At 65.0% G+C, this 57671-nt stretch carries 48 protein-coding genes and 2 pseudogenes (1 of these 50 running past the window's edge); 25 read left to right on the plus strand and 25 right to left on the minus strand.

The window, feature by feature from the left end; translation table 11 throughout:
* The 5 genes and pseudogenes from ACREBX_RS15235 to ACREBX_RS15255 form a co-directional block, all read left to right on the plus strand.
* Positions 1-108 (plus strand): annotated as a pseudogene (locus tag ACREBX_RS15235) (SPFH domain-containing protein); the annotation flags it as partial.
* Positions 109-120: 12 nt separating this feature from the next.
* Positions 121-324 carry a toxin-antitoxin system HicB family antitoxin gene (locus tag ACREBX_RS15240; RefSeq protein WP_431562594.1) on the plus strand — a complete coding sequence of 68 codons (204 nt, stop codon included), beginning with the start codon at positions 121-123 and terminating at the stop codon, positions 322-324.
* 1 nt (position 325) lies between these two features.
* On the plus strand, positions 326-568 hold the full coding sequence (locus tag ACREBX_RS15245; protein WP_431562595.1) for a hypothetical protein: 243 nt from the start codon (positions 326-328) through the stop codon (positions 566-568).
* Between the two features lie 211 nt (positions 569-779).
* A complete protein-coding gene (rpe, locus tag ACREBX_RS15250) occupies positions 780-1454 on the plus strand; it encodes a ribulose-phosphate 3-epimerase (protein ID WP_431562596.1) in 675 nt (224 codons plus the stop codon).
* Between the two features lie 2 nt (positions 1455-1456).
* Entirely contained in the window at positions 1457-3223 is a 1767-nt protein-coding gene (locus ACREBX_RS15255) for a heparinase II/III family protein (protein ID WP_431562597.1), read from the plus strand.
* A gap of 146 nt (positions 3224-3369) precedes the next feature.
* On the opposite strand, the gene ACREBX_RS15260 is transcribed toward ACREBX_RS15255, so the two are convergent.
* Complete coding sequence (locus ACREBX_RS15260) at positions 3370-5721, minus strand: TonB-dependent receptor plug domain-containing protein (protein ID WP_431562598.1); 2352 nt, start codon at positions 5719-5721, stop codon at positions 3370-3372.
* Between the two features lie 184 nt (positions 5722-5905).
* Between ACREBX_RS15260 and ACREBX_RS15265 the strand changes: the two genes are divergently transcribed.
* Together ACREBX_RS15265 and purH are read left to right on the plus strand one after the other, a co-directional pair.
* Positions 5906-6928: a phytase gene (locus tag ACREBX_RS15265; protein ID WP_431562599.1), complete on the plus strand. Its 1023-nt coding sequence runs from the start codon at positions 5906-5908 to the stop codon at positions 6926-6928.
* 83 nt (positions 6929-7011) lie between these two features.
* Positions 7012-8604, plus strand: a complete 1593-nt coding sequence (gene purH / locus ACREBX_RS15270) for a bifunctional phosphoribosylaminoimidazolecarboxamide formyltransferase/IMP cyclohydrolase (protein ID WP_431562600.1) — start codon at positions 7012-7014, stop codon at positions 8602-8604.
* Here the strand turns inward: purH and ACREBX_RS15275 are convergent.
* Entirely contained in the window at positions 8576-10927 is a 2352-nt protein-coding gene (locus ACREBX_RS15275) for a BTAD domain-containing putative transcriptional regulator (protein WP_431562601.1), read from the minus strand. The two genes, purH and ACREBX_RS15275, sit on opposite strands and share 29 nt — an antisense overlap.
* A gap of 154 nt (positions 10928-11081) precedes the next feature.
* Between ACREBX_RS15275 and ACREBX_RS15280 the strand changes: the two genes are divergently transcribed.
* The gene (locus ACREBX_RS15280) at positions 11082-11510 is read left to right on the plus strand and encodes a UrcA family protein (RefSeq protein WP_431562602.1); all 429 of its coding nucleotides are present in this window, start codon (positions 11082-11084) and stop codon (positions 11508-11510) included.
* Positions 11511-11723: 213 nt separating this feature from the next.
* A complete protein-coding gene (locus tag ACREBX_RS15285) occupies positions 11724-12377 on the plus strand; it encodes a YqaA family protein (protein WP_431562642.1) in 654 nt (217 codons plus the stop codon).
* Positions 12378-12507: 130 nt separating this feature from the next.
* Here ACREBX_RS15285 and ACREBX_RS15290 read toward each other — a convergent pair whose 3' ends face one another.
* From ACREBX_RS15290 to ACREBX_RS15300, 3 genes are all read right to left on the minus strand, one after another.
* Positions 12508-13053: a VOC family protein gene (locus ACREBX_RS15290; RefSeq protein ID WP_431562603.1), complete on the minus strand. Its 546-nt coding sequence runs from the start codon at positions 13051-13053 to the stop codon at positions 12508-12510.
* On the minus strand, positions 13050-14138 hold the full coding sequence (hppD, locus tag ACREBX_RS15295) for a 4-hydroxyphenylpyruvate dioxygenase (RefSeq protein WP_431562604.1): 1089 nt from the start codon (positions 14136-14138) through the stop codon (positions 13050-13052). The genes ACREBX_RS15290 and hppD overlap by 4 nt, the downstream gene beginning before the upstream one ends.
* 180 nt (positions 14139-14318) lie before the next feature.
* The gene (locus ACREBX_RS15300) at positions 14319-16190 is read right to left on the minus strand and encodes an ABC-F family ATP-binding cassette domain-containing protein (RefSeq protein ID WP_431562605.1); all 1872 of its coding nucleotides are present in this window, start codon (positions 16188-16190) and stop codon (positions 14319-14321) included.
* 80 nt (positions 16191-16270) lie between these two features.
* On the opposite strand from ACREBX_RS15300, the gene ACREBX_RS15305 reads away from it, so the two are divergent.
* The gene (locus ACREBX_RS15305; RefSeq protein WP_431562606.1) at positions 16271-16693 is read left to right on the plus strand and encodes a VOC family protein; all 423 of its coding nucleotides are present in this window, start codon (positions 16271-16273) and stop codon (positions 16691-16693) included.
* 31 nt (positions 16694-16724) lie between these two features.
* Here the strand turns inward: ACREBX_RS15305 and ACREBX_RS15310 are convergent, their stop codons facing one another.
* The 3 genes from ACREBX_RS15310 to ACREBX_RS15320 are packed head-to-tail and all read right to left on the minus strand — an operon-like array spanning position 16725 to position 20860.
* Positions 16725-18281: a DHA2 family efflux MFS transporter permease subunit gene (locus ACREBX_RS15310; RefSeq protein WP_431562607.1), complete on the minus strand. Its 1557-nt coding sequence runs from the start codon at positions 18279-18281 to the stop codon at positions 16725-16727.
* Positions 18282-18284: 3 nt separating this feature from the next.
* On the minus strand, positions 18285-19436 hold the full coding sequence (locus ACREBX_RS15315; protein WP_431562608.1) for an HlyD family secretion protein: 1152 nt from the start codon (positions 19434-19436) through the stop codon (positions 18285-18287).
* A complete protein-coding gene (locus ACREBX_RS15320) occupies positions 19433-20860 on the minus strand; it encodes an efflux transporter outer membrane subunit (protein WP_431562609.1) in 1428 nt (475 codons plus the stop codon). The genes ACREBX_RS15315 and ACREBX_RS15320 overlap by 4 nt, the downstream gene beginning before the upstream one ends.
* A gap of 65 nt (positions 20861-20925) precedes the next feature.
* On the opposite strand from ACREBX_RS15320, the gene ACREBX_RS15325 reads away from it, so the two are divergent.
* Entirely contained in the window at positions 20926-21558 is a 633-nt protein-coding gene (locus tag ACREBX_RS15325) for a TetR/AcrR family transcriptional regulator (RefSeq protein ID WP_431562610.1), read from the plus strand.
* 88 nt (positions 21559-21646) lie between these two features.
* Complete coding sequence (locus ACREBX_RS15330) at positions 21647-22939, plus strand: Hsp70 family protein (RefSeq protein ID WP_431562611.1); 1293 nt, start codon at positions 21647-21649, stop codon at positions 22937-22939.
* A gap of 28 nt (positions 22940-22967) precedes the next feature.
* On the opposite strand, the gene ACREBX_RS15335 is transcribed toward ACREBX_RS15330, so the two are convergent.
* The 4 genes and pseudogenes from ACREBX_RS15335 to ACREBX_RS15350 form a co-directional block, all read right to left on the minus strand.
* Positions 22968-23771, minus strand: a complete 804-nt coding sequence (locus ACREBX_RS15335) for a PLP-dependent aminotransferase family protein (RefSeq protein WP_431562612.1) — start codon at positions 23769-23771, stop codon at positions 22968-22970.
* Positions 23740-25800 carry a TonB-dependent receptor domain-containing protein gene (locus ACREBX_RS15340; RefSeq protein ID WP_431562613.1) on the minus strand — a complete coding sequence of 687 codons (2061 nt, stop codon included), beginning with the start codon at positions 25798-25800 and terminating at the stop codon, positions 23740-23742. Before ACREBX_RS15340 ends, ACREBX_RS15335 begins: the two co-directional genes overlap by 32 nt.
* A gap of 198 nt (positions 25801-25998) precedes the next feature.
* A pseudogene (locus ACREBX_RS15345) lies at positions 25999-26286 on the minus strand (HU family DNA-binding protein); the annotation flags it as partial.
* 222 nt (positions 26287-26508) lie between these two features.
* Positions 26509-27627, minus strand: coding sequence for an alpha/beta hydrolase (locus ACREBX_RS15350; protein WP_431562614.1), 1119 nt, complete (start codon positions 27625-27627; stop codon positions 26509-26511).
* 190 nt (positions 27628-27817) lie between these two features.
* Between ACREBX_RS15350 and ACREBX_RS15355 the strand changes: the two genes are divergently transcribed.
* Genes ACREBX_RS15355 through ACREBX_RS15370 form a run of 4 tightly spaced genes read left to right on the plus strand, consistent with a single transcriptional unit; the run spans position 27818 to position 30465 of the window.
* Complete coding sequence (locus tag ACREBX_RS15355; protein ID WP_431562615.1) at positions 27818-28138, plus strand: hypothetical protein; 321 nt, start codon at positions 27818-27820, stop codon at positions 28136-28138.
* Positions 28135-28293, plus strand: a complete 159-nt coding sequence (locus tag ACREBX_RS15360; RefSeq protein ID WP_431562616.1) for a hypothetical protein — start codon at positions 28135-28137, stop codon at positions 28291-28293. The genes ACREBX_RS15355 and ACREBX_RS15360 overlap by 4 nt, the downstream gene beginning before the upstream one ends.
* Before the next feature lie 10 nt (positions 28294-28303).
* Positions 28304-29569, plus strand: coding sequence for an FAD-dependent oxidoreductase (locus tag ACREBX_RS15365; protein ID WP_431562617.1), 1266 nt, complete (start codon positions 28304-28306; stop codon positions 29567-29569).
* 23 nt (positions 29570-29592) lie between these two features.
* Entirely contained in the window at positions 29593-30465 is an 873-nt protein-coding gene (locus tag ACREBX_RS15370) for an alpha/beta hydrolase (RefSeq protein WP_431562618.1), read from the plus strand.
* 18 nt (positions 30466-30483) lie between these two features.
* Here ACREBX_RS15370 and ACREBX_RS15375 read toward each other — a convergent pair whose 3' ends face one another.
* Together ACREBX_RS15375 and ACREBX_RS15380 are read right to left on the minus strand one after the other, a co-directional pair.
* Positions 30484-31824 (minus strand): amidohydrolase family protein, encoded by a 1341-nt coding sequence (locus tag ACREBX_RS15375; RefSeq protein WP_431562619.1) that lies wholly within the window; start codon positions 31822-31824, stop codon positions 30484-30486.
* Positions 31825-31903: 79 nt separating this feature from the next.
* Positions 31904-32371, minus strand: a complete 468-nt coding sequence (locus tag ACREBX_RS15380) for a hypothetical protein (protein ID WP_431562620.1) — start codon at positions 32369-32371, stop codon at positions 31904-31906.
* A gap of 224 nt (positions 32372-32595) precedes the next feature.
* On the opposite strand from ACREBX_RS15380, the gene ACREBX_RS15385 reads away from it, so the two are divergent.
* The gene (locus ACREBX_RS15385) at positions 32596-33066 is read left to right on the plus strand and encodes a cupin domain-containing protein (RefSeq protein WP_431562621.1); all 471 of its coding nucleotides are present in this window, start codon (positions 32596-32598) and stop codon (positions 33064-33066) included.
* Between the two features lie 48 nt (positions 33067-33114).
* Here ACREBX_RS15385 and ACREBX_RS15390 read toward each other — a convergent pair whose 3' ends face one another.
* From ACREBX_RS15390 to ACREBX_RS15425, 8 genes are all read right to left on the minus strand, one after another.
* Entirely contained in the window at positions 33115-34551 is a 1437-nt protein-coding gene (locus ACREBX_RS15390) for a M28 family peptidase (protein ID WP_431562622.1), read from the minus strand.
* Positions 34551-34907 (minus strand): M20/M25/M40 family metallo-hydrolase, encoded by a 357-nt coding sequence (locus ACREBX_RS15395; protein WP_431562623.1) that lies wholly within the window; start codon positions 34905-34907, stop codon positions 34551-34553. The genes ACREBX_RS15390 and ACREBX_RS15395 overlap by 1 nt, the downstream gene beginning before the upstream one ends.
* Before the next feature lie 20 nt (positions 34908-34927).
* Entirely contained in the window at positions 34928-35251 is a 324-nt protein-coding gene (locus ACREBX_RS15400; RefSeq protein ID WP_431562624.1) for a hypothetical protein, read from the minus strand.
* 33 nt (positions 35252-35284) lie between these two features.
* Positions 35285-36598, minus strand: coding sequence for an MFS transporter (locus ACREBX_RS15405; protein WP_431562625.1), 1314 nt, complete (start codon positions 36596-36598; stop codon positions 35285-35287).
* Between the two features lie 67 nt (positions 36599-36665).
* Positions 36666-37391 (minus strand): IclR family transcriptional regulator, encoded by a 726-nt coding sequence (locus ACREBX_RS15410; RefSeq protein ID WP_431562626.1) that lies wholly within the window; start codon positions 37389-37391, stop codon positions 36666-36668.
* Between the two features lie 93 nt (positions 37392-37484).
* The gene (locus tag ACREBX_RS15415; protein WP_431562627.1) at positions 37485-38249 is read right to left on the minus strand and encodes an SDR family NAD(P)-dependent oxidoreductase; all 765 of its coding nucleotides are present in this window, start codon (positions 38247-38249) and stop codon (positions 37485-37487) included.
* Positions 38250-38259: 10 nt separating this feature from the next.
* The gene (locus ACREBX_RS15420; RefSeq protein ID WP_431562628.1) at positions 38260-39738 is read right to left on the minus strand and encodes an aldehyde dehydrogenase; all 1479 of its coding nucleotides are present in this window, start codon (positions 39736-39738) and stop codon (positions 38260-38262) included.
* A gap of 129 nt (positions 39739-39867) precedes the next feature.
* Entirely contained in the window at positions 39868-42552 is a 2685-nt protein-coding gene (locus ACREBX_RS15425; RefSeq protein WP_431562629.1) for a LuxR C-terminal-related transcriptional regulator, read from the minus strand.
* 203 nt (positions 42553-42755) lie between these two features.
* Here ACREBX_RS15425 and ACREBX_RS15430 point away from each other — a divergent pair, with 203 nt between their 5' ends.
* Genes ACREBX_RS15430 through ACREBX_RS15445 form a run of 4 tightly spaced genes read left to right on the plus strand, consistent with a single transcriptional unit; the run spans position 42756 to position 47578 of the window.
* The gene (locus ACREBX_RS15430; RefSeq protein WP_431562630.1) at positions 42756-44354 is read left to right on the plus strand and encodes a hydantoinase/oxoprolinase N-terminal domain-containing protein; all 1599 of its coding nucleotides are present in this window, start codon (positions 42756-42758) and stop codon (positions 44352-44354) included.
* Entirely contained in the window at positions 44344-45450 is a 1107-nt protein-coding gene (locus tag ACREBX_RS15435) for a DUF917 domain-containing protein (protein ID WP_431562631.1), read from the plus strand. The genes ACREBX_RS15430 and ACREBX_RS15435 overlap by 11 nt, the downstream gene beginning before the upstream one ends.
* Positions 45447-46712, plus strand: a complete 1266-nt coding sequence (locus ACREBX_RS15440; protein ID WP_431562632.1) for a purine-cytosine permease family protein — start codon at positions 45447-45449, stop codon at positions 46710-46712. The genes ACREBX_RS15435 and ACREBX_RS15440 overlap by 4 nt, the downstream gene beginning before the upstream one ends.
* The gene (locus ACREBX_RS15445; protein WP_431562633.1) at positions 46709-47578 is read left to right on the plus strand and encodes an alpha/beta hydrolase; all 870 of its coding nucleotides are present in this window, start codon (positions 46709-46711) and stop codon (positions 47576-47578) included. The genes ACREBX_RS15440 and ACREBX_RS15445 overlap by 4 nt, the downstream gene beginning before the upstream one ends.
* Here ACREBX_RS15445 and ACREBX_RS15450 read toward each other — a convergent pair whose 3' ends face one another.
* A complete protein-coding gene (locus tag ACREBX_RS15450; protein WP_431562634.1) occupies positions 47579-49225 on the minus strand; it encodes an amidohydrolase in 1647 nt (548 codons plus the stop codon). It abuts the gene before it with no gap.
* Between the two features lie 377 nt (positions 49226-49602).
* Here ACREBX_RS15450 and ACREBX_RS15455 point away from each other — a divergent pair, with 377 nt between their 5' ends.
* From ACREBX_RS15455 to ACREBX_RS15470, 4 genes are all read left to right on the plus strand, one after another.
* Entirely contained in the window at positions 49603-51051 is a 1449-nt protein-coding gene (locus ACREBX_RS15455) for a PLP-dependent aminotransferase family protein (protein ID WP_431562635.1), read from the plus strand.
* A gap of 63 nt (positions 51052-51114) precedes the next feature.
* Positions 51115-52176, plus strand: coding sequence for a PepSY-associated TM helix domain-containing protein (locus ACREBX_RS15460; RefSeq protein WP_431562636.1), 1062 nt, complete (start codon positions 51115-51117; stop codon positions 52174-52176).
* Positions 52177-52315: 139 nt separating this feature from the next.
* Positions 52316-52942 carry a hypothetical protein gene (locus ACREBX_RS15465; RefSeq protein ID WP_431562637.1) on the plus strand — a complete coding sequence of 209 codons (627 nt, stop codon included), beginning with the start codon at positions 52316-52318 and terminating at the stop codon, positions 52940-52942.
* Entirely contained in the window at positions 52908-53624 is a 717-nt protein-coding gene (locus tag ACREBX_RS15470) for a Fe2+-dependent dioxygenase (RefSeq protein WP_431562638.1), read from the plus strand. The genes ACREBX_RS15465 and ACREBX_RS15470 overlap by 35 nt, the downstream gene beginning before the upstream one ends.
* 3 nt (positions 53625-53627) lie before the next feature.
* Here the strand turns inward: ACREBX_RS15470 and ACREBX_RS15475 are convergent, their stop codons facing one another.
* Together ACREBX_RS15475 and ACREBX_RS15480 are read right to left on the minus strand one after the other, a co-directional pair.
* Complete coding sequence (locus ACREBX_RS15475; RefSeq protein WP_431562639.1) at positions 53628-55565, minus strand: NAD(P)-binding protein; 1938 nt, start codon at positions 55563-55565, stop codon at positions 53628-53630.
* Between the two features lie 98 nt (positions 55566-55663).
* Positions 55664-57671 carry the 3' portion of a TonB-dependent siderophore receptor gene (locus tag ACREBX_RS15480; protein ID WP_431562640.1) on the minus strand. Its footprint extends 77 nt past the window's final position, so only the last 2008 of its 2085 coding nucleotides appear in the window; the start codon falls outside the window, past its right edge; the stop codon is at positions 55664-55666.

Here is a 57671-nt window from a genome sequence, read left to right on the forward strand (position 1 = left end):
GTCGAGCTCGACGACGAGCGCAAGGCGGCGATGGTGTCGAACCTGATGGTCGTGCTGTGCGGCGAGCGCGACACGCAGCCGGTCGTGAACGCCGGATCGCTCTACTAAGCGAGCCGGGCGATGTCCGCGTCCGCCAAAAAGGCATTTGCCCTCCGTCTCGATCCCGCGCTTTATGCGGCGATCGAGCGGATGGCGGCCGCGGAACTCCGCAGCGCCAATGCCGAGATCGAGGTGTTGCTGCGCGAGGCGCTGGGGCGGCGCGGCGTGAGCGTCAAAGCGCCCGTTCCCGCGAAACGCGGCCGGCCGCCGAAAGAGGAGAGCTGATATGCTTCACCTGTTCATGCGAAAGAGTCCCTGGTTTCGCGCCAAGCGCCGCGGTTACGGGACCGGCCTGCCGTTCGTCTGGGAAGGCTGGTTCTTTCTCGCGCTGCATATCGCTATGATCGCCGGGCTGGCCGTCGCGCTTCAGGGCCGGCCGGTAGCGATGACGATCGCGGTCGTCGTCGCGGCGCTCGCCCCGATGCCGATCTATCGTGCCAAGACCGAGGGCGGCTGGCGCTGGCACTAGCCTCCCCTCCCGCCAGCGGGAGGGGCAGCGAGACTTACGAGCTTGCTCGTTAGTCGCAGCGGGGTGGGCCGTTGCAACGGTGCTGGCCCACCCCCAACCCCTCCCGCCTACGGGAGGGGAGCCAGACGCCGCTCCACCCACACGCATTTTCCACCGCTAGCCGCCCTGCCCCGCTTGCCCCCGACTCGCTTGATGGTTAAGGCCGGTCTTCATGACCGCCACAACTGCCCCCGTCCGTATCGCTCCCTCGATCCTCAGCGCCGACTTCGCACGGCTGGGCGAGGAAGTGCGCGCGATCGAGACCGCGGGCGCCGACTGGGTCCATATCGACGTCATGGACGGCCATTTTGTCCCCAATCTGACGATCGGCCCCGCCGTAGTGAAGGCTTTGCGCCCGCACTCGACTTTGCCCTTCGACGTCCACCTGATGATCTCTCCGGTCGACCATTTCCTCGACGCCTTCGCCGCGGCGGGCGCCGACATCATCACCGTCCATCCCGAGGCGGGACCGCACATCCACCGCACCGTCCAGCATATCAAGTCGCTGGGCAAGCAGGCGGGCGTGTCGCTCAACCCCGCGACCCCGGCGAAGATGCTCGACTATCTGATCGACGACATCGACCTCGTCCTGATCATGAGCGTCAATCCCGGCTTCGGCGGCCAGAGCTTCATTTCGAGCCAGCTCAGGAAGATCGAAGCGGTCAGGAAGATGATCGACAAATCGGGCCGCGACATCCGGCTGGAGGTCGACGGCGGCATCGACTCGGGCACCGCCCCGCTCGCGATCGCCGCGGGCGCCGACGTGCTCGTTGCGGGCACCGCGACCTTCAAGGGCGGCCCCGACGCCTATGCCGACAATATCCGGCGGCTGCGCGGCGGCGCCTGAACATGGCAAGACCGGTGACCGCTCCAGAAGATGAACCGGAGGGCGCCGCCGCCGACGCCATCGACGACACGATCGAGCCCGGCAAGCGGCTGATCCGCCTTCCCGCCGACAAGGGGCTCTCGCTCGGCGACCGCGTCGCCAATGCGATCACGCGCCTGACCTGGCGCACACCGCTCCACGCGTTCCGCCTGAAGGGGCGCTTTCCGCTCAAACTGCTCGGCGTGCCGGTGGACCCGGTGCCCGGCGATGCACGCGCGGGCACTGCAATCCGCGCCGGCCATTTCCTGCATCGCGGGCTCAAGCTACCGCTCGGCGAGCTGGATTTCGCCGCCCTGAACGTCGCGCCGACCTTTGCCGACTATCTCCACAGCTTCGCCTGGCTGCGCGATCTCGCCGCGACCGGTTCGCGCGCCGACGGGGCGCCAATCGCCGAGGCGGTCGTCCGCCACTGGCTCGGCACGCATGGCGAGACGGTCAGCGAACCCGCGTGGAAAGCCGATAACAGCGCCTGGCGTATCCTGTTCTGGGCCGCGCACGCGCCGCTGATCCTGTCGTCGAGCGATCTCGTCTATCGTTCGGCGGTGCTCAATCATCTCGCGCGCGCGGCGCGCCACCTCGACCGCGTCGCCGACAAGACGCGGCCCGGCACGGGGCAGATGGTCGCGTGGGTGGGCATCGTCGCCGCCTCGCTGCTGATGCCCGGCGGCGAGCCGCGGCAGGTGTTCGGCGAGGCCGGCCTGCGCAAGGTGCTCGAGACGAGCTTCTACGCCGACGGCGGCAATATCTCGCGCTCGCCGCAGGCGCAGCTCGACGCGATCATGGCGCTGTCGATGCTCGCCCGAACCTATGACATGCGCCGCATGGAAGTGCCGCCCTTCATCCAGGAAGTGCTCGCGCGCACGGTTCCGGCGCTGCTCGGGCTGCTTCACAGCGACGGCGGCATGGGCAGCTGGCAGGGCAGCGGCGCGACCTCGGCCGCCTATGTCCAGGCGATCGTCGACGCCAGCGGCGTGCGCACCCGGCCGCTCAAGCAGGCGCGCGACTGGGGCTATCAGCGGCTCGTCGCGAACAAGGTGGTGCTGCTCGCCGACGCCGCGCCGCCGCCGATCGCCCGGGTGACCGAAGCGGGCTGCGCCTCGACCCTCGCCTTCGAACTCAGCGACGGCGCCGAGCGCATCGTCGTCAATTGCGGCGGCGCGGCGCTGACCGGGGCGACGATCCCCGCCGATCTCGCGCGCGGGCTGCGTACCACCGCCGCGCATTCGACGCTGATCCTGGCCGACAGCAATTCGACCGCGATCCTCGCGAACGGATCGCTCGGCAAGGGTGTGACCGAGGTCGAGCTCGACCGGCGCGAGACACCGCAGGGCAGCCGGCTCGAGATGAGCCACGACGGCTATGCCCGGCGCCACGGGCTGATCCACCGCCGCCTGCTGATCCTGTCGCCGAACGGGCGCGAGCTGCGCGGCGAGGATTTGCTGCTCCCCGCTCCGCGCACGCGCCGCAAGGGCGACAAGGGATTCACGCTGCGCTTTCACCTCGGCGCGCATATCTCGGCGAGCCTGACCGCCGACAAATTGGGGGCGCTGCTGCGCGTGGGCGGCGGTCCGCTGTGGCAATTCCGCACGTCCGAAGGCGGGCTCGACATCGAACCGAGCCTGTGGGTCGACGGCGAGGGCCGGCCGCACCCGACCGAACAGCTCGTCGTCACCGGCGTCGCCCCCGCGGGCGGCGCCAGCATCGGCTGGATCTTCAAGCATATCGGCTGACGGCTAATTCTCGTCATTGCGAGGAGCGAAGCGACGAAGCAATCCAGAGCGGTTTCGAGCCGCTCTGGATTGCTTCGCTACGCTCGCAATGACGATGGAAGCGAGGACCGGCGCCCAAGGGACTGAGCGCCGACCATCGACAGAATTCAGAAGGCGTAGCGCGCCATCAGCTGAAAGACCGGGCCGGCCTTTTCGCTTTCGAGTTCATATTCGTCGAATTCCCGGACGAGCTGGTCCGCCGCATCGTCGAACTTGTTGAACGCCTCGCGCTTCGCGCCGTTCAACAGGTTCGAACCCACCGCGCGGATCGTGAAACTCTTGCCGAAGCGCTTTTCGACGAAGATTTCGAGGTCTCCGCCATAGGTGGTGGTGATTTCCTCACCGATCACCCGGTCGAAGGCTGCACCCTGCTTGCGGTGCGTCGCGCCGAAGGCCACGCCCCATTTCGGCAGATCCTGAATGAAGCCGACGTTGTAGACATAGTCCGACTGGCCGTTGAAACGGCGCTTGCCGAGGGGATCGGTGACCTCGCTGTCGAGCCACGATATGTTGCCGAAGATGCCGGTGTCGGGAAGCCCAAGGAACCCGAGATCGGTCGACAGGTCGAATTCGACCCCCCACACCTTGCCGTCGCCGATATTCTGCGGCTGATAGACGATCGTGCCTTCGCCCCCGTCGCCCTCGTCGCCGGTGTTGGTCAGCTCGATCAGGTCGGTCACGTCGCGATAAAAGGCATTGATCCCGATAACCCCGCTGCGGCCGATGCGGCGTTCATAGCCGAGATCGGCACCCCATGACGTTTCAGGATCGAGCTGCGGATTACCACGCAGGTCGTTATCGCCGATTTCCTCGGTCAGGGTCGCCGGCGTGACATAATTGAATTCGGGCCGACGATTGGTGCGGGCAACCGACGCGGTAATACGGTCGCGCGCGGTCAGGTCGAACTTGATCGACGCCGACGGCAGGAATTTTTCATAGTCCTTGCTCTGCGCCAAAATATCGGTCGAGTCGCTGTAATCGGCGACATCGAGCTTGGTCGTTTCATAGCGGACGCCCGCTTCCCATGTCAGGCCGCCCGATTTGCCCTGCACGAGCGCAAAACCGTCGAGGCGACGCTCCTTGATCCGGATGCGAACGGGGTCTTCGGGGTCGAGATCGTCGAAGGGCAACGCGAAATCGTCGGGATTGTCCGCCGACCGGTCGTAACTTGTCTGAAGCCCCGGAAGCTCGTCCTCCCCCTCGAAAGCGAGGGTCGAATGTTTGCGCTTCTTGTCCTGATAGTAACCGCCGATGACCAGCTGGATGTCCTTGCCAAGTTCGAACTCGTGATCGAGCTTGGCGGTGAACTCCTTGTCGGTCAGGTCTGTCGCGGTGAACGCCTGTTCGAACTCGGGCACTTCGCCATCGTCATAATCGACGTCGAAGCCGATCTCGTTCTCGCTCTCGCGCTGCTTGTCGTCAAAGCGCGCATAACCGATACGCAATGTCGTTTCGCCAAGTGACCAGCGATGCTGCACTCTCGCGTCGAGGCTGTAGTTTTCCTGGTCGATATTGTTGATATTGCTGTTGTCGCTGACCAGTGCGCCGGTGGGCAGCGGACCGCTGATCGCCGTCGGATCGTTAAATTCGAAGCTACGCTCGGTTTCGGTGCGGTCGGTGCGGACATAAAAGCCGCCGATCCGGAAATCGGTGGTTTCGCCCTTGATCTCGTAGGTCGCGTTCGCCGAATAATCCTTGCCATCGCGCGTGTCGGTCTGGTCCTCGCGGTTGTCGAAATCGTCGACCGCATAATCGGGGTTGTTTTCGGGCGAATCGCCGTAGCGCAGCGAAAATTTCTTTTTCGGATTATGACGTCCCTGAAAGTTCAGGCCGACGAGCAGGCGGCCCGGGCCGACCGCGCCGCCATAAACGGCACCGAGGCTCGGTTCGAGTTCCTTGTCGTCATAATAGAGCCCGCCCGCGCGAACATAGCCGCCGTCGAGTTCATAGGCGTCGCGCAGTTCGATGTTGATCGTGCCCGCGACCGCGTCGCCGGTGCGGCGCGCCGACGAGGAACGGACGATCTCGACCCGGTCGATCAGTTCGGCGGGGATACGGTCGAGGAAGAAACTGCGGTCGTCGCCGTTGCCCGGAACACGCTCGCCATTGATCAGGATCTGCGTATAGCCCGGCGGCAGGCCGCGCAGGCGGGCGCCGTCGCTTTCGATGACGTCCGACAGGAAGGTCACCGACGGCACGCGCTTCAACGCGTCCCCCGCGGTGAGCGGTTCGAAGCGCTGGAAGAATTCGCTGTCATACGACAGCACGGGTTCGGCCTCGTCGCTGCGGTTGCGGTAACCGACGCTGCCGAGAACGACGATGTCCTGCGACGTGGTGATCGTGCCGTCGCCGCGGTCTTCGGCCGGGATCGGCGCATCCTGCGCCGTCGCGGGGGCGGAGAGGAGAGCCGTGGCCAGAGCGAGCGCGGCGGCGGAATGCAGGCTGAAAGTTCGAATCATGGTAACAGACCCCCCTTTGTGGTTGCCGGGCCTCTAGGGGGAGCGTGTGACAGTTTGCGACGAGCTGTGTGACGCATTGATGACGATTAAGTGACGGAAATATTGTCGTATTGACGCCACCCGACTTTGCTGGGACGGGGCGCGCGAGCCGCACTTTTGCGCAATCGGGAACGGGGGAATCATCATGGCCACCATCGGCAAATGGAAGCTGCTGACTTCGCTGGCTTTTGCATCGACGCTCGGCGGCTGCGCCGCGAGCCAGCCCGTCATCACCGGCCTGCCCCCGGTGCAGGTCACCGCGAGCGGCGAGACCGCGCCGGTCGGCACGGGCAAGGCCGACGCCGCCGACGATCCGGCGATCTGGATCGATCCCGCCAATCCGAACCGCGCGCTGATCGTCGCGACCGACAAAAAGGCGGGGCTGCACGTCTATGACCTTACCGGCAAAGACATCGCCTTCACGCAGGCCGGCCTCGTCAACAATGTCGACGTCGCGGGCAACATCATCGTCGCGAGCGACCGCAACGACGGGGTGAACGCGCATCTCGCGGTGTTCCGCCTCGACGCCGACAAGCCGGCGATCGTGGCGCTCGGCCGGGCGGCGGCGGGCACGGGCGAGGCTTATGGCCTCTGTCTCAAGAAGACCACGCCGGGCGCGCCGATCACCGCAGCGCTGATCGTCAAGGACGGCACGGTGCGCGTCGGCACGCTGACCATCGACGGCACGCCGGGCTTCACGGCCCAGTGGGAATATAAAATCCCGACCCAGTCCGAAGGCTGCGTCTTCGACGGCGACACGCTCTATGTCGGCGAGGAAGACGCCGGCGTCTGGGAACTGAAGCCGAACGGCAACACCGCGACCGCGCGCATCGTCGCGCCGGTCGACAACCAGCGCCTCGTCGCCGACGTCGAGGGCCTCGCGACAATCGACCATAAGCGCCAGCGCTACCTGCTCGTGTCGAGCCAGGGCGACAATGCCTATGCGGTGTTCCGCCTGCCTTCGGTCGAATATGTCGGGCGCTTCGCCATTGCCCCCGGCACCTTTGGCGCGACGAGCGAGACCGACGGGATCGAGGCGGTCGCGGGCAATTTCGGCGCCGCCTATCCCGACGGCATCTTCCTCGCGCAGGACGGCAACAATGCCCCCAAGGCGCAGAATTTCAAGCTGGTGCGCTGGGACCAGATCGCGGCGGCACTGGGGCTCTAAAACGGGGCGGAAGGGTTGCGATACGGACGGCGCGCGCCTAGGGCGGCCGCGTCATCCCATCGCCAGCCGAGGCCCTCCCCAAAATGACCGACCTGATTCCCGTCCGCCGAGCCCTCCTGTCCGTCAGCGACAAGGCGGGGCTCGCCGAGCTTGCCGCCGCGCTCGTCCGCCACGGCGTCGAACTCGTGTCGACCGGCGGCACCGCGAAGGCGCTGCGCGAAGCGGGACATGACGTGCTCGACGTATCCGACCTCACGGGCTTTCCCGAGATGATGGACGGCCGCGTCAAGACGCTGCACCCGACGGTCCATGGCGGCATCCTCGCGGTGCGCGACGACGCGGCGCATGTTGCGTCGATGGAGGAGCATGGCATCGGCGCGATCGACCTCGTCGTCGTCAACCTCTACCCCTTCCTCCAGACCGTGACGAGCGGCGCCGACCGCGATACGATCATCGAGAATATCGACATCGGCGGCCCCGCGATGGTGCGCTCGTCGGCGAAGAACCACGCCTTCGTCGGCATCGTCACCGAGCCCGAGGATTATGCCGCGGTGATCGAGGAAATGGACGCCAATGGCGGCGCGACCACCCTCGCCCTGCGCAAGCGCCTCGCCGCGACCGCCTTCGCGCACACCGCGACCTATGACAGCATGATCGCGCAGTGGTTCGCTTTCGCCGATCAGGGCAAATTCTTCCCCGATACGCTGCCGCTGACCGCCAAGCTGCAAGCCGAACTGCGCTATGGCGAGAACCCCCACCAGAAGGCGGCGCTCTACCTGCCCGTCGGCCCCGCCGCGCGCGCCATCGCACAGGCGCAGCAGGTGCAGGGCAAGGAACTCAGCTACAATAATATCAACGACGCCGACGCGGCGCTCGAGCTGGTCGCCGAATTCCGCGAGGCCGATCCCACCTGCGTCATCGTCAAGCATGCGAACCCCTGCGGCGTCGCGACCGCCGCGACGATCGCCGAAGCCTATGACGCGGCGCTGAAGTGCGACGATGTCTCGGCGTTCGGCGGCATCATCGCGGTCAACCGGCCGCTCGATGGCCCGACCGCCGAAGCGATCAGCGGCATCTTCACCGAAGTCGTCTGCGCCCCCGACGCCGACGCCGACGCGCGCGCGGTGTTCGCGAAGAAGAAGAACCTCCGCCTGCTGCTGACCGGCGAGCTGCCCGATCCGGCACGCGGCGGGCTGATGATGAAGACGATTGCCGGCGGCTGGCTCGCGCAGAGCCGCGACAATGGCCGCATCACCCGCGCCGACCTGAAGGTCGTCACCGACCGCGCGCCGACCGAGGAAGAACTCGCCGACGCGCTGTTCGCGTGGACGATCGCCAAGCATGTGAAGTCGAACGCGATCGTCTATGCCAAGGGGGGATCGACCGCGGGCATCGGCGCGGGCCAGATGAACCGCCGCGACAGTGCACGCATCGCCGCGGTCAAAGCCCGCGAAGCCGCCGAATCGCACGGATGGGCCGAAGCCCGCACCGTTGGCAGCGCGGTCGCGAGCGACGCCTTCTTCCCCTTCGCCGACGGCCTGCTCGCCGCGGTCGAGGCGGGCGCGACCTGCGTGATCCAGCCGGGCGGCTCGATCCGCGACGATGAGGTGATTGCCGCCGCGAACGAAGCGGGGCTGGCGATGGTGTTCACCGGGATGCGGCACTTCCGCCACTGACGGCGCGCCCCAGGCGCACCAGCCGTTCGGCCTCGCTTTTACAGTCGTACCGCAATCCGGGCTCGTCGCAGAAGTCGGGCCAGCGATCGTAGCGCCGCCAAAAATCGACCAGGCCGATCCGTGCGAGCTTTGCAAAGAACCGCGGATCGCGCCGGAGCGGCGCGACAGACGGCCAATAGAGAAGCGACCATTGGCCGTCTGTTTTGCGTATCGGCGCGCGCGCCAGCCACGATAGCGCCTTCGGCAGATCGCCAAGCCGGGTAAAATGTGCGGCCATCGCGTAGGCGGTCGACGGATAACGCGCAAACTCGGCTTCGGCCGCAGTATCCACTTCGCGCGATCCGATCGACGGGTCGGCAATTTGATGGACGAGCAGCATGTCGAATTCGCGCTGCTCCCCGGCCGTTGCGATGCGATAGACTTCCGCAGCCTCTGCCCGGCCGAGTTCGACCGCGAGACGGCGGCGATGCTCGGCGAGGTCGGGATGCCCGGGCCAGATCGCCTCCACTTCGGCGAACCGCTCCACCGCCTCGCGCATCTGCCCGGCCGCAGCATAACGCCGGACCACCCCCAATGCCTTGTAGATCGACGTCGGGTCGGCGCGCCCGGCGCGTTCCGCCGGATCGACGCCGGCGTGGACATAGCCGGCCTGGAACAGACCCACCGCGTTGGTCATCAATGCGGCAGGATATTCGGGGTCGATCGCAAGCGCGCGATCGAGCAGCGGCAGCCCCTTGACCATGAACAATTCGCCTTCGCCCGTCTGCGACAATGCCGTCAGCGCGGGGGCATTGTCGGGATCGATGGCAAGCGCCCGGCGCGCCGCATCGATCACCCGTGCGCGCTCCACGCGCCATTTGGCGGGATCCATATCGTGCGGGGAATGCTTGACGCGAACCTGCGCCAGCAGCCCCAGCGCGTCGGCATCCCCCGGCCAACGCCGAACAAGCTCCTCCATCAGCCGGATCGCGCGGGGTCCGTCAAATGCCGTGTCCGCGTCGCAGATCGCAAAGATCAGCGATCGTCGATCCGCATCGGCAGCCAACAGGTCGTTTTTACCGTTCAGCGTCAACGCACAATTGACCAGCCCCGCAACCGCGAGCGCGGTCCTCTCGCGCAGCCGGCTGAGATCGTCGACGGGGGCCGCGAACCGGCTGGACCACAGGATCGCCCCGTTCAAACTATCGACGATCCGCGACTCGCTGATGAACTGGCCGCCGTCGCGTTCGATCGCGATGCGGACGACGAAATCATCCGCGCGGCCCGGCACTTTGCGGTCGAGGACACGAACCGCGCCGCCCGACGCCTTGGCGAACCGGGCGAAATCGCCCGCCAGCGCATCGGCAAAGCGGTCCTCGACCGGATCATTCCCGCGCAGCTCGATCGGTTCGACGCGGACCACCGGCGCGGCGAAGGCAGCGGCCGCCGATCGCGACCGCGGCGCATCGGCACCCGTCAATGCGAGGGTCAGTGCGGCCGCGCCAAGGAACAGCGCGCGCCGCAGCGACAGGCTGGCCGTTGGATTGGCCGCCATCGACGGCGCGGCGGACGCGTGAAGGTCGCGCCGACACGGCCGCGCCGACAGGCGTCGATACAGGTCCGCGGTTTCGACCGAAGGCTTGCCGTCGATCCCGCGCGCGAGCGCATCTTCGATCCGCTGCCAGGCGTGGCGCAGACCATCGCCGTCGCCCGCTTCCCAGCGCGCGCTCATCACCAGCCGCGCCGCATGTTCGCTGCACGGGTCGAACCGCGTGACCTTGTCCGCCACCGCGAGTGCCCGCTCGACATCGCCTGCCTGCAACCGCCTTTCCGCCATCGCGAGCACCTCGCGAACGATCGCTTCGCCCTGACGCGTGCGCTCGACCGCAAGCCAGTCGTCCCATGCTTCGTCAATGCCATCGAGATCGGCCAGCAACCCGACGTCGTGCGCGGGTAGCCGGTTCAGAACCACGGCGACATCGTCCACCGCGCACGCGGCGCGGAGCAGCGAAATATCGTCGGCGACTTGCGCGCGATCGATCGCGACGGTTTCCCGATCGGCGTGCAGCAACGGCGGCGTTGCGCGCATCCAGGGCTTCAGCTCGACGAGACATTGCCGCAGGCTGGCATGCGCCTGCGCGTCGGGGCGGCGGCTCCAGAGGAGTGCGCTCAGCCGGTCGCGCGCGAGCGGCGCATCGGCAAGCGCGAGCCGGGCCAGAAGGGCGCGCGCCTTGCGGCTGGTGGGGGACAGAGCGGCTGGCTCGACAGCGAAGTCGCCGAGGAGTCGCAATACGGGCGTCGCGGCGGCGGCATGCCGCTCGGTTTTGGCGAATGCAGAATTCACGGCGCGACCTCCTGAGTCGAGGGATAGCGGCCGTATGTTTTTCCCGATGACAGAAATAGCATCTTTTTGACGGGTCTACGAACGGTAAATTTCAACATTCTGGATTTTGACGTATTTTTAATACCGGATTGACGATCTTCTCACGGCGGCCGGCATGCGCCCGCGCTACTTCCATCGCATCCGCAGCTCGCCGTCCGGCTGGGGCATAACGAAAGGGAGTAACTCGATGCGTATCTTCATGGCTCTGCCCCTGTTGCTGCTCGGCGCAGCACCCGTATTTTCCCAGCCCATCGTCGCGACTGCGCCGGCAGGTGAAATCGAGGTCGTAAAAGTCAGCTATGCCGACCTCAATCTCGACAGCGATGTCGGCTTGGCACGGCTCGACAGCCGTCTGCGTGCCGCGGCGCGCTCGGTGTGCGACGTCCGACCCGAATTCGAATCGACCGTGCGGAAAATGTCCACCCGCCATTGCTTCCGGAGCGCGCTTTCGAGAGGCCGCGAAGCCGGCAAGGAGATCATCGCCGCGCAACGGACCGGCGCGCCGCTGACGCTGGCCAGCGCGATCATCATCTCGCGGCGGTGACCCTCGCTGGTCCGCGCCGATAGCGCGGCCGCCACGATGTCCCTTGCTCCCGTCTCTGGTGGGAGCAACGCCGGAGCCGTTCCCAACGGTTCCGGCGTTTTTCGGTCGTGGCATGACAGGCTTCGGCTCGACTTCGCGCGGCACGAGCGGCATAGGAGGGACGACGTCGCCACCGCAAGGACCAGCATGACCGCCACACCGCGTAACAAGTCCATGATCCAGAGGCTTTATAACTGGACCATGGAGAAATCCGCGCATCCGCACGCCGAATATTGGCTGGCGCTGGTCTCTTTCGTCGAGGCAAGCTTTTTCCCGATCCCGCCGCACCCGTTGCTGGGTCTGATGTGCCTCGCGAACCCGAAAAAGGCGGTGCGCTACGCCGTCATCTGCACGCTCGCGTCGGTCGCGGGCGGCATGCTCGGTTATGGGATCGGTTTCTTTCTCTATGAAAGCGTCGGGCTGGCGCTGCTCGGCGCGCTGGGGCTCACCGACGCCTTCCCGCCGGCCGCCTGTTACCTGCGCGAATTCGGCGCCGAGATCATCCTGATCAAGGGCGCGACCCCGATCCCGTTCAAGCTGCTGACGATCACCGCCGGCTTCATCCACATGAGTTTCTGGACCTTCCTGTGGGCCAGCCTTGCCAGCCGGGCCTTTTCCTTTCTGCTCGTCGGGATTTTGTTCCGGCTGTTCGGGGCGCCGATCAAGGCGTTCATCGACAAATATCTGATCTGGGTCACCGGCGGCTTCCTGGTCGCGGTGATCGCGGGCTTCCTGGTGATCGGGGCGCTGTCGGGCGACGGGAAGAGCAAGGAAGCCGACAAGTGCAGCGGTGCGACGCTTGAGAGCATTGGGCTGGATCGGGAGTAGCCGTTTCTCCCCTCCCGCTTGCGGGAGGGGTTGGGGGTGGGCAGCCACGCCGCATGGCCCACCCCGCTGCGACTAACGAGCAAGCTCGCAAGTCTCGCTGCCCCTCCCGTTTACGGGAGGGGACATAAGTCTATTCGTTCGCCGCCGTGTGCAGCCAGTCGGCATGGCGCGGGGCCTTCTTGGTCTGGCTCCACTCTTCCAGCATCAGCGGCGCGACGCGCTTCAGTTCGGCATATTGCTCGGCGGTGCCGATGTCGCACGCCAGCTCGACGCGGTGGCCGTTGGGGTCGAAGAAATAGATCGACTTGAAGATGCCGTGGTGCGTCGGGCCGAGCACGTCGACGCCTTCGCTTTCCAGATGCGCCTTCGCGGCGACCAACTCGTCGAAGCTGCCGACCTTGAACGCGAGATGCTGAACCCACGCCGGCGTATTCTCGTCACGGCCCATGTCGGGCTGGTTCGGCAGTTCGAAGAAAGCGAGGATGTTGCCGTTCCCCGCCTCGAGGAACACATGCATATAGGGGTCATATTCGCCGGTCGACGGCACATGATCCTCGGCAAAGGCGGTCGTATAGGTCATGCCGAGCATGCGCTCGTACCAACCCACCGTTTCCTTCGCGTCCTTGCAGCGATAGGCGGCGTGATGGACGCCGCCCAATTTGATCGGGCTCGTCATTCGGCGGGTTCCTCGATGGTCAGGGCTCCACGGCGAATCTGGTCCATTTCCATCGATTTGAACAGCGCGGTGAAATTGCCCTCGCCGAACCCTTCATCCTTCTTGCGCTGGATGAACTCGAAGAAGACCGGGCCGATCACGGTCTGGCCGAAAATCTGGAGCAGCAAGCGCGGGTCGCCTTCGGTGGTCGACCCGTCGAGCAGGATGCCGCGCGACTGGAGGCCCTCGACCGATTCGCCATGGCCCGGAAGGCGCTCTTCGAGCATCTCGTAATAGGTCGCGGGCGGCGCGGGGGCGAACGGATTGCCGATGGCCTTCAGCTTGTCCCACGCGGCGTACAGATCGTCGCAGCTGAACGCGATATGCTGGATGCCCTCGCCATTATAGGCGCGCAGATATTCCTCGATCTGGCCCTTGCCGCCTGCGCCCTCTTCGTTGAGCGGGATGCGGATCTTGCCGTCGGGGGCGGTCATCGCCTTCGACGTCAGCCCGGTATATTCGCCCTTGATGTCGAAATAGCGGATCTCGCGGAATCCAGCGATCCGCTCGTAGAAGGCCGCCCAATGCGCCATCCGCCCGCCGTAGACGTTGTGCGTCAGGTGATCGATCAGTTGCATGCCCGCGCCGACGGGGTGGCGATCGACGCCTTCCTCGTAAACGAAATCGATGTCGTAGATGCTGAGGTCGTCGCCGTAACGGTCGATCAGATAGATGATCGAGCCGCCGATGCCGCGGATCGCGGGCAGGCGCAATTCCATCGGGCCGGGGTTGACCTCGACCGGCTCGGCACCGCGCGCGATGGCTTCGCTATACGCCATCGCCGCGTCCCGAACCCGCCACCCCATCCCGCACGCCGACGGGCCATGCTCGGCGGCAAAATAGGCGGCGGGCGATTTGGGTTCGTAATTGGCGATCAGGTTGATGCCGCCCTGGCGCCACAGCTGGACGTCCTTCGAGCGATGATGCGCGATCTGCGCGAAACCCATCGCCTCGAAAACCGGTTCGAGAATGCCCTTCTCGGGCGCCGAAAATTCGACGAATTCAAAGCCGTCGAGGCCCAGCGGATTATCGAAAAGGTCGGTCATGTCGCATTCCCATCTAGTTTCAATTGAAACTATTATGATGGAATGGGGTGCGGGAGTCAATCCAAGAGGCGGGCGGGCGCTAGCGCAAGTCGTCATGCCGGGCTTGACCCGGCACCCGCCTTTTTTTCGTCAAGAAGGCAGGCCCCGGATCAAGTCCGGGGTGACGGAAGCAGGAAATGCTTAGGCGGCCGCGGGTTCGAACGCCTCCAGCGCTTCACTCGCGGTCACCCAGCGCGCTTCGGCGGCTTCCTGCGCCGCAACGATCTTGCCGCGGCGCTGCGACAATTCGCTCATCGTCAGTCCGGCATATTCGTTGCTGGCGCCCTGCGGGTCGAACATCGCGCGGTCGATAGCGGAGAGCACGACCTCATATTTGGCGAGATCGGCCTCGGCGTCTGAAACATCCTTCTTGATCTTCGCCGCCGCCTCGCGCGCGGCCGCCGCCTTACGGTCTTCCTTCTTGTCGGCCTTGGACACGCGATCCTTTTGCGGCCCCTTGCCGAGGATCATGTCGACATAATCGTCCATGCTGCCGTCATATTCGCGCGCGGTGCCGTCATCGACGAGTACCAGCCGGTCGGCGGTGAGTTCGAGCATGTGGCGGTCGTGGCTGACGAGCACCACCGCGCCATCGAAGCTGTTGAGCGCCTGGACGAGCGCTTCGCGCGCGTCGACGTCGAGGTGGTTGGTCGGTTCGTCGAGGATCAGCAGATGCGGCGCGTCGCGGGTGATCAGCGCCAACGCCAAACGCGCGCGTTCGCCGCCCGACAGCTTCGCGACCTGCGTCGTCGCCTTGTTGCCCGAAAAGCCGAAGCGGCCGAGCTGCGCGCGCACGGCGCCCTGCGTCTTGCCATCCATCACGCGCGTCATATGCGCGAGCGGGGTGTCGCTGCCGTCGAGTTCCTCGACCTGATATTGCGTGAAATAGCCGACACGCATCTTGCCCGACGCCGCCATCGCACCTGCCATCGGTGCGAGCTGCGCCGCGAGCAGACGGGCGAGGGTCGTCTTGCCATTGCCGTTGCGGCCGAGCAGCGCGATCCGGTCGTCGGGATCGATGCGCAGGTTGAGCCGCTGGAGCACCGGCCGATCGGCATAACCCACGCTCGCAAGGTCGAGCGTGATCAGCGGCGGCTTCAGTTCGTCGGGGCTCGGGAAATCGAACGCCAGCGTCTGATCCTCGGCGAGTGCGGCGATCGGCTGCATCCTCGCGAGCATTTTGGCGCGCGACTGCGCCTGCTTCGCAGTCGAGGCGCGCGCGCTGTTGCGTGCAACATAGTCCTGGAGCTTTGCGCGCTGGGCATCCTGCGACGCCTTGGCCGCCGCAAGCTGTGCGGCGCGTTCGGCGCGCTGGCGCTCGAACGCGTCATAGCCGCCAGCATAGAGCATCACCTTGCCGCCTTCGAGGTGGAGGATATTGTCGACGACATTGTTGAGCAGGTCGCGCTCGTGGCTGATGACAACCAGCTGCCCCGGATAGGCGCGCAGGAAATTTTCGAGCCACAAGGTCGCTTCGAGGTCGAGGTGGTTCGAGGGTTCGTCGAGCAGCAACAGGTCGGGTTCGGAGAACAGCAGCGCGGCGAGCGCGACACGCATCTTCCAACCGCCCGAGAAGCTGTCGAGCGGCTGGCCCTGCATATCCTCGTCGAAGCCGAGCCCGATCAGGATGCGCGCGGCGCGCGCCGGCGCGGTGTAGGCGTCGATCGCGATCAGCCGCTCGTGGATGTCGCCGAGCTTGTCGGCGTCCTGCTCGGTCTCCGACGCCGTCAGCAACTCAGCACGTTCGGTGTCGGCAGCAAGCACGGTTTCGAACGGCGTTGCGGTGCCGTTCGGCGCTTCCTGCGCGATATAGCCGACACGCGTCTTGCGCGGCATGTCGATGCTGCCCTCGTCGGCCTCGAGCTGGCCGATCATCACTTTCATCAGCGTCGACTTGCCCGCGCCGTTGCGCCCGATCAGCCCGACGCGGCTTTTGGCCGGCAGGCTCGCGGTGGCGCGTTCGAGGATGGCGCGCCCGCCAAGGCGTACAGTGATAGCGTTGATTGTCAGCATGGGCGCGCGCCTAGCATGTTCGGCGCGCCAGCCCAAGTCCCCGACTGGCATATTGCGCGCGGGTGCGGCAAATGGGGAACATGACCGGCCTCGCCCCCTTCCACATCGCTTTTCCCGTCGACGATCTGGACGCCGCGCGCCATTTCTATGGCACCGTCCTCGGCTGTCCCGAAGGGCGCAGCGATGCCGACTGGATCGACTTCAACCTTTATGGGCATCAGATCGTCGCGCACCGCGTCGATACCCCGCGCGCGTCGGCCGCGCATAATCCGGTCGATGGTCATGCGGTGCCGGTGCCGCATTTCGGCGTCGTGCTGCCGCCCGCCGCATGGCAGGCGCTGGCCGACCGGCTGAAGACGGCTGGCACAAAGTTCGTGATCGAACCGCACACGCGCTTCCCGGGCCAGCCGGGCGAGCAGTCGACGATGTTCTTTCATGACCCGGCCGGCAACGCGCTCGAGTTCAAGGCATTCGCAGATCTCGGACAATTGTTCGCCAAATAGGCGAACGGGGCCAACTCTTCGCCAAATGGGGCTAGTGCCCGCCGCCCATCGAAATCTGCTTCGGCCGCGGCGCGAACCACACCGATATGGCGGCGATCACGAACACGACCCCCGACGCGAGGAAAAGGTGCAGCACCCCGAGCGTTGATGCCTGCACGTCGATCAGCCGCTCGATCGCGGCGCGCGCCTGTTCGAGTGTCAGCCCGGCACTTTGTAACGAGCTCATTGTCGCCTCGGTGTTGTTGAGCGACGACACCAGCTCGGACCGCGACGTCCGGCTGGCATCGTCCCACGCGGTCGTCGCTACCGCAGTGCCGATCGCACCGCAGAGCGTGCGCAGGAAGCTCATCAACCCCGCCGCCGATGTCTGATGCTGCGCGGGCACCGAGCTCAAGGCGAGCGCGGTGAGCCCGACGAAGAAGAAAGGCATGCCGATCCCCTGCAGGATATGCGGCAGCGCGAGCGTCCAATAGCCGACGTCGGCGTTCCAGCTCGCGCGCAGGACCGACATCAGCGCCATCCACAGGATGCCGCCCGAAATGGTGATACGCACATCGACCCTGGTCATCAGGCCCGCCGCGACGGGCGACAGGAGGACGGCGAACACGCCGAGCCACGCGACGATGAAACCCGTCTGCGTCGCGGTATAACCCGCGACCTGTTGCAACCATAAGGGCGTGAGCACCACCTGTGCAAAGAAGGCGCCGAAGCCCAAGGATATGGCCATGGTCGCGAAGGTGAAGCCGCGGAAGCGGAAAATGCGCAGGTTGACGACCGGATTGGCGTCGGTCAGCTCCCAGATTACGAAGGCAGCAAAGCTGATCGCGGAAACGACCGCGAGGCCGACGATCCACACCGATCCGAACCAGTCATGCTCGCGTCCGGTGTCGAGCATGATCTGAAATGCGCCGACCGACACGACGAGCAGGACCAGGCCGATCAGGTCGATGCGCGCCTTGATGCGTTTGGTTTCGAACGGCGTGAGCAGCGTGAAAACACCGAACCCGCAGATCGCCACCACCGGCAGATTGATGAAGAATATCCACGGCCAGCTCCAATTGTCGCTGATCGTCCCGCCAAGGATCGGGCCGAGGATTGGCGCGGTGGTCGTCGTCATCGCCCAGATCGCGAGCCCGATGCCCGCCTTCTCCTTGGGAAAGATGCGCAGCAGCAAAATCTGCGACAGCGGCATCAACGGGCCGCCGGCGAGGCCCTGCAACACGCGAAAGAGCACCAGCGCATCAAGCGTGCGCGACACGCCGCACAGAAAAGAGAAGATGCCGAAGCCGATGATCGAATAGATGAACCAGCGCACCGTGCCGAACCGCATCGCGAGCCAGCCGGTGAGCGGCACGCTGATCGCGTCGGCGACCGCATAGCTGGTGATCACCCATGTTCCCTGCGTCGGCGACACCGCGAGCCCGCCCGCGATATGCGGCACCGACACATTGGCGATCGTCATGTCGAGCACGACGACGAAATTGGCGAGCGCCAACGCAAACGCCGCTACGATCAGCCGCACGCCGGTCAAAGGCTGCGGTTCGGCGGGGATGCCGGCGGATGAAGCGGAGGTGGCGGCGCTGGCCATGTCTTATCGACCGCGCGTGTCGATCGTGGCTTCCATCGACAGCCCGACGCGCAGCGGATGCGCCTTGAGCTGCTTTGGATCGAGCGCGATGCGCACCGGCAGGCGCTGCACCACCTTCACCCAATTGCCCGTCGCATTCTGCGCGGGGATCAACGAGAAGGCCGCGCCGGTGCCGCCGGCGATGCCGACGACCTTGCCGCGATAGACGACGTCGCCGCCATAATAGTCGGACACCAGCTCGACCGGCTGGCCGATACGGATCTCCCGAAACTGGCTTTCCTTGAAATTGGCGTCGACATAGGCGGTCGCGATGGGAACGAGCACCATGATCGGCGCGCCCGCGGCGATCCGCTGGCCGACCTGAACCTGGCGGTTGGTGACGATGCCGTCGACCGGCGCGCGCAGCACGGTGCGCGCAAGATCGAGCTGCGCCTTCTCCAGCCGCGCTTCGGCCGCCGCGACGTCGGGCGCGGTGTTTATCGTCGTCCCGCGCACCACGGCTTCGGCAGCGCCAAGATCGCCGCTTGCCGATCCGCGCGTCGCTTCGGCCGATGTAATGCCGGCGGCGGCAAGGTCGCGCGCTGCCGAGGCCGAAGCCAGCGCGGCGCGTGCAGCCGTCAGTTCCTCGCCCGACACGGCACCGGTGCCGGCAATGCTTTCGCGGCGCGCGAGTTCGGCGCGTGCGCGCTCGACCGTCGCATTGGCGTCGCGCAGCCGCGCCCGCGCCTGCGCGATGTCGGCGCCGCGCGCCATAACGCGCGCCCGCGCCGCATCGGCGTTGGCGTCGGCCTGCCCATAACGCTGACGCGCGAGGCGGAGCGCCGATTCGGCGTCGGCAACCGCGATGCGTTGATCGGCGTCGTCGAGGATGACGAGGATGTCGCCCTTTTTCACCGCCTGCGTGCCGCTGACGCGCACTTCCTTGACCGGGCCCGCGATGAGCGCGGTTACCTGCGCCGAGTCCGCGCCGACATAGGCGTTATCCGTATGCACGCGGCCCGCCTGGGTCAGAAAATACCAGAGGCCCCACAGGAACGCGACCGTCACCACGACGATCGCGAGGATACGGAGCAGCTTCTTGCGCTTCGCGCCGTTGGCTTCGGGAGCTCCTTCGGGGGCGGGGGTTGCGGCTGCAGCCGTTTCGTCGGCCATCATTCGTCTCCTGTTGAGTTTTGCGCGCGATATCCGCCGCCAAGCGCGCGGATCAGGGCGATATCGAGCGAGAGCTGGCGCGCTTCGAGGTCGGCGACGGCGCGGCTCAATGCCACCATGCTGTCCTCGGCGGTGAGCTGGACTATCTGGTTCGAGAGGCCCGCGCGATAGCGCAGCCCGGCGAGTTTCGAGGCTTCGGCGGCGGCGGTCAGCGCCTCGCGCCGTCCGACAAGCTGGCGTTCGGTCGCCGCGCGGCTCGCGACGATGTCGGCGACATCGCGCAGCGCGCCGATCAGCGTACGGTCATAGGTCGCAACCGCCACATCATAGTCGGCGCGCGATCCGCGATAGCGCGCCTGAAGACGCCCGCCTTCGAAGATCGGCAGGCTGATCGCGGCGCCGCCATTGCCATATTCGGACCCGGCGCTGAACAGATTCGAAAGCCCGAGCGACTGAAGCCCGACGAGCGCCGACAAGCTGATGTTGGGATAGAAGTCGGCGCGCGCGACATCGATGCGTTTTGCTGCCGCTTCGGAACGCAGCCGTGCCGCGACGATATCGGGACGCCGTCCGATCAGGTCGATCCCCGCATTGCCCGGCAAGCCCAGCGACGACCGCGCCATCTGCGGCCGCGCGATCGACAGGCCGCGGTCGGGTCCGGCACCGACGAGCGCGGCAAGCCGGTTGCGCGTCGTCGCGATCGCTTCATCGAGCGCGACGACGTCGGCGCGTGCCGAGGCGGCGCGGCTTTCGGCCTGCCGCTGGCTCGCCTGATTCTCGATCCCCGCACGGGCGCGCTCGCCCGACAGGTCGGCGCTCGCGGTGCGGACGCGCACCGCATCATTGGCGACATCGAGCGCCTGATAATAGCCCGTAAGATCGGCATAGGCTGACGCGATCCCTGTGGTGAGCATCAACCGCGCCTGCGCCTCGTCGACGCGCGCCGCCTCGGCTTCCGACGTCGCGGCCGCGAGCGCAGCGCGATTGCGGCCCCACAAGTCGAGGTCGAAACTCAAGGTCGCGGCGATATGCCCGGTGTCCTGGATGCCCTGGGGGCCGATACCTGGCGGGAAGCCCATATTTTCGCTCTGACGTGTGGCGCCTGCGCTGCCCTCCGCACCGACACGCGGCAGCAGCGCGGCCCCCGCCTGCTGCGCCATCGCATCGGCGGCGCGCACCCGCGCCGCGGCGATCGCGACGTCGGGCGAACCCTTCATCCCTTCGGCAATCAGCGTATCGAGCTGGGCATCGCCAAAGCCCTGCCACCAGCCTTCGGCGGGCCATTGGCCCTCGACGCCGGCGAAAGTCGTGCGCGATTCCAGCGACTCGGTGGCCGCCGGAACGGGTTTCGGCCCGACGTCGGGAACGGTCGCGCAGCCCGCAAGCAGGCCGAAAACAGCGGTGGTGGCAAAAATCAAACGGGGCATGGCTTCCCACGATACTAGATGGTATCATGCGCCAATGAGCCTCGGAGGAAGCGTTGTCAATCGAAATGATACCAGATAGTACGGTAGCCGTCGACGATGCCGCGGCAATGCGCCGCAAGGCGTTCGTCGATGCCGCGCGCGAGCTATTCTTTGCGAATGGCTATGCCGGCACAACGATGTCCTCGATCGCCAGCAAGGTCGGCGGATCGAAAACGACGCTCTGGACCTATTTTCCTTCGAAGGAGGATCTGTTTGCCGCGGTCGTCGATGGGATCGTCGAACAATATGGCGATGCCCTCACCATCGAGCTGCCGCTCGATCAGCCAGTGCCCGACGTCCTCCGCCGTTTCGGCATGGTATTGATGACGAAGCTGACGGCGACACCGCTTCTCTCGCTGTTCCGCCTTGTCGTCGGGGAAGCCGATCGTTTCCCGCACCTCGCCGAGACATTTTACGACCGCGGTCCGCGTCGCGGCAAGGCGCGAGCGGCCGACTGGGTCGCCGAAAAAATGGTGCGCGGCGAGATCAGGATGGGCGATCCGATGCGTGCGGTGCAGCAATTTGCCGGCCTGTGCCAGTCGGGCCTCTACCAGTTCGCCGTCCTCAACCTGCCCGAAAGCCGCGACCTCAGCCGCTTGCAGGACGAAGTCGATGCCGCGGTCGACACATTTTATCGCGCGTGGGAGCCCGACGCCTAGGCGGCCGCCCGCAACTTGCTCCGCCGCTCTTCCTGTGCAATAGGCGCCGCCCCCGCCCGGGGATCCCCCTCGTCACAGGAGCCACGTCATGGACAATGCGGCCGCGAGCGCGCTCGGCCTCGATTTCGGCACGACGAACAGCGTCGTCGCGCTTGCCGATGGCCGGGGCGGCACCGAGCTGGTCGCGTTCGGCGACACGGGCGACGCAGTGTTCCGCTCGGCGCTCTGCTTCTGGGAAGAAGAGCGCGGCTGGAACGGCATCGCGCATGAGGCGGGTCCGTGGGCGATCGACGAATATCTCCAGTCGCCGCTCGACAGCCGCTTCATCCAGTCGTTCAAGAGCGTCGCCGCGAGCCCGTTGTTCGAGCGCGCGATGATCTTCAACAAGCCCTTCCGCTTCGAGGATATGGGGCGCCTGTTCCTCCAGCGCCTTGTTGCGCATGCCGGCGGCGCGCTCGACGAACGGCCGCACCGCATCATTGTCGGCCGCCCGGTCGAATATGCCGGCGCCAGGCCCGATCCCGAACTCGCGCGCCAGCGGTACGACGCGATGCTCGCGGCGTTCGGCACCGAAATCCATTATGTCCACGAACCGCTCGGCGCCGCGCACAGCTATGCCTCGCGCCTGACCGAGCCCGCGACGATCCTCGTTGCCGATTTCGGCGGCGGCACCACCGACTTTTCGATCGTCCGCGTCGCCGAGCCCGGAAGCCCGCGGCGCTGCGTGCCGCTCGCGTCTTCGGGGATCGGCATCGCGGGCGATCGCTTCGATTACCGCATCGTCGACCGGCTGGTACTGCCCCTGCTCGGCAAGGGCAGCCAGTATCGCTCGTTCGACAAGCTGCTTGAAATCCCGGGCGGCTATTTCGCCGATTTCGGCGACTGGTCGCGGCTCGCGATGATGCGCAACCGCCGCACGATCGAGGAAATCCGCCGCCTGCAACGCGACGCCGAACGGCCCGACCTGATCGGCCGCATGATCGCGCTGATCGAGCATGAGCAGGGCTTTCCGCTCTATGATGCCGTGGGCAAGCTCAAGCGCGCGCTGTCGGGCGCCGATCATGCAGAATTTCATTTCGCCGGCGGCGGGATCGAGATCGGGGCCGAGGTGCGGCGCGCCGATTTCGAGCAATGGATCGCCGACGATCTTCGCCGCATCGAGGCGGCGATGGACCAGGCGCTTGCCCGCGCGGGCATCGCGCCCGAGGCGATCGACCGTGTCTTCCTGACCGGCGGGTCCTCGCTGATCCCCGCGATCCGCGCGATGTTCGACCGCCGTTTCGGCGAAGAGCGTATCGCGACCGGCGGCGAGCTGACCTCGATCGCGCACGGTCTCGCGCTGATCGGCGAGGAATCCGACCCGGCCGAATGGGCTGCCTGATCGGGGTCCGCCCGGCAATCAGGGAGCGTCAGGCTCCCGGCTGGTCGACGCCGAGAGCGCGCTGCCGCACGCCGAAATGAAACTCGTGATCATAATCATCCTCGACGATCGCGAAGCCGAAACCGCGCGCAAGGTCGACAAGGTCCAGTCGCCGTTCGGGGCGAAGTGAAACCGTCGTCGGGAATTGGTGATGCGGAGTGACGAACACCGCGCACGCACTCTGCCTCCGGCAGATGTTGGCGATCTCTTCGACCTTCATCCCGCCTTCGTCGAGTCCGACCGGCACGATATGGGCGCCCAGCGCGCGGAAGGCCGCGATTGCCGGTTCATATGCCAGTTCCTCGACAATCACGACGTCGCCGCGCTCGAACAGAATCTGGCCTGCGAGAAATATCGCGTTCTGGCTGCCGCGCGTGATGCAGATGTTGCGCTCGTCGACCGCAAGTCCGTGCTGCGCGGCCAGCATTTCTGCGATGACGCGCCGGATGCCTGGGAAGCCGCGCGGGTCGCGATATTGCAATCCGTTGTCGCGCGAAAGCCGATGCGCCGCAGCACGATAAGCGCGGACAAGCAGTTCTGGCGGGACGAGACGGCCATCGGGCGTCCTCTCATCGAGTTTGAGCCCCACCCCTGCCGGGAGTGCGAGCGAGCGCGCAGGTGGCCGTGCGAAGCGATAGGAGATGTGATCGACGCACTCGTACGCGCGTTCCAGCGGGCGCACCGATTTGTCGGCGAGCGCATGCGAAATGCGCGTGCCCCTTGTGCCAGCCGTTTCCAGCCAGCCCTGGGCTATCAGATCCTCATAAGCGTGAACCACCGTCTTGCGATTCATGCCCAGCAACCGGGCGAGGTCGCGGCTGCTCGGTAGATAGGCCCCCCGATGCGAGGTGGCCGCGCTCGATATCCCCGATTACCGCCTGGATGATCTGCGAGTGGAGCGGTCCTGGCAGAGTCGGATCGATCCGTTCCTTCAATCCTATCGGCCAGTCAATCAGCAAAGAAGCGCAAACGGAATGGGGCATCAGTTCGCCCTCGTCGCGGGCCGGTTCTCCCTTTTTAAGCGGTCCCGCATCATCGGCGACCGCACCGCGATCCCGGCGTCTTCGACGATTTGAGCCGCTGCCACGAGATTTTCCATATGACCCCGCTTTCAGGCCGAGGCCGTCGAGCATGCCCACGAGCGCCTCCGTTGCGAGGTTCCCGTTGGAACCCGGCGCATAGGGACATCCCCCAAGACCAGCGATCGCGCTGTCGACAACGGTAATGTCGGCCTCAAGGCTTGCGCGAGCATTATCGAGCGCTCGGCCAGAACTATCGTGGAAATGGATCGCGAGTTGGCTCGATGGAACCGACCTGGCAACGGTGCGGACCATGTCACGGGCCTCGGCGGGCGTCCCTGCACCAATGGTATCGCCGAGCGAAATCTCGTAGCATCCCATCGCCGCAAGTCGTTCGGCGACCTCGACCACGGCGGACAGGGCGACCTCGCCTTCATAAGGACAGCCGAGCACGCATCCCGCGACGCCTTCGGCCCGGCAATAGGCGACCACGCCGGCATCGATCGAGATGTCGTCGGCATAGGAAAGGAGCCGTCGCCGCGTATACGTCAAGCCGATCGTCCAGCGATCGTCCAGCTTGTAGGATGCGCCGAGGATGATTTCGTCCTCCTCGCTCGGCTTCAGATTCTGCGAGACGGCCTGGGTCGTGTCGCGCAAGGCACCCGTCGCGATCACGTTGCAGTGCGGCCCAGCCGCGCCAAAGATCGGCGCCGGGCAGATCTGACCGCCGTTCCAGTTGGTAATCTGCGATGTCAGGTTGGGAATATTGCCGGCGCCGAATGTGCCGTCGGTCTGCCAATATTCGGTGAAACCGATCGGCTGGCCGAACTGGATGAAAGCCGTGTTCGACGCGACCGGGAGAAAATAGCGGCCATAATTGCCGAACAATTTCATCCGCCCGTCGCCGAACACGTCATATGATGCGCCAAGCCGCGGCGCCCAGGCGCTGTCGAGGTCGAGCCATTGCTGCCCGGTGAGCGTATCGCTGGCGAACTGGTCGAGCCGGACGCCGAGGTTGAGCGTCAGGTTGGCGGTCGGCCGCCATTCATCTTGCAGGTAGAAGGCGCGGTTCTTCGACTTGAAGCCGCCGCCAACACTACCGTAATTCACCCCGACATAGACATCGTCGGGCGCGAGGCCCGCCGAGACGCATTGCGGCGTATTGGACCCGCATACGTTCAGATAATAGGAAACGCCGCCCGGTGCGGAGGCGAGCCCGCCAGCGTCATAGCCGTCGTTCCCGGTCGGGACCTCGACCTTGTTCAGGCGATTGCTCTCGGTGTCCATGCCGAAGCGAATATGATGCTCGCCCAGCATCGAGACATAGAGATCGGCATCGAAGCGATAGAATTCGCGCCGCGTCGCATGGGGATTCGGAACGGAAGCGAGCTTCTGGTCACTGAGGATCGCGCCGGTGAGTTCGTCTCGCACGAAATTGGCGTTGTTGCTCGTCTCGAAGTCGAAGCGCTCCTTCGATACGCCATAGGCCCCGGAAACAGTGAACCAGTCGGTCAGATTGCCCGTATAACGGCCGATATAGCTGGTGCCGCCGGACCGGTATCGGGTCTGGCTCAGCTCGCCGCCGACCGTGTCGGTCGCGGCATCATAAGCGAGGGTTTTCCGAAGCCGGGTGGTTCCAGTGTCGAAATAGGTTAATTCGAGGCGATGCCCTTCGATCGGGATGGCATCGAGCTTCACGCCCCAGATCGGATCATTGTCACGGTCGACATAGCGCGCGCCGTCGAGGATGCTGCTATGCTCCTTCAGACGAGAGGTTCGAGCGCGCGGTTGCCGAAATCGCACTGCGGTCGATCTATCATAGGAGCGGCAAGGCCAAGAGCGAGTGGCATAGCATCGCAGCGATGAATGCGCCGCGCTGGTCGGTACACGCCGACGGCATATCCAACGGGCCGGGCCGCATCGAAATGCGGTCCGGCCCTGTCACGACGCCTCGGCAACGCGGCGCCTCGCGCCAGTTGCGGCCGGCGGGACGTATGTGGATCAGCCGTTCAGGCGGTCCTTGATCGCCTTGGCTGCACCAAAGGTGAGCTTCTTCGAAGCGGCGATCTGGATCGCAGCGCCCGTAGCGGGGTTACGGCCTTCGCGCGCCGGCGACGCCTTGATCTTGAACTTGCCGAAGCCGTTGACCGAAACTTCGTCGCCCTTGGCGGCGGCATCGGCAATCGCGGCAAACACGGCGTCGACCGCCTTCTTGGCATCGGCCTTGCTCACTGCGAGCGTGGCAGCAACGCTGTCGGACAGTTCGGCGTGGTTCATATGATCTCTCCTATGTGCCCGGGACCGTCCCCGGGCGGTCTGCCGCTATAGTCAGCGCCGGCGCGCGATGCCATAGTGGCCGGCATTCGAGCCGAAGTCTGTTTCAATTGCCCTGGATCCAGAGAGCCTCCGCCGCGCTCATTCCGACTGTTTCGAAGCGAGCGCTTTGGAGGTTGCCAACGAACGGGACGCCCATCCAATCTTTGCTTTTACGTCGATCCGCGAAAAAGGTCTCTAACGCGCCAAATCCGATTTTGCTTGCTGTTCCGCGACCGCCGCGCGTGCCAGTACCCCTGCGGCCTGCGCGGTCTCTCGCGAGGCGCGCGCCGCCGCCTCCGACAGGCCGGTGTGTTGCAGGAAGCCGTGGATCAGCGTCGGAAACTCGCGATAGATTACATAGTTTCCACCTTGCGCGAGCTTCGCCGCATAGGCCCGTTCGGAATCGCGTAGTGGGTCAAAACCTGCAGTCGCGATCAGCGTTGGTGGCATCTTGCGCGTCGCGTCGAACAGCGGCGAGACTTCGGGCTGCGACAGGTCCTGATCGGGGAAGACGATGGGGAGGATATAGTCGGTGAACGACCGGTTGAGCCGGAATCCCTCACCGAACAGCCGCGACGAATTATAGGTCGCACGCATCGCGTCGACGGGGCGGTTATCGACCGCCGGATAATAGAGGATCTGGCACAGCGGCGCGGGCTTGCCCTTGGCCATTCGGCGCGTCGTCACGACGATCGCCATATTGCCGCCCGCGCTATCTCCCGCCACACACACCTGATCGGGCGCGCCGCCGAGGTTCTTCGCTTCGCCGACGACCCAGTCGAAGGCGCTCTCGGCATCGTCCCACGACGCCGGATAGGGTGCCTCTGGCGCCATGCGATATTCGACGCTGACCACGATCGCCTTCGCGTCGTTCGCCAGCTGGCGCGACGACAGGTCCGAGCCCTCGACGCCGCCGACGAACCACGCCCCGCCGTGATAATAGACGATAGTCGGCAGCGGACCGCTCGCCTTGGGTCGATAGATGCGCACCGGAATGCTGACATTGCCGCTCTTCACCACGGCGTTCTTCACCGACGCCATCTGGGGCGCCGCCGCAGTGCCGGCCGCCCAGTCACCGTTCACCTCGTCGCGGATCGCCTTCATGCCGGACGCGGTGGCGGGATCGTTACCCGGCTTGCCCTTGGCGGCCTCTTCCTTGACCATGTCGTTGGCAAGCATCGCCTGGATGCCGGGATCGAGCGTCTGGCCGTCGAGGCGGATCGGCGGCGCCCCCGGTTGGCCGAACGACGGAGCCGGGAGCGCGAGGCCCGAAACAATCGCCGCACCCAGCAAAACGCTCTTCAATCCGCTCATGATCTACTCCCTCGCAAGCCTCTGCCTGCATTGCCACCCAATCGCCCCATCCATGCCAAGTCGGCATTCCGACCACAGCTGTCTTTTCCGGGTAGCAGCTTGTCCAAGCGGGTAAGTCGGCGCGCGCCCTCTAGCGAGCCACGCCAAATCCGGAGAGGATCGGGGCATGTTTCAAGGGGAGAACCGGGTCATGATGAAGAGTTTGATATGGGCATGCGCGCTGCTGGCGCCGGTCACGGTGCAAGCGCAGGCGAAAAAGGAAAAGCCGGTGGCCGCCGAGGCGGCGACGCAGTCCGATCCCGCGTTCGAACTGTTCCGGCTGGTGCCCGGCCAGACCGAGGCATTCATCCGCAGCGTCGCGATCTGGGACCAGGTCAATGCCGCCGGCGGTCGGCCCAAGGCCCAGCTTTATCTGCACGAGGATGGCGAAGGCTGGGACGTGATGCTGTACAAGCCGCCGCGCGCGCCATCGACGCCCGAGCAAAAAATGCAGCGATGGCGGCGAAGATGAAGGAGCTGGGCCTCGTCGGCGGTCCGCTGTTCTTCATCGGCCTGCGCGATAAGGTCGCCGATCACGCCCATCTGGTGATGAAGGGCCCGATGCTGTCCGAGGCATGGGTCGCCGAACTCGACGCCCAGCGCGCCGACATCGCAGCGCAGAAATAGGAAGCGGGCGATGACGCATCGAGAGGGCGGACAGACATCCTTTGCCGCGCCGGTGTCGCGGCGTCTGCTGCTCGGCGGGCTGGCGACGGCGGGCGCGCTAGCGACTGCAGAGCCCGCCGCGGCACGCGTCCAAAAGACGAGGGGCTGGGACGTCATCGTCGTCGGCGCAGGCGTTTTCGGTGCCTGGACCGCGTGGAACTTCCAGCGTCAGGGCCAGAAAGTGTTGCTGCTCGACGCATGGGGCGCGGGCCATGCGCGCTCTTCGTCGGGCGGCGAGACGCGGCTGATCCGCACCGAATATGCCGCCAACGCGCTTTACACGCGCTGGGCTTGGGAATCGCTCGCCGAATGGCATGCGCTGGCCAGACGCCACGAGAACCCGATCTTTCGGGAGGTCGGCGCGCTCTATTTCTATCCCAAGGACACCGCGAAGATCGACGAGAGCATCGCGCTCCAGGGCAGTCTCGGCATTCCGATCGAAAAGCTGACCGGCGCAGAAATGGCCAAACGCTGGCCGCAGATCGATTTCGACGGGCTGACGGTCGGGGTGATGCAGCCCACCATGGGCGCGCTGATGGCGCGGCGCAGCGTGCAGACGCTGGTGCAGGATTTCGTCAAGGCGGGCGGCACTTTTCGTACCCTCGCGGTCGATGTGCCGCGTTCCGAGCGCGCCGCGCTCGACGCGATCATCGGCACCGGCGGCGAGACGCTGCACGCGCGGCAATATGTCTTCGCCTGCGGTCCCTGGCTGCCCAAGCTGTTTCCGGAAGTTGTCGGCGGGCGGATCGTGCCGACGCGGCAGGAAGTGTTCTATTTCGCGCCCGCGGCCGGCGACAACCGCTTCGCCGCGCCGCATATGCCCGCGTGGGTCGACGCCGGTGATCCCGATCTTCATTATGGCTTCCCCGACATCGAGGCGCGCGGATTCAAGATCGCGCTCGATGGCCATGGCCCGAAATACGATCCCGATAGCGCCGACCGCCGGATCACCGACAAGGGACTGGCGGATGTGCGCGCTTATCTGGCCAAACGCTTCCCCGCCCTCGCCAAACGCCCCCTCGCGGCGTCCGAGGTCTGCCAATATGAGAATAGCGACAACGGCCATATGCTGATCGACCGGCACCCGCAGTGGGCCAATTGCTGGATCGTCGGCGGCGGCACGGGCCATGGCTTCAAACATGGCCCGGCGCTCGGGCGTTATGTCGCGGGCATGGTGCTCGGGATGGGCAAGGCCGAGCCAGATTTCACCCTCGCGGCGCACAAGGTTCATGGCTAGATGGAAGCAGCCGGGAGGACGATATGATCAACAAGTGGACGATATCGGCGGCGATCGTCGCCATGACCCTTTCCCTGCCGCTCGCGGCGGCGCAGGCGCAACCAGCGGCGGGGCCCGCCTTTGCCATGCCGTCGACGCAGATGTTCGAGACCCAGTCCGACGGCGGCGAAACCTATCGCATCTTCATTTCCTATCCCAAGGGCGAACCGCCCGAGGGCGGCTTTCCCGTCCTCTACATCATCGACGGCAACGCCTATTTCGCCTCCTTTGCCGAGACGCGGCGGCTGCTGGAATATGCGGAAAAGGGCAACGCCCTTGTCGTCGGGGTCGGCTATCCGACCGACGATGCTTATGATGCGCGGCGGACCGGCGATTTCCTGTTTCCGGTGCCAACCGTAGGACCGCCTGCGCAGGCCAAATCGCAGCCAAGCGCCACCAACACCGGCCGCGACAAATTCCTCGATTTCCTGACCGGCAAGCTCAGGACCGAGATCGGGAAGCGCTACAAGATCAACCCCGACCGCCAGTCGCTGTTCGGACACAGCTTTGGTGGGCTGTTCGCGATCCATGCGCTTTATGCGCGGCCAGGCGCCTTTCAATCGATCGTCGCGGCGAGCCCGTCGCTCGAATGGAATGTGCAGGATTTGCTGCGCGAAGAGCGCGCCTTCACCGCCAAGCTGACGAGCGGCCAAGTCACCAAGACGAGCCGCCTGATGCTCGTCGCCGGCGATCAGGACACCGACGACGACGCCGAACCGGCGCGTGCATTGGCGGCGCGCCTCGACCCCCTGTCGGCCTATGGCCTCAGCACGCGCTATCGCCTGTACGAAGATGAAATCCACATGACCGTCCCGGCCCGTGCGGTGACCGACACGCTGCGCTTCGTGCTCCGATAAGCTCGCGCGCCGCGCCGGTCAGGCGGGCATCAGATTCTTGTGGATGATCCCATCCTTGACGATCAGCAGCAGGTTGCGCTCATAATCCTCGAGCAGGCGCAGGTCGTCGAGCGGATTGCCGCGCACCAGCAGCATATCGGCCCACGCCCCTTCACGGATCACACCAAGCGCCGCCTGGCGATAGGGATTGCGGCGGCCGCTGCGGGCAAAGAGTTCGCAGTTGCCGGATGTCGCGATGCGGAGCACTTCGGGGTTCGAATAGATGGCGCCAAAACGCGGCAGCATCGAATTTTCGGTTCGCGAGCTGCGGGTGCGCGAGAAGAGGTCGGTGCCGAAGGCCACCTTGACGCCATGCTTTTTCGCGAACCGCACGCCGCTCTGCCAGCCCTCGCCGCCGAGCGATTCCTTCGCTTTCGCTTGCTGTTCCTCAGTCAGGATATTGTCGCCCTCCTCGAACGGCTGGATCGAAAGCCATGCGCCCTTTTCGGCGATCAGCGCGGCGGTGCGATCGTCGATGGCATGACCATGCTCGATCGACAGCACACCGGCCTCAAGACAGCGGCGCACGCCCGCGGGCGTATAGGCATGGGCGCAAGCATAGGAGTCCCAGTCGGTCACCGCCCCGACGATCGCCTGCATTTCCGCCAACGTATATTGCACCGTGTCGATCGGATCATGGTCCGACGTCACGCCGCCGCCAGCCATGATCTTGATCTGCGATGCACCGCGCTTCAACTGTTCGCGCGTCGCCGCGAGCACTTCGGGCACGCCATTGGCGACTGCGGTCATGCCCTTTTGCTGGCGGATCGAGGGGCGTCCTCCGAGCGCGGCCGGCAGTTCCCCAATCGGTTCCGGATCGCCATGCCCCGATGTCTGCGAGATTGCCGCGCCGCTGGGATAGCAGCGCGGCCCGGGCATGATGCCACGGTCAATCGCGGTCTTGATGCCGAAGATGGCGCCCGCGGTATCGCGCACCGTCGTGAAACCACGCATCAACTGAAACTCGGCATCCTTGAAAATCATCGCGATATGAGTCGCGTCGTCGGACCCCATCCAGGGCACGCCGCGCACCGCGGCCATGTGCCAATGCGCGTCGGTGAGGCCGGGCATCAGCGTCTGCCCCGCGCCGTCGATGATCGTCGTACCCTGCGGCACCGGGATGTCGCCCGCCGAGACGGCGTCGATACGATTGCCCGCGATGCGCACATTGCGCGGCTGGCGGTTGCTGCCGGTGCCGTCGAACAGCTGGACGTTACGGATCAGGATCGTCACCGGCAGCCCGTCGGCGGCCGACGCGGCAGCGATCGGCGCAAGGCCCAGTCCGGCCAGAACAGCGCGGCGCGTCGGGTGAAAGTTCATGAGTTCTCCGCCATGGGGTCATGGTGCGACCGATGCGACGCCGCCGCAACGGCCAGCTTCGCCGGTGGCAGGGGGCCAATTATTTGCCGCGCTTGCGGTCCGCCCGCTCGCGTTCGATCTGGGCGACCCATTTTTCTGCAGTCAGCGGCCCGGTGCCTTCGAAATGAACATGGTCGGCCATCTTCTCACGCACATCGACATAATAGAGCGCACCGGTCGGCAGGCCCATTTCCTTTGCCTTGGCCGCCATCGCGGCTTCCTGTTCGGGAGTCGGTTTCGGGCGCGCGGGTTTATAGAGCAGGACGTCCCAGCCCTCGCCGCCGGCGTGCAGGAACAATTGCGTCGGGGGCTGACCGCCAGCGGCGCTGACCTTGTCCCATTTCTCCATATCGCGGATGAATTCTTCGGTCTTGCCGGGGACGAGACGGAACATTTCGAACACCGGGGTCGTCATCTCGACTGCGGCGGGATCGGCCGCGTCCTTCGCCGTGGCGGGCACGGTCAGGCTGAGGGCGAACAGAGCGAAAGTCAGGCTGCGCAACATCAAATGGGTTCTCCCCTAGTGAAGCCGACAGCGTGCATCGCGCCCGCAAAAGCGACAAGGGATGATGCGGGTAACGATTCGGCAAATGGGTAAAATGGGATGCCCAAGGCGCCGATAATTACCCTTCTCTCGCGCACTTACCCACCGGTCCAGCTTCCCTGCGGGCGACCTCGCCATTAGTCTTGCCGTGCAACCCATTCGCCCATGGCGCCAGGAAGGCTTTCCCGATGGACGATATCAGCCGCCGCAATCTCCTCGCCGTCGCCGCGATCGGATCGATGATCGCGACCGATACGACCGGTGCGACCGGTGCCCGACCTACGCGCTTCAAGCTTGAGCGAGCGACGGAAGGCTTCAACAAATTCAAGGCGGTGCATGAGGGGCTGGGCGAATTGGACGTCCGGCTGTTCGATTTCGGCGGCGCGGCGGCGCCCGCGAACTTCATGATCTATGACATCCCGCCCGGCGCGAGCGAGGGGGTGCATCTCCACAATCTCAGCGATCCGGCGCTCGGCGCCTATGAGGAATATTATTATATCGTCGAGGGTCGCGGCGTGATGACGATCGACGGCGAGGGATTTCCGGTGACCGCGGGCGACCATGTCTTTGCCCCGCTAGACAGTTGGCGCGGCATCGCCAACAAGGACGGCACCGGCAATCTGAAGGTCTTCCTGACCTATATAGACCGGTCGATCTAGCTTGCCGGCGCGGCGGGCAGCCGCAGCGGCCGGATCCAGACCTGCCGATCACCAACATGCACTGGCTGTGCAGTCGGCCGGACGTTTTCCCGCCAGCTTGTTACCGGCCTCCCCCGCCCCATAGCGCGTCCGCCGCCAGCCCATCTCGGGCAGTTTTGCCTTGGCCGCGAGGTCGAACTGGACCTCGAGACGACAACAGGTGCGGCCGGTGCAGCCGATATAGACGGGTTCTTCCCGGATCGCCGGGCGAGTGCCGTTAACGATGATGTTCCGCATCGTCTTACTGTCCTTTATCAGCAATTCCTGCCGGTCTGCCGAGGGCGCCAACATCGCGAACCGGATGGTGCGGCGGTCGCCAGCGACCGTATCGGAGAGGATTTCGATGCGGCCGTCGTCGGCGAGTTTGGGTGCGGGCGCCCGCCAGAACCCCTTGTCGTCGGGTTGGGCCTCGAAAGCTACGAGCGCGCGTATCTTCGACGGTAGCGGCCCATTGTCGTCGATCAGGAACGCCGCCTTTCCATTGTCGTCCTCGTGCACGACGGTCAGATGGCGCGGCGCATCGCGCGTATAGACCGGGACCGTCAGCGCCGCGACGAACGCCCCCAATGCAACGACCCCGAAAATAGCCGGTGTCCAGCGCGTCGTCCGGCCGGCACCGGGCAGGAGAAAAAGAAACATGAAGATGAGCAGGAAGGTCGATGGCGCGGCATGTTCGACGAACAGCCCTTCCTCCATCCCACCCCCAAGCGGCAGGGTGATGAGGATATAGACGATCGCGGCACCCACCAGAAGGAACGGCACCGCGCGCCGCGCCGCCGGGATCAGCGCGGCGCCGGCCGCGGCGATCACGAACGGCATCGACCAGGTGGCGAGAATCGCGAGGCCGGGGACAAAGGCGAAAGCCGCGAGGATGAAGAGGGCGAGCCAGCCCCAGCTCGCCGCAGCGCCGCGCACGGGGTTTTCCTCGCGCGACAGGGCGAGGATGGCCGCGGCACCCGCCAGCGCCGCCGAGGCGTAGAGCAGTCGGAACACGGCCGGATAGGCGGTCCCGAATGCAGCCTCTGGCCGCAGCATCGCGACAAACATCGCAGCGCCCACCGCGATACCGGTCCCGACGATGGTCGCCACCAATGGCGTGAACGCGCTACGAACCCGGCGCGTCGTCCCGCCGCGCCAGTAAAGCAGGGCCGCAGCGATCAGCCCCAGGCCCATGACGACCGCGGCAACGACCTGCGGCAGGACAAGCTGCAACTGCCGTGCGACATCGGTATAGACGCGCGGTCCCTCGGCACCGCCGGCGGGCCGGGACGCAAAACCGGTCACCGCCGCGAGCGTGGTCGCCCCCATGTGCCGCACCGAATTGCGGTCGAGATGCGCCAGATTATCGAGCGGCGTGTGATAGCGCTTGCCGCCACCGATGATCGAATAATTGCCGACATCAATGCCGAGCGGCAGCAGCATGGTCACGTCGGTGTCGTTCGGCATCAGTTCGTAAAAATCGGTCGCGAGCGATTGGCAAAGGGCAGCGGGCTGCCGCCCACCGTCGCTACGTCGCGGGCATTCGGGCTGCTGGTCTGGAACATATTGACGCCGCCGGTCGTGCCGCGCGCTTCCATATTGACCACCGCGCCGACGCGCTTGGCGAGCGGATCATGCGCCGCGAAGGCCGCGGCGCCGACGAGGCCCGCTTCCTCCGCGTCGGTCAGCACGACGAGCACCGGGCGGGCGAGCTTCTTTCCCTTGAGCTGATACGCAATTTCGAGCGCGACCGCGACACCGATACCATCATCGGCGGCGCCCTGCCCGGCGGGCACCGAGTCATAATGCGCGGCGATCCTCACGGCATTGTCGCCAGGCGGCGTCACCCAAAAGGCGATGTTGCGCGGCCGAGCGCAGATCGCGGCGCCTTCGCGAATGTCGTTGCAATGAAACCGCTCGTCGATCTGCGGGAGGAATCCCGCTTGCGGATTTCAGCGAGCAGCCGCGCTTCGACAGCATCATTGGCATCGCTATCGGTGGGATGTGCGCGCTCATCGCCAAGGATCTTGGTAAGCCGCGTGACCGCCCGATCGGCGTTGAACGGCGTTTCAACCGAGGATGGCGCGTTGACGCCAATCGGCCGCAACGTCCACAAAGCGAGCAAGAGCAACCCGACAACGATGCCGCGCCACGATACGAACTTCATCCACTCCGCCATCGCCTACCCCAAATTCGTCCGTTAACCGATGCTGGCCGAACTCTCGCGCGGCAGCAACAGGATCATCGCCGCGGCGAGCAGACCGCCCAGCCCCATCACCAGCGACACGAGAAGCAAGCTTCCGCCGCTGGCAAACAATGCGCCCGCGACGACCGGCCCCAACGCCGATCCGCCGCGACCGATCCCGATGACAAAGCCGGTACCGCTCGCCCGGAGCGCGGCAGGATAGGCATGTGCAAGCAAGGGATACATGCCGACGACCCCGGCATTGATGAAGAAGGCGGCGATCGCGACCGTGATCGACAGCCGCGTCAGGTCCGCACCCGCCATGCCGAACAGCGCGATCGCGACAAAGCCTGCCAGCATTGCGCCGGCGACGAGCGGGCGCAGGTTGAAGCGTTGGCTGGCGAGCCCGATGATCACCGCCCCCGCGAGATTGCCGGCATTCGCTGCGACGAGCACGCCGCCCGCCTGCGACGCGTCGAAGCCCATGTCCACGACGATCTTTGGCACCCATTTCTGGATGTAATAGAAGAACAGGATCTGCGCGAAATAAGCGATGGTCAGAAGGATCGTGATACGCGCCAAGCTGGGGCCGAACAGCGAGGCAATCGACGGCTTCAGCGCTTGTTCGGGCGGCGGCGGCAACGACTCGACCGGTGCGTGGCCGATACGGACAAGCGTGGCATTCACCCGATCGAACGCCCCCGCCGGACGCCGCGCGATCAGCGACTCGATCGATTCGGGCAGGAAGAAAAAGGCGAGCGGGATCATCGCGGCCGACGCGACTGCGCCGAGCATGAAGACCGATCGCCAGTCACCCGTCTCCGCCAGCAATTTCGACGCGAGCAGCCCGCCCAAGATCGCCCCGGTCGAATAGCCGGCGATGTTCAGCGCCACATTCAGCCCTCGCCGCTTGTCGCTCGAAAATTCGGCGACCATCGCACTGGTCGACGACAGCATGCCACCGATGCCGATGCCCGTCAGAAACCGGATCACCGATAGCGTCGTCACGCCATCGGCATGCGTCGCGGCGAACATGCCGATCGCCATCACGACGAGGCAGGACAGGATCGTCGGGCGCCGTCCGATGCGGTCGGCGACGTTGCCGATCAGTACCGATCCCGCCGCCATGCCGAGCAGTTCCATCGACAGCACAATGCCGAGCGTCGCCTTGTCGACCCCCCATTCGTCCGCAATTCCCGGTGCAGCAAAGCTGATCGCCAGCACGTCGAACCCGTCGAGCGCGTTCAGGGCAATGCAAAGCACGACGACCACGATCTGGAGGGTGCGCATCGGCGCCGCCGCGATCACGGCTCTTGGATCATCGTTCATGTCATGACTCTCCCTCCGGCGGCGTGCCATACGGCCGCCCCGGGTCCATTGTCGTTTTGAACCCGCCTTACTTCAGCTTGGACAGATGCTTGGCGGTGGTCGCCGCCATCTCGGGCCGCCGCTCGAGGCAGCGCGACACCGGCCCGACCACGACGACCGACAGCAATCGGTCGCCGCCGGGCAGCGGCAGTGCGATGCCGGCGAGGTCGGGCGTGAACTCGATATTGCTCTGATGCCAGCCCATCTCCGCCGCCTCGTCGAGCCGAATCTCTACCGCTGCCGCGTTCGGAGGCGTCGTCCGCGAATACCGAACGAAGTCGATCTTGCGATACAGCCGCTCGCGCTCTTCGCGTGGCATCTGTACCAGCAGCGCGCGTCCTGCCGACGTCGCGTGGATCGGCACCCGGTCGCCGACCTGCGCGAAATAGCGCACCGGCTGCGGCGATTCGACGACGTCGACGAAGGTCGCATATATGCCGGCAGGCGCGGCGATTGCCACCGTCTCCCCCGTCGCGTGCATCACATCGCGCGCCAGCCGCTGGATCTTTTCGGGCAGCGGCTGGGCCTGCGTCACCGCCTCCGCCAGCACCAACCAGCGCGGGCTGGGATAATAGCAGCCGCGCCCGCGTGGTTCGTAGAGATAACCCTTCGAGGCGAGAGTCGCGACGAGCTTGAAGGTGCTCGAACGCGGCCAGCCCAGATCCTCGGCCATTTCGGCGGCGGTCGCGGGACGCAACCGTTTCGCGAAATATTCGAGGATTTCGAGGACGTTCGCGGCCTGCCGCACGATCATGATGTTGTTCGCCTGAAAAGGGTCGTGACATTCCATATGGCCGAAGTGAGGCGCCCGGAAAAGCCGTCAGCATTTCCTTGTCGCCGATCACCGTCAGCGCGCCGTGAAGCCGCCGTCGACCGGCAGCGCGACACCGGTCACGAAACTCGCCTCGTCCGACACCAGCCATAACGCCGCGTCGCCTACCTCGCCCGCCTGGACGAGGCGGCCCATCGGCACATTCGCCATCAGCTTCGCCTCGTTCGCCGCCGCCTCGGCCGGATCGCCGCTGCGCCCGGTGAACCCCACTTTCATCGGCGTGTCCGCGAGCCCGGGGCAAACGACATTGACGCGGATCTTGTCGGCGGCAAGTGCCAGCGCAAGGCTCTTTGTCAGGCCAACGACTCCCCATTTTGCGGCCGAATAAATCGGGCTCATCATCGAGCCCACCAGCCCCGAGACCGAGGCGGTGAACAGAATCGACCCGCCGCCGCGGAGCCGCATATGCGGCGCGGCCTTCCCAGCCCCCAGCGCTGCCGAGGTCACATTGAGCGCGATCGCCCTGTCATACGCCGCGAGATCAAGATCTTCGACCGAAGCGGGACCGGGCATGCCGGCATGCGCCCACAGGATGTCGAGCCCACCAAGCGCCGCTGCAGCCTGATCGATGCTGTCCCTCGCACCCTCGGGATCGATCAGATCGGCCGTAATCGGCACGACCTTGTCGGCACCGAATTCCGCGACGAGCGCATCGAGCGCTTCGGCACTGATATCGATCGCGGCGACGCGCGCACCTTCGCGCACGAAACGTTCGACGCCCGCGCGGCCCATGCCCGACGCGGCGGCGGTGACAGCGGCAAGCTTGCCTTCCAGACGCATATTACTCTCCTTAAGCCGCGAAGGGGTCGGGGAACCGCCCCGTCGTCGATACGATGGTAGTCTTGGTTTCGAGGAAGGGGTCGAGCCCCTCGATGCCATTCTCGCGGCCCCAGCCGCTGGCCTTCACCCCGCCATAGGGGGTCGACCAGCGGATGTAGCGATAGGTGTTGACCCACACCATGCCCGCCTCGATCCGCGCGGCAACGCGATGCGCGCGGCCGGTGTCGCCCGACCACAAACCGGCGGCGAGGCCGTAGGGCGTCGAGTTGGCGATCGCGATTGCTTCCTCCTCGCCGTCGAAGGGGATCAGCGCCGCGACCGGGCCGAAGATTTCCTCCTGCGCGATGCGCATGTCGCCGGACACGCCCGCAAAGACCGTCGGCTCGACGAAAAATCCGTTTGAAAGGCCGTCACGCTCGATACGATTGCCGCCGGCCACCAGTTCGGCGCCCTCGGCTTGCCCGATCGCGACGTAGGATAACGTTTTGTCGAGTTGTTCGCGGTGCGCCTGCGGCCCCATGTGCGTCGCGGGGTCGAGCGGCAAACCGACGCGCACCCGCCCTGCCCTCTCGCGGAACGCCTCGATGACGCGGTCATAGACTGGTCGCTCGACGAGCACGCGGCTGCCGAGCGCGCAGCTTTGCCCGCACAGCGCCCAAGCTGATCCGGTCGCGGCATTGAGTGCATTGTCGATATCGGCGTCGGCGAAAATGATGTGCGGCGCCTTGCCGCCGAGTTCGAAGGTACAGCGCGTCAGCGTGTCGGCGCCCGCCTTCAGGATCGTCTTGGCGGTGGTGCCTTCACCCGTGAAGCTGATCTTGGCGACATCGGGATGTTCGACCAGTGCCGCGCCCGCCACCGGACCGTCCCCCGGCACGACATTGACGACGCCGGGCGGGAAGCCCGCTTCCTCGAACAGATGCGCGAGCGCGAGCGATGAAGCCGGCGTCTGCTCGGCGGGTTTCAACACCACGGTGCAGCCCGCGGCGAGCGCCGGGCCGAGTTTCCATGCCGCCGCCATCATCGGCACATTCCACGGCGTGATCGCCCCGACAACGCCCACCGGATGGCGGGTGGTGAAGGCGTGGACGCTGTCGTCCATCGGGATCGTCCGCCCGCCCAGCTTGTCGGCGAGCGAGGCGAACCAGTGATAATATTGCGCGTGCAGGCCGATGTCGCCGCGCGATTCGCGCACCGCGCGGCCATTGTCGCGCGTCTCGACCTCGGCCAGCGCATCGACATAAGTGGCGTGAAGATCGGCGAATTTGCGGAGCAGCGCGGCGCGCTCCCACGGCGGCATCTTCCGCCAAGGTCCCTCGAACGCCGTCTTTGCCGCGGCAACCGCGCGGTCGATGTCGGCGCGCCCGCCATAGGCGACGTCGCCCCAAGGCTCGCCGGTCGACGGATCGATGCTCGGCCGCACGCCGCCATCGATTGGTGCGACCCATTCGCCACCGATGAACAAGCGACCATATCGAAATTCGCCCATCACCCTTACCCTCTTCAGTTTCTAATATTGGACATAAATGTCCCTATATAGAGACTAAAGTCAAGCGGACGAACGGGTAACCGACCGCAAGACAGGGGCAGCCGGGCAAAAAAACCTGCTGTGGTTCGGCTATTGCATCCCGGCCGGGATGAGCCCTCTTTCGGCGGAAATGCGCACCGCATCGCGGCGCTTGCTGACGCCGATCTTGCGGAAAACCGACTTCAACCGATATTTCACCGTGTCAGGCGACATGCCGATCAGCCGGGCAATTTCCTTGTTGGAATGGCCCTGGCTCAGATAGAGGAGCACTTCGGCCTCGGCCTCGCTGAACACGCCGAGCACGGTGACATTGTTGCGATAGACGGCGAGCGATTTCGCGAGCGACTTCATGAACTGCGCCCGGAAACGATCCACCTGCGCGTCTGCATCCAGCGAATCGTCGAGGCACGCCTGGACGAACTGCCGCGCCTCGACGAAGGGACGGACGATATTCTGGAACATCGCGATGCCCACCGCTTCATCGAAGCAGGAGCGCGACCGTTCCAGCTCGCCCTTCTTGCGCAATCCGGCGGCGGCGAGGATGTTGACGTCGATCAACAGCCGGCCCGCGCCGCGTTGCTCGGCCCAGTCGCGCAATTTCTGCAATTCCTCAAGCGCGAGGTCTACCTCGCCCACCAGCAGGCGCAGCCGCGTCCGGCACAGGCTCGCGGCGACCGCGACTGGCCGATATGTTGGCGATTCCTCGTGCATCATGTCCGCCATCGGGTCGAGTCCGACGACGGCGGCCGCGGCGAGTACGGCGTGCGTCGGCGCCCCTTGCGAAATCTGGAGCTCGATGCTGCAGATATCGGCGAGCATCTCAAGTTGACGCAGCCGGCGCCGCGCCGCGACGCGGCGCGCCCGGGCGATGACGTCACAAGCCTCTTCGAACGCCCCTTCGCCGGCAAGCGCCCGCGCCTCGGTGAAATAGGCGGCAGCATAGACATCGACCCAGCCGTCCGACTGTTCCATGTGCGGCAAGGCCCATGCCAGAAGCTCGCGCGCCTCGGCGACCATATCCTGCTCGAACAGGAGTTCGGCCTTGAAGGCAGCGCAATTCGCCGCGAGGTCTGAGCGGTCGCCGTAATTATCCGTGATATTGGCACACGCCGTCCGCAGGATCGCCTCGGCCTCCCGCGACCGACCCTGCGCCCGCTTGATGCGCGACTCAAGGAAGCGAGTGAACAGGTCACTATAGACCGATCCGATCGCGAGATAATGATCGCGCGCGGTAAGCGTCGGCTGCAGCGCGCGCTCGAGCCAACCGCCCTCCAGATATTTCGCGCCGAGCGTCTCGCTAATGTTCGCGAGTACCAGATGATCGTTCGCGGGCAGCTTGCGCAGCAGTGCCTCGCGCGAGAGCAGGTCATCGAAGGTCACCGGCTGATTTTCATAGTCCGTGAGTGTGTCGCCGACGACGCGGACCTCGGTCTTGAGATCGACCGAGAGATCGGCCTCGCCCACCTCCGCGAAGAAAAGGTCGAACTCGGCGCGGGCGGACCCAAGCTCACCAAGCTTGATCTGCAGATAGACCTGCGCGAGCGCGAGCCGCGGCCGCGACCGGATCATCGGGACGGGCAGTTTCGCAAGCCCGCGCACCACGACACCCTGCAACCCTTGCGGGATCAGCCGCCAACCACCGGCATCCTCCAGGATCGACGCGACCAGCATGTCGTCGCCCGACAGGATGGCGTGATCGATCGCCTCGGCAACCTGCCCGCGTTCGGCGAGCCAGCTTGCGATGCGCCGTTGCACCGCCGCGAACTGGGCACGGTCCGACCGTTCGAACCGATCGCGCAGATATTCGGCAAACAGCTGGTGATAGCGATATTCGCGCCGCTCCCAGCTGACCGGCGACAGAAAAACACCTTGCTGTTCCAGCCGTTCGAGCACCATCCAACCATCTTGCCGGTCGCAGAGCAGGTCGACCATCTCGCCCGTCAAGCGGTCAACGAGCGCCGTGCGCGCCACGATGTCGCGCGTTTCCTGCGGCAGCGTCATCAACACCTGTTCGGACAGATAGCGCGCCAGATCGCTACTGGTACCGCAATATTCGTCGATGACCCGCTCAGCCTCCATCCCGCGCTTGATCGACAGCGAGGCGAGTTGAACCGCGATCGGCCAGCCTTCTGTGCGGTCGAGCAAGGTGTCGATGTCGAGCGTTTCAAGCGGACGATCGGTGCGCGTCAGCAGGCACTCGGTTTCGAGCACCGAAAAACGCAGGTCGGCCGGGCCGATTTCCAGCAATTGCTCCTCGGCCGCGAGGATCGACTGGCCAACCCAGGGATAGTCCCGCGAGGCGAAGAGGAAATGGCAGTTCGCCGGCGCCAGACGCACCAGCGTTTCGAGGAACTGGCCGACGGCCTCGCTGAACGCATGGTGGAGATCGTCGAGGATCAGCACCACGGGCACCCCGCTGTCGCCGATCTCGTTGATCATCGCCGACAGGGCCGCGCGCGGGGGTAGGTCGCTCGACGCGGCCTTGGCCTCGCTCTCGGCCTGATCGCGCCGGAGTGCCAGCAGCAGATAGTTGACGAAGCGCTTGAGATCGCGGTCGTCGCGCTCGAGCGTCAGCCAGGCAACGCGCGTGGTGGCTGCATCGAGCGTGCCGCGCCACTGTGACAACAGGCTCGTCTTGCCATAACCCGCGGGCGCATGGACAAGTGTCAGTCGATGACTGAGAACGCCCTGCAGTCGCCCGAGTAATATCTCCCGGCGAATCTGGTCGCCCATCCACATGGGCGGATCGAACTTGGCGGCAATCAGGTCTTGCATGGCATAACCTCTTACGCGTGGCAGTCGGTTTCCGGTCATGGAGGTTACGGTTCGATGACAGGCCTTGCAACCGCCTGAGATAACTTACCCGTCTTCCGTAAAACCATTACCCGTTCGCGGTTCCCGGCACCCGTTTTACGCGTTGCGCCTGCCCCACCCCACCAGTGTAATCGGCAGGCAAGAAGCTGTGGGAGGATGATTGGGTGCGCATTGGTGTCGACGTCGGAGGAACCAACACCGACGCGGTCCTGATTGCCGGGGGACGCGTGGTCGCATCGACCAAGCAGCCGACCAGCGTCGACGTCAGCTCGGGCGTGACCGCGGCGATCGGTGCGATCCTGGCGGACGCCGGCGTATTGGCCGGCAATGTCGGCGCCGTGATGATCGGCACCACCCACTTTACCAACGCGCTGGTCGAACGCGACCGCCTCGACCGCGTGGGCATCATCCGGCTCGCCAGCCCCTCGGGCGAAGCGTTGCCCCCGATGACCGGCTGGCCCGAAGCGCTCGCCACGCGGATTGCCGGCGCGACCTTCCTGCTGCCGGGCGGCTATGAAGTCGATGGCCGCGAAATTTCGCCGCTCGACGAAGCGGCGGTGCGCGCCGCCGCGCGCGATTGCCGCGAACAAGGGATTGGCAGCATCGCGGTCAGCTGCGCTTTCGCCCCGATCAACGCAGCGATGGAGGAATGGGCGGCCGCGATCATCGCCGACGCCCACCCCGATGCGCATGTCAGCCTGTCGCACAATGTCGGACGGCTGGGCCTGATCGAGCGTGAGAATGGCACGATCCTGAACGCGGCTCTGGCCAGTCTGGCGCAGCATGTGATGACCTCGCTCGAACGCGCGCTCGCCGCGCTCGGCATCACCGCGCCGCTCTATATCTCGCAGAATGACGGGACGTTGATCTCGGCAGCAGAGGCGGCGCGCTATCCGGTGCTGACCATCGGGTCGGGCCCGACGAACAGCATGCGCGGCGCAGCCTTCCTGACCGGGGTCGACAATGGCATCGTCATGGATGTCGGCGGCACGACCTGCGACATCGGCGTGCTCGCCAATGGTTACCCGCGTGAATCGTCGATCGCGGTCGACATCGGCGGAGTGCGGACCAATTTCCGCATGCCCGACATTCTGGCGATCGGACTGGGCGGCGGCACGCGCATCCATCTGAGCGACACAGACGACAGCGTGACAATCGGCCCGGACTCGGTCGGATTCCGCCTGACGCAGGACGCCTGCCTGTTCGGCGGATCGACGCTGACCACCAGCGATATCGCGGTTGCCGCGGGCAAGGCGCATTTCGGTGACCCCGACAAGATACCCGCTCTCGCCCCGTCACTTAGCGTTGCCATCCTGACCCGGATGGCGGACATGCTGGCGGACGGCATCGATCGCATGAAGACCCAGTCGGGTGACGTCACGATCATTGCGGTCGGCGGCGGCCATTTTCTGATCGACGACGATCTGAAAGGCGCGGCGAATGTGGTGCGGCCCGACTATGCGTCGGTCGCCAACGCCGTCGGCGCGGCGATCGCGCAGGTCGGTGCGCAGACCGATCGCATCATCGATTATGACGCGCAACCCCGCGCCGCCGCGCTCGAAGAGATGCGCGAAACGCTTCTGGCGCGCGTCGTTGCCGCCGGGGCCACGCGCGAAACAGCAGAGATTGTCGACATGGACGAGGTGTTTCTTTCCTATCTGCCGGGCCGGTCGGCACAGCTGCGCATGAAGGCGGTCGGCAGCCTGGCCGATGCCGCCAGCCTGACCTCCGCCACTCTGGCGGAGCCCCGCCATGTTCCTTGACGATGCCGCCGTGCTGGCGGACCTGGCGAGCGGCGCCGCCTTTCTGGGGTCGGGCGGCGGCGGCGATCCCTATTACAGCCTGCTGCTTGCCGAAGCGGCGCTCGCTCGCTGCGGACGGTTCGAGGTCGTGTCGCTCGCCGATGTCGCCGATGACGCCCTGCTCGCGCCCTGCGGATGGATCGGTGCCCCCACAGTATCGGTCGAAAAATTGCCGAATGGCAACGAAGCGGTTTCCGGATTGCGGCGGCTTGAGGAAATCATGGGCAAGCGCATCGACGCCGTGCTGCCGATCGAAATCGGCGGCGGCAACGGTCTTGCTCCGTTCATTGCGGCGGCCGAACTCGGCATCCCGGTGGTCGATTGCGACGGCATGGGCCGCGCGTTTCCCGAATCGCAGATGGCGATCTTCAACATCCGCGGTCTGTCTGCCTGCCCCTCTGTGCTGACCGCTGCCGATGGCTCGCTGAGCGTCATCGAGACCGAGGACAATGTCACGCACGAGCGCATCGCGCGCGCGCTGGCAGTGTCGCTCGGCGGCATCGCGCATATGGTCGAATATCCGCTGAGCGGCGCCGACGCCAAAGCGCATGCGGTGCCCGGCAGCGTCAGCGCGGCGATTGCGGTCGGTCGCGCGGTCCGTGAAGCACGCGCGAGCGGCAACGACGCCTTTGAAGCGCTGGGCGCAGCGCTAGAGGCGACGGGCCTCTATCCGCATTGCCTCACCCTTTTCGACGGCAAGATCGTCGATCTCGAACGCGAAACCCGCGGCGGCTTTTCGGTCGGCAAGGTGACGATCGATGGCTTCGGCGACAGCGGCCAGATGGCGATCGAGTTTCAGAACGAGAATCTGGTGGCGACAAGCGGCGGCAAAATCCTTGCGATGGTCCCCGATATCATCACCGTGATGGACCGCGACACCGCCGACACGATCACGACAGAGAAATTGAAATATGGCCAGCGGGTCAAAGTGATCGCCGCCGCCGCGCCGGACATATTGCGCGATGTCCGGGCGCTTTCCTTTGTCGGGCCGCGCGCCTTCGGTATGGGGTTCGACTATGTACCGGTGGAATCGCTGAACGAGACGGAGACGGCATGAGCGCAAACGCGGGTGGGAATTATGCAAGCGGGCGGCTGCCCGAAGAGCTGACCATTCCCGGCTGGCGCGTCGCGCTGATCATCGCGAGCTTTACCTTCTCCCTTCCCGGCTTCCTCAACAATGCGCAGGCGGGCCTCGCGCTCGGACTGAATCAGGCGGTTCTTGCAGCCTTGGGCGCGGGCCTGATCCTTTGCGTCGGCGCCTGCCTGACCGCGGTGGTCAGCGTCCGCACCCGGCTCACCACCTACACCCTCGTCCAGCGCTCGTTCGGCCTGTGGGGCGCAGCGCTGGTCAACATCGTCATCGCGATCGTCCATTTCTGCTGGTTCGGGGTAAATGTATCCTTCTTCGGCGACGCCATGGTTGCCGCCTCGCAGCAGGGCTATGGGATTCCAGGGAATTTCAACCTCTTCGTCGTCATCGGCAGCATCATCATCACCCTCTCGACGATCTGGGGCTTTCGCACCCTCGATCGGCTGGCGATGGTCGCGGTGCCCTTTGTCGGGGTGATCCTGATCGCGGTCTGCATATCGGCGTTCGGTACCAACCCTTCCCCCGACCTCGGCCCGGTCGCGGCGCCACCGGTGCCGATGAGCTTCGGCATCGCGCTTTCGTCGCTCGTTGGCGGCAATCTGTTGGCCGTCGCGGCGATGCCCGATCTGTCGCGCTTCATTCGCACCGAACGCGGCGCGGTGTCGGCGATGCTGCTCTCTTTCCCCTTTTGCGCGCCGATCATCATGCTGGTGTCGGCGCTGATCGCACTGGCAACGGGGCTGACCGATATCATGAAGCTCGTCGTCGCGATGGGCTTCGGCCTTCCGGCACTCGCGATGCTGGTGCTGTCGGTGTGGACGATCAACGCGCTCAACCTCTATTCGGCCGGCCTGTCGATGGCCGCGACCTTTCCGCGGTTGAAGCCGGTCGCGATCATCGTCATCGGCGGCGCGATCGGATGCCTGTTCGCGCTGCTCGGCATCATCAACAGCTTCGTCCCCTTTCTGATCGCGCTCGGCCTGATCATCCCGCCGATCGCAGCGATCTATGTGATCGATGGCTTCATGGCCTTCCGCGATCAGGACGATGTTGCGACCGTCCCGGTTAGATGGAAAGCGATAGGGGTCTGGATCGGCAGCCTGGCCGTCACCCTGCCCGCGATGCAGTTCGGCTGGACGCTGACCACGGTGCCCGCGCTCGACGCAACGATCCTTGCAGCGGGCGCCTATCTCGCCGTGTCGCGTCTTCGCCGGAAGGCTGCGGTGTGAAGTTCCTCGCCGCGAGCTTGGCCTTGGCTCTCGGCGCGCCGGTGCCGACGATCGCCGCCGAGCTGCCCGTCGCGGCGACTTACGCGATGCCCGAAACCGAAACATGGGATATGACATCGGCGGCGGGGCGGACCTATCGCATCTTCGTGTCGCGCCCCAGCGGCGAAGCGCCCGAGGGCGGTTTCCCCGTCCTGTATATCCTCGACGGCAATGCGATGTTCGCGGGCTTTGCCGAAGCGCGGCGCATTCAGGGTTTCGGCGGGCGCGATCTCGACAAGATGATCGTCGTCGGCATCGGCCACCCCGGCGATCAGGTTTACGATCCGCGCCGGATGGAGGATTTCACCGCGCCGGTCACGTCGCCCGCGCTGAAGCAGCTCTATGCCAAATATCCCTCGGGCGGCCGCGATGCCTTTCGCGACTTCCTGCTCGGCGAGCTCAAACCCGCCATCGCGAAACGCTATGCCGTCCATCCCGTGCGGCAGTCGCTTTATGGCCATTCGCTCGGCGGGCTGTTCGCGCTGCACCTCTTCTATTCGCACCCCGGCGCCTTCGACACGATCGTCGCCGCGAGCCCGTCGATCTGGTGGGACGATCAGGCGATCCTGACCGAGGAAGCCGCCTGGCGCACGCGCGCCGAAAAGGACGGCAAGGCGGCGCGCCGCACGCGCATGTTGCTGATAGCGGGCGAATTTGAAACCGAAGGATCGATCGCGCAGGACAGCGCGGCACTCGCGGCGCGCCTGGCCCCGCTATCGAGCGCCGGGCTGCGTAGCGAGTTCCTGCTTTTGGACGGCGAGACGCATGTCACGGTGCCGCACCGGTCGATCACCGCCACGATGCGGGCGGTGATGCGCTGGCCTTGATTATCGGATGGCGGCTCCCCAGTCGCCAAACACCGGTTTGCCCTCGAACAGCGTGACCAGCACCTTGGTCTTTGAAATCTCATCGACCGGCAGCTCGAAGATATCCTTGTCGAGCACGACCAGATCGGCGCTTTTGCCCGCCTTGATCGATCCGGTGACATCGTCGAAGCCGTTGACATAGGCGACATTGATCGTGTGGCTGGCGATCGCGTCTTTCATGCTGACGCCTTCGTCGGGCAGCAGAGGCTTGGCATTCGGATCGCCGACGGTGCGCCGCGTCATCGCGACCTCGATGCCTTCGAGCGGGTTGGCGCCACCGACGGGCCAGTCGGCGCCATAGGCCAGCTTACCGCCGGCGCGGACGATGCTGCCGGCGGGATAGATATATTGCGCGCGCTTCGGCCCGATCGCGGCGACCGTCAGGTCCATATAGTCATACCAGGATGCCCAGCTCGGCTGGAATTGCGCAAAGGTCGAAAGCTGGCCGAAGCGCGGTTGGTCGGCCGGGTCGACGACGTTCATATGGGTTATCATATGATGGGTAGGCTTCGCGCCATTCGCCTTGCGCGCCGCCTCGATCGCGTCGAGCGAAATATGCACCCCGCCGTCGCCGATCGCATGCAGGAAAGCATGCATGCCCTTGGCATCGACTGCGGTGATCGCCTGTTTCAGCACATCGGGCGCGATCTGCGGCGTACCGCGGTCATCGCCGCTATTCTCATAGGGTGCCAGCATGAACGCGGTCTTTTGCGGGATCACGCCGTCGACGTAGAATTTGACAATATGGGTCGAAATGCCAAGGGCGTTCGCCCGATCAGCGGCTTTGAGCAGGCCGGGCAACTGTTCCATGCCTTCTTCATTCTTCCACTTCAGCGACACCGCGACATGGCTCGTCAACTTCCCGGCATCGAGCACCGCCTTATAGGCATCGACCATCGCGCTGCCGCCGTCGGCGTCATATTCCACGCCCGCATCGTTCCAGTTGACGATGCCTAGGCTGTTGAAATGGTCGGCGACGTACAGGATCGAATTCTGCACTTCGGCGGCCGAAGGCGCGGGGATCATATGCTTGACGAGATCCATTGCGGCTTCCTGCAGGCTGCCGACCGGCTCGCCCGTCGCGGGATCGCGGTCGATCGTGCCGTGCGCCGGATCCTTGGTATCGCGCGTGATCTTCGCGACCTCAAGCGCCCTGGAGTTTAGCCAATAGGTATGTCCGCCGGTGGATTCGAAGATGAGCGGCCGTGTCGTCGAAACCTCGTCGAGCAATTCCTTGCGCGGAATGCCGCTCGGGGGAAACAGCGCATCGCTCCAGCCGATGCCATAGACCGCCCCGTCGCCCGGCACCGCCGCGACGCATTTAGCGATCAGCACCTGATAATCCTCGATCGTCTTGCCGTCCTGCAACGGGCAGCGCGAACGGCTTAGCGCCCCGAACAACGGGTGGACATGCGCGTCGCCGAAAGCAGGAAGCACCAGCTTGCCGCCTAGGTCGACGGTCCGCGTCGCCGTGCCGCGCAGCTTGCCGACCACGGCGGCGCTGCCGACCGCGACGATCTTGCCGTCCTTGATCGCCACCGCCTCGGCCCAGGGTTGCTTGTCTTCGACCGTATAGACCCGCGCATTGGTCAGGATCAGGTCCGCCAAGACACTCTCTTTGGCTCCAGCTTCCCCGCTGGCGGAAAACGCCAGGGCGGCGACGAGTGCGACGGAGATGGCAGGTTTCGACATGTTCACTCCCGATGAGACTAGGTCGGACCTTCGCAGGTCGTATTTGAAAATCAATTCGCGCGCATGGCCGACCCGCTCCCGCGCGAGCCGATGCGCCCGACACATTGAACAGCAAGCCCGGCGCGGATCGAACCCGTATTGGGGGTAAGCGACATTGAAGACGGGTAAGGGTTTTGCTTCATTTGGTAGCCCTTCCCCAATATTGGCCGATCTTACCCATCGCATCGCTTTCGCGGTCCGGCAGGCGATCGGATAGTGGCACTCTCAGGCAAACCATGCGGGGGGGGGGAGCAATGCTGCAAAATTGGCACGTCGGCCTCCGCGACCGCATCGACCGCACGCGGCGCGAACCGCTCCATTTCCAGATCGTCAACGCAATCATCCATGACATCGAGAACGGCCGACTGGCGTCGGGCAGTTACCTGCCTAGCAGCCGTAGTCTGGCGTCCGTGCTCGATCTCAACCGCAAGACGGTGGTGCTCGTCTATGAACATCTGATCGCGCAGGGTTGGTTCACCAGCCTTGGAACGCGTGGTACGATGGTAGCCACCACGCTTCCGTACGTGCCGGGGGCGGTGCCGCGCGGCGAGCCGGCGGGCGATGTCGGTTACAGCTATTCCGAGCCTCCGGCACGTGCGCTTTCGATCCCCGAGGGGCCCGGCCTCCGGCTCGACGAGGGCACACCTGACGGCCGCCTCTTCCGTCATAATCTACTCGTGAAATGCTACCGCTCGGCCGCGCACCGCCTCGCCCGCGCCAATGGCTTCAAATACCGCGACCCGCGCGGCACGGCCAGCTTGCGTGGCGCGATCGCCGACATGCTGCGCTCGAAACGCGGCATGGATGTTGGCGAGGAAAATATCTGCATCACCCGCGGCAGTCAGAACGCGATCCATCTGGCCTGCCATACGCTTTTGCGACCCGGCGACACGGTGATCGTCGAGGAACTCACCTATGAGCCCGCAGTCGCCGCAATGCGTGCGCTCGGCGCTCAGGTAATAGCGGTCTCGCTCGACGAAGACGGAATCGACGTGGAAGATGTTGCGGCGGCGTGCCGGCTCCACCGCGTCCGTGCGGTGTTCGTCACGCCGCACCACCAATTTCCAACGACCGTCGTCATGCGGCCCGAACGGCGCCTACGCCTTGTCGAGCTTGCCCGGCAACACGGATTTGCGATCATCGAAGACGATTATGATCATGAATTCCATTTCGAATCCCAGCCCCACCTGCCGATCGCGTCCTATGCTCCCGCACAGGTCATCTACGTGGGTTCAATGTCCAAGCTTCTGCTTCCGACACTCCGGCTGGGCTTCGCGGTGGCGCCGCGGCCGGTAATCGATGCCGTCGCCCATCATGTGTCACTGACCGACGGTATGGGAAACGCGCTCGAGGAAGAGGCCGTCGCGCATCTCATTGCCAAAGGCGAATTGCAGCGACATGTCCGCAACTGTCGGCAAATATACGCGGAACGACGCAACCATTTTGCACGCAATCTCGCAGACCTGTTCGGCGATCTGGTCCAATATCGCTCGCCGGACGGCGGCCTCGCCTTCTGGCTCCGCTTTCGCACCGACATTGAAAAGCTGGAGGAACGCGCTTCCGCGGCGGGGCTGTTGTTCGCGCCGTCGCAATCCTATCGGCAGCGCGAAAGCGCGCCCAAGGGCCTCCGAATAGGGTTCGCCAGCCTCGACGATGTCGAACAAATCGCGGCTTTGCGTCTGCTGCGATCCGCAGTGCAATAGGGGCGAGAGGGAAGCGTGAGAATGGCGAATTGCCCGGCAGCGAGCACATCCGGAAAGACGATCGTGATAAAGCTCCATCGCTGGCTCGGTCTGGGTGCGGCGGCGATCTGGCTCGTCCAGGCTCTGACGGGTATCCTGCTCGCCTTCCATTTCGAAGCCGAAGACGCGATGCTGGCGACGCGGCACCAGCCGACCGATCTCGCCGCGATCGAACGCCGGATCGAGGGGTTCGCGGTCGCCGGCGGCGATGCCAAGGTCGACTGGATCTGGACGACCGCGGGGTTGTCCGACCGCTATATCATCCTGTTCAACGACCCCGACGGGGTCAGCCGGAAGGCATATATCGACGGTGCCGGCGCGGTCTTGCGCGACCGGGCAGCCGACAGTTACAGCTTCTTCGGGCTAATGCGTGAGATCCATCTCACGCTGGTCGCGGGAACGACCGGGCACTGGATCCTGGCGGTAAGTGGCACCCTTCTTTTCACGAACCTGATCTTCGGTTTCATCGTCGCCTGGCCGCGGCGCGGCCAATGGCGGCAAGCCTTGCGCCCCGGGGGGCGGCGTGGATCGACTGCCGGGTTTTACAGCTGGCACAAGGCCCTCGGCCTTTGGGCGGGATTACCGGCGCTGGTCATCGTCGGCACCGGCTGCCTCATGCTGTTCGAGGAACAGGTGCACGCGCTGGTCGGCGTCGAGGAAGTCAGCCTGCCCGCCAATCCGCCAACCGGAAAGCCCGTCGGCTTTACCGTCGCAGCGCGGGCGGCAGTGGTGGCGATCCCCGGAAGCCGTTTTGTCGGCACCACGATGCCGTCGGCCGCGGACGCCAGCTATTATGCCTGGGTGCGCGCGCCGGGTGAACTATATCGCGGCGGATATGGCGGGAGCTTGGTCATCGTCGACGCCAATGACGGGGGCATCCGCGGCGCCTGGTCCGCGACCAACGCCAGTGCCGGAGAGGCTTTCGTCGGCTCCTTCTACCCGCTCCACACGGGCGAAAGTCTGGGCCTTGCCGGGCGCCTATTAACCTTCTCGATCGGAATATGGCTGACCACCATCATCATTCTCGGCGTGCTGCTCTGGTGGCGGAAACGTCCGCGGGTCGGCCCCAGACAAGAGTTTGGCTGAAGGGGGCAGAAATTTACCCTTACTACCCCCGGCTTACCCAACGACCCTGCTGACCTCCTTACCCCGTTATGCTGTGTTCGCAGAGGGCAGATTCGGCGCATCGGGCGCCGGTTGGGTCGTCAATTGGGAGGTCTTTGACATGCAGAAATTCACGATGAAGCTATGGACGGTAGCCGCGGGCGCCGCCGCCGCTACGACGCTGGCGGTGTCGGCAACCGCCGCCGACCCCAACGCACCGACCGCCCCCCAGCCGAGCGAGCTTGTCTACCCGACCGGTTTCGACAAGGCGCTGTCGCTGATGCTCGCAGGCGAAGGCGGCGAAAACGGTATCGGTTCGCACCGCGTCTGGCCGACGCTGTCGTTTCCCGCGCTGACGACCGAGCAGATCGGCAAGGCGCTGACGGGCAACACCCTCGCCATCCCCTATCATTATGCGCACCAATATGGCGCGGACGGCAAGGTCGGCGGTTACAACATCCGTTACGACGCGGTCGACGTGAAGAAGTGTCCCAAGAAGGAAGTCCCCGGCGACGGCCTGCTGCTCTATGAAGGCGTCTGCAGCGCGCAGGTCAACGAACCGGTGACGGGCACGTGGAAGACCGAAGACAACAAGCTGTGCGTCGACGTTGCCTGGGCCGGCAAGTCGCAGATCACGGGTTGCTATACAATGTTCTTCGTGATGGATAGCGTCGCGATGGTGAAGCCCGACGGGACCGTTTCGGGCAAGGCGCATGCGCTCAAAAAGGGTGCCGCGCCCGATATGTAGGGACCGGCATTTGTTGATTTGCATCCCCGATATCCTGAATGGTGACCAGCTGAAAAAGCTGGTCGCTATGATGGGCAGGCAGCGCTTCATCGACGGGCGAGAGACCGCGGGCTGGGCCGCCACCGGGGTCAAGGAAAACAAACAGGTCGCCAGCAACTCCAAGGACTATGTCGCCATGCAGGAGATGGTCTCGGAAGCGCTGGCGGCCAATCGCTTTTTTGCGATGGCGGCGATGCCGCGCGTCATGCGCCCGATCCTGTTCAGCCGTTACACCGCCGGCATGGGCTATGGCCCGCATGTCGACAATGCGTTGATGGGCGAAAGCCCGCAGGCGCGCATCGACCTGGCCTACACGCTCTTCCTGTCCGATCCCGACAGCTATGAGGGCGGCGAACTCGAGATCGACGAGCCCGCGGGCACGCGCGCGTTCAAACTGCCCGCCGGCGCCGCGATCCTCTATCCCGCCAATTCGGTCCACCAGGTTGCCAAAATCGTCTCGGGCCAGCGCGATGTCGCGGTCGGCTGGATTCAGAGCCTAGTGCGCGAAACCGACAAGCGCCGCGTGCTGTTCGAGCTGGAAAATCTGCGCGCGACGATGTTCGCCGAAAGCGGCAAGAGTGCGGCCTTCGACACGCTGACCCGCAACACCAGCGACCTCTGGCGGATGTGGGCCGAAACCTGACCTCTACAGCATTGCCATAACTTGGCCTGCCGCGCGGTATGCCTCGTGCATCGCATGCGCCATCGCCATTTCTCCCAGCAGTTCCGAATGCGCAAAGACGATGCGACCGTGCGGCTGGCGGATGATGTCGGACGGCGGCGACGCGCCGTTGCGCCCGAAGTAGAACCCCGGCTGCGGCGCGACATAGGCGTGGCCCCAGCGGTTGAGGATGATCCCCGCGATGTCGCGCTTGGCATCGAAGCCGGCCGCGGCAAAACCCACGGTCAATTGCTCGCGCAGCTGCCGCTCGAAATCGGCGTAGCTGGTCGCGAACAGCCGCGCCCGCGCTGCCGGCCCCTGCTGCGGACCGGGCAGTTCGGGATGCAGGAAGGGGATGTAGAAGGTCAGCACGGTCGGGCTGTCGGGGGTGAAGGGCTTGGCCGCGCCCATGTCGACGTTGCGCCGGATGCAGGCATGCCAACCCAGCGCCTGAAACCAGCGCGCATTGCTGATGCCCAGCTTGTCGAAGAAGCGCCAGTTGCGGAGCGCGACATTGGCGACCATCACCGGGCCGTGATGGAACTCGCCATAGGCCGTACGATAGCCGTCCGGCATATCGGCGACGATATTGCGGTTCACCCAGCCGCCCGACGCCATCACCACCGCCTTGGCGCGAACCCGCCGCACCTTGCCGTCACGGGCATAGCTGACGATCGCATGATCGGCCTTCGCCGGATCGCCCGGATGCCGCACATCGATCGCGGTCGAGCCCGAACGAATGCGGATCTTGTTGCCCGGCCGGTCGAGCTTCGACGCGTCCATCGTCCCGCCGACGGGCGCCAAACTGCCCTCGCCTTCGGTCCGGATCGCGCCGGGGATCATCCGTTGCAGCATGATGCGCATAAAGGCGGTGTTGCCGCCCGGAAAGGACACAAGACCGATGTCGGACGATGAAAGGACCTTGTCCTTGATCGTCGTGCCCGGAAGCCGCAGCCGGTGCGCCGCATATCCCGAGATGGCGTTGCCGCACATGCCGTAATTGCCGACCGCGATGCCGGGATCGATGTAACTTCGGACCTCGGCCCCATAGCCCAATTTGTCGAGCAGGTCGTAATAGGTGATCGAATCGAGCCATGCCTCGGGATTGGATACCCCCGCCAACCCGTCGCGCCGGTCGGCGACAAAATCGTCGAGTTGCTTCTGCACCGGCGTCGGCCAGGGCGTGTTCGCGAAACCATCCTTGGTCGGGTCCTTGACCCAGCCCGTCCCCGGGAAATGATAGCCGGTGGCATAGGCTTTTTCCCACGCGGGGGCCATCGGACCGAAATGATAGTCAGTCAGCTCATATTTCTCCGCCCCGCCGCCGAGCGGTTCGAGATCATATTGGGTCGGCAGGCCGAACTCACGGTAATAGTCGGTGAAGATGTCATAGGTGCCGTCGCCGAAGCTGCCGCGGACGTAGCCGGGGCGCGGAACGATGGCACCGTTCGATCCCTGCGGTGCGATCAGGCGATGGCCGTCGACGTCGAATTCATTCTGCTTCGCTTCACCGCCGACGACCGGATGATTGTCGAGCAGCAGACAGGTCTGGCCCTCCGCCGCGCGCTTCGAAAATTCATAGGCTGCGGTCATGCCCGAAAAACCGCCACCGACGATCACGAGATCGAAATCCTCGTCGACCGGCTTCGCCGCAGGGTCGGCATAGAGGCGATCGCGGATAGCGTGCGCGGCGTTGACCACCGCCTGGGTATTGCCGTTCGACCAGGCATAATCGCCGACCCCGCCATAGCCCGTCCATGAAGAGCCCGACGGTGCCCAGGGACTGCCGCTGTCGCCGCCCGCACCGCCACCGCATCCCGCGACCAGTGCCGCACCGCTCGCCACCATCGCGCCGTTGAAAAAATCGCGCCGTGTGATGCGGGTGCCCATCCCGAGCAGTTCGTCCGACCTTTGTCCGCTCATCGCCTTGCTTCTCCCTACGGCTTCACGCGTGCCCCAAGAAAAACGGCGGTCGGGGATGCCCCGGCCGCCGCCCCATCAAGATATTGGCTATGGTCGGTTCAGAACCGATAGCTCAGCGTCCCCTGCACCGTCCGCGGTTCGCCATTCGCGCACGAACCAAAAGCCGAGCACCCCGGATAATAGCGTTCGTCGAACAGGTTCACCGCGTTCAGCTGCAGCGTCCATTTGTTGTAGTCAAAGGCCACCAGCGCATCGACCAGTGTGTAGCTGGGCGAAACCACAATGAACGCGCCGCTCCGCGACGTCTGCTTACCCTGATAGCGCACGCCACCACCCAGACGCAGCCTCACGTCGCTGGTCAGTTCCACCGTCTTGGTGCCAAAAAGGCTAGCGGTATACTTCGGAATGCCAGCTGTCTGAAAGTTCTCGCCCGAAAGCTCGGCCGTTGCGTAGGAGAAGGCGGCAGTCAGGGATAGATCGTCCTCCACATTGTGATTGGCCTGAAACTCGACACCGCGCGATTTCTTTGTGCCGGTCTGGGTCTGAAGGAACGGATTGAGCGGATCGGTCCGCAGCGCGTTGTTTTCTTCCAGATCATAGAGCGACACGCGCAGCATCGTCGACCGGAGCGGCTGCCACTTGACGCCGATTTCCTTCTGTTTGCCCACAAGGGGCACATAGGTCTGGCCGAGCTGGTTTTGACCTACGATCGGAAGGAAGGATTCGGCATAGCTAACATAGGGTGCAAGCGTCGGCGTGGCGTTGATCGTCAGGCCGGCGCGCTTGGTCGTCTTGTTCGTGGCTTCCTGCGGCTTGGCGGTTTCGTTTCGCCGATAGCGGTCGTGACGAATACCGAGGACAAGCGATGCGACCTCGCCGAAATCGATCTGATCTTGAAGGTAGAAGCCGGTCTGTTTCAGCACCTCGGTCGTGGTCGCACCGAAAACAGGCGCGGCACCGGTGCCATAGACGGGATTATAGACGTCGATCGTGTCGATAAAGCCGATAAAGACCTGTTTATACGCGTTTTTGAAATAGGAGTAGTCGACACCAGCAAGAAGCTGATGCGAGATCGACCCGGTATCGAATTTGAACGCTAGGCTGTTGTCGGTGTTGAAGACATCATACTTGACGTCAATGGCATACAGGTTGCGGGGCACTTGCGTCGTGCCGGCGGGCACGAACGGATCGAGCGGCCCCGCGCCGAAATAGGTCGCCAGATAATATTCCGCCTGCTGGGTATTCGCCCAGGTATAACGGTTCGAGCTGCGGAAGGTAAGCACGTCCGAGAACGCATGGGTCGCCAGCAAGCTGAGCGCAGTATATTCCTTGTCGCCCTTGTTGATCCCCGGCTCGCCGAAGAAACGCGAATCCGGGATACGCTGACCGGGCAGCGCGTAGAGCGAACCGACCAGCGGTACGATGTTGTAGTTCGGCGGGTTCTTGTCATGCTGATAAATGCCGATGGCCGTAATGTCGGTGCGGTCGGTCGGTTTCCAAGTCAGTGCCGCCTGCGCAAGGATGCGGTCGTTGGGCGTATAGTCCATCCGCGAGTCGGAATCGCGCACGACGCCGACGAAACGCGCGGCCAGCGTATCGCTCAAAGGCCCGGTGATATCGACCGTCGCTTCCTTGCGGTCGAACGTACCGTAGCTGATGCTGGCGCCGCCGCCGAATTCGAACTGCGGGCGCTTGGTCTGCAAGTTCGTGAGACCGCCGGCGCTGCCCGAGCCGTAAAGCACGGATGCCGGGCCGATGAGAACCTCGACCCGTTCCAGTGTGTTGATGTCGACGCGCGGCATGAAAACGAAGCCGTAATTGCGCTTCAGGCCATCGACATACAGGACCGATTCATGGCCGCGAATGCTGTTGAAATCGCCACGCGAGTCATCCCCCCCGGTCGCGCTCGACACGCCCGCCGTATAGAGCAGCGCTTCGCGAATATTCTGGCCCCCGCGGCTCTGAATTTCCTCGGTCGTCACAACTTCGATGGCCTGCGGAATGCGCAGGATCGGAGTGTCGGTCTTGGTCGCCGTGGTCGCCGTTGCGGCGGTGACCACGATGTCGGATTCATCCGCCACTTCGGACTGGGCGAAGGCCGGCTGC

The organism is Sphingopyxis sp., assembly GCF_050725655.1.
In the GTDB taxonomy this organism is placed as follows: domain Bacteria; phylum Pseudomonadota; class Alphaproteobacteria; order Sphingomonadales; family Sphingomonadaceae; genus Sphingopyxis.

Bases quoted from the DNA above. Each gene is read 5' to 3' on its own strand.
- ACREBX_RS15390 (WP_431562622.1), bottom strand. From the start codon at position 34,551: ATGCCGAACGACACCGACGTGACCATGCTGCTGCCGCTCGGCATTGAT.
- ACREBX_RS15310 (WP_431562607.1), bottom strand. From the start codon at position 18,281: ATGGCCAGCGCCGCCACCTCCGCTTCATCCGCCGGCATCCCCGCCGAA.
- ACREBX_RS15290 (WP_431562603.1), bottom strand. From the start codon at position 13,053: ATGACGAGCCCGATCAAATTGGGCGGCGTCCATCACGCCGCCTATCGC.
- ACREBX_RS15425 (WP_431562629.1), bottom strand. From the start codon at position 42,552: ATGCAAGACCTGATTGCCGCCAAGTTCGATCCGCCCATGTGGATGGGC.
- ACREBX_RS15305 (WP_431562606.1), top strand. From the start codon at position 16,271: ATGACCGGCCTCGCCCCCTTCCACATCGCTTTTCCCGTCGACGATCTG.
- ACREBX_RS15465 (WP_431562637.1), top strand. From the start codon at position 52,316: ATGCAGAAATTCACGATGAAGCTATGGACGGTAGCCGCGGGCGCCGCC.
- ACREBX_RS15420 (WP_431562628.1), bottom strand. From the start codon at position 39,738: ATGGGCGAATTTCGATATGGTCGCTTGTTCATCGGTGGCGAATGGGTC.
- ACREBX_RS15265 (WP_431562599.1), top strand. From the start codon at position 5,906: ATGGCCACCATCGGCAAATGGAAGCTGCTGACTTCGCTGGCTTTTGCA.
- ACREBX_RS15300 (WP_431562605.1), bottom strand. From the start codon at position 16,190: ATGCTGACAATCAACGCTATCACTGTACGCCTTGGCGGGCGCGCCATC.
- ACREBX_RS15335 (WP_431562612.1), bottom strand. From the start codon at position 23,771: ATGAATCGCAAGACGGTGGTTCACGCTTATGAGGATCTGATAGCCCAG.
- hppD (WP_431562604.1), bottom strand. From the start codon at position 14,138: ATGACCGACCTTTTCGATAATCCGCTGGGCCTCGACGGCTTTGAATTC.
- ACREBX_RS15325 (WP_431562610.1), top strand. From the start codon at position 20,926: ATGATACCAGATAGTACGGTAGCCGTCGACGATGCCGCGGCAATGCGC.
- ACREBX_RS15405 (WP_431562625.1), bottom strand. From the start codon at position 36,598: ATGAACGATGATCCAAGAGCCGTGATCGCGGCGGCGCCGATGCGCACC.
- ACREBX_RS15245 (WP_431562595.1), top strand. From the start codon at position 326: ATGCTTCACCTGTTCATGCGAAAGAGTCCCTGGTTTCGCGCCAAGCGC.
- ACREBX_RS15375 (WP_431562619.1), bottom strand. From the start codon at position 31,824: ATGAACTTTCACCCGACGCGCCGCGCTGTTCTGGCCGGACTGGGCCTT.
- ACREBX_RS15330 (WP_431562611.1), top strand. From the start codon at position 21,647: ATGGACAATGCGGCCGCGAGCGCGCTCGGCCTCGATTTCGGCACGACG.
- ACREBX_RS15410 (WP_431562626.1), bottom strand. From the start codon at position 37,391: ATGATCGTGCGGCAGGCCGCGAACGTCCTCGAAATCCTCGAATATTTC.
- ACREBX_RS15365 (WP_431562617.1), top strand. From the start codon at position 28,304: ATGACGCATCGAGAGGGCGGACAGACATCCTTTGCCGCGCCGGTGTCG.
- ACREBX_RS15440 (WP_431562632.1), top strand. From the start codon at position 45,447: ATGAGCGCAAACGCGGGTGGGAATTATGCAAGCGGGCGGCTGCCCGAA.
- ACREBX_RS15315 (WP_431562608.1), bottom strand. From the start codon at position 19,436: ATGATGGCCGACGAAACGGCTGCAGCCGCAACCCCCGCCCCCGAAGGA.
- ACREBX_RS15455 (WP_431562635.1), top strand. From the start codon at position 49,603: ATGCTGCAAAATTGGCACGTCGGCCTCCGCGACCGCATCGACCGCACG.
- ACREBX_RS15350 (WP_431562614.1), bottom strand. From the start codon at position 27,627: ATGAGCGGATTGAAGAGCGTTTTGCTGGGTGCGGCGATTGTTTCGGGC.
- purH (WP_431562600.1), top strand. From the start codon at position 7,012: ATGACCGACCTGATTCCCGTCCGCCGAGCCCTCCTGTCCGTCAGCGAC.
- ACREBX_RS15285 (WP_431562642.1), top strand. From the start codon at position 11,724: ATGATCCAGAGGCTTTATAACTGGACCATGGAGAAATCCGCGCATCCG.
- ACREBX_RS15470 (WP_431562638.1), top strand. From the start codon at position 52,908: ATGCGCTCAAAAAGGGTGCCGCGCCCGATATGTAGGGACCGGCATTTG.
- ACREBX_RS15355 (WP_431562615.1), top strand. From the start codon at position 27,818: ATGATGAAGAGTTTGATATGGGCATGCGCGCTGCTGGCGCCGGTCACG.
- rpe (WP_431562596.1), top strand. From the start codon at position 780: ATGACCGCCACAACTGCCCCCGTCCGTATCGCTCCCTCGATCCTCAGC.
- ACREBX_RS15240 (WP_431562594.1), top strand. From the start codon at position 121: ATGTCCGCGTCCGCCAAAAAGGCATTTGCCCTCCGTCTCGATCCCGCG.
- ACREBX_RS15370 (WP_431562618.1), top strand. From the start codon at position 29,593: ATGATCAACAAGTGGACGATATCGGCGGCGATCGTCGCCATGACCCTT.
- ACREBX_RS15400 (WP_431562624.1), bottom strand. From the start codon at position 35,251: ATGAAGTTCGTATCGTGGCGCGGCATCGTTGTCGGGTTGCTCTTGCTC.
- ACREBX_RS15260 (WP_431562598.1), bottom strand. From the start codon at position 5,721: ATGATTCGAACTTTCAGCCTGCATTCCGCCGCCGCGCTCGCTCTGGCC.
- ACREBX_RS15435 (WP_431562631.1), top strand. From the start codon at position 44,344: ATGTTCCTTGACGATGCCGCCGTGCTGGCGGACCTGGCGAGCGGCGCC.
- ACREBX_RS15415 (WP_431562627.1), bottom strand. From the start codon at position 38,249: ATGCGTCTGGAAGGCAAGCTTGCCGCTGTCACCGCCGCCGCGTCGGGC.
- ACREBX_RS15475 (WP_431562639.1), bottom strand. From the start codon at position 55,565: ATGAGCGGACAAAGGTCGGACGAACTGCTCGGGATGGGCACCCGCATC.
- ACREBX_RS15280 (WP_431562602.1), top strand. From the start codon at position 11,082: ATGCGCCCGCGCTACTTCCATCGCATCCGCAGCTCGCCGTCCGGCTGG.
- ACREBX_RS15255 (WP_431562597.1), top strand. From the start codon at position 1,457: ATGGCAAGACCGGTGACCGCTCCAGAAGATGAACCGGAGGGCGCCGCC.
- ACREBX_RS15320 (WP_431562609.1), bottom strand. From the start codon at position 20,860: ATGCCCCGTTTGATTTTTGCCACCACCGCTGTTTTCGGCCTGCTTGCG.
- ACREBX_RS15360 (WP_431562616.1), top strand. From the start codon at position 28,135: ATGAAGGAGCTGGGCCTCGTCGGCGGTCCGCTGTTCTTCATCGGCCTG.
- ACREBX_RS15385 (WP_431562621.1), top strand. From the start codon at position 32,596: ATGGACGATATCAGCCGCCGCAATCTCCTCGCCGTCGCCGCGATCGGA.